Origin of the sequence: Flavimobilis rhizosphaerae, assembly GCF_014852685.1 — a bacterium.
Lineage (GTDB): Bacteria > Actinomycetota > Actinomycetes > Actinomycetales > Cellulomonadaceae > Flavimobilis > Flavimobilis rhizosphaerae.
The window spans coordinates 1-56,829 of the sequence record NZ_JACZDF010000002.1 but is presented as its reverse complement, the minus strand read 5'-3'; the positions used below and the strand labels follow the sequence as shown (position 1 = coordinate 56,829).

Below are 56,829 nucleotides of genomic sequence, written 5' to 3'. Positions count from 1 at the left end.
CATCGCGTTCGCGGTCGCCGTGCTCACCATCTGCGGACGCGGCCTCCCGACGGCCCTGCGCGTCTTCCTCCTCACCCTCGCGGTCGTCGACGACCTCCTCGGGATTGTCGTCATCGCGCTGTTCTACTCCGACGGCCTCGACATGCTCATGCTCGGCGGTGCGCTCGTGGCGATCGGCATCTTCGGCGTCGTCGTCCGGCGCCGCGGCGGCGCACCGTGGTGGCTGCTCGTGCCGCTTGGCGTCGTCGCGTGGGGCCTCATGCACGCCTCGGGCGTGCACGCGACGATCGCGGGCGTGCTCCTCGGTTTCACCGTGCCGGCGCTCGCCCGCACGGGTGAGCCCGTGAGCCTCGCCGAGCGCTACGAGCACGTGTGGCGACCCGTGTCCGCGGGTCTCGCGGTGCCGGTGTTCGCGCTCTTCGCGGCCGGTGTCGCGCTCGACCCCGCGGCCATCTCCGCGGCCGCCTCGACGCCCGCCGCGCAAGGCGTGTTCCTCGGGCTCGTCCTCGGCAAGCCGCTCGGCATCGTCGCGGCCACGTGGCTGCTCGTCACCCTGACGAAGGCCCGGCTCGACGAGTCGATGCGCTGGGGCGACGTCGTCGCCGTCGCGTGCGTCGGCGGCATCGGCTTCACCGTCGCCCTCCTCATCGCGGAACTGTCGTTCCCGGCGGGGGCCGCGTCCGCCGACGCGGCGAAGGCCGCCGTGCTGCTCGGCTCGCTCACCGCGGCCGCGCTCGGCGGGACGCTCCTCGCGTTCCGCTCGAGGGCTCTGCGCCGCCGGACGACGCAGGACGCCCAGGCCGAGGCGCAGTCCGACGCCACGTCCGCGGCCTGACGCCTGGGGGCGGTCGCCTGGCGCCCCGCGCCCTCGAGCCTCACCGTTCCGGACCGCCGTGACGTGCATCACGTGGCCGTGACGAGTTGGTTCTCGCGTGCGCCTGCGCGCGATAGCGGACGGCCGCCGACGATGCAACACGCTGCGCCCCGGACGCGCGAGATAACGTGGAACTCGGCCCCCTTCCCCGTCGTCCGAGGACTCTCATGACCGACCACCGCCCCGTCGTGCTCGACGAGCCGAGCCCCGGCTCACGCCGCAACCTCGCCGACACCCTGCGCAGCGAACGCACGGGCGCGATCCTCCTGCTCGTCGGCGCGGTCATCGCGCTCGCCTGGGCGAACTCGCCGTGGAAGGACACCTACGCGTCGCTGTCGTCGCTCACGGTCGGACCCGCGGCCCTGCACCTCGACCTCACGCTCGCCCAGTGGGCGACCGACGGGCTCCTCGCAATCTTCTTCCTCGTCGTCGGCCTCGAGCTCAAGCGCGAGATCGTCGACGGCCAGCTCCGCAAGCCCTCGACCGCGATCGTCCCGATCCTCGCCGCCGTCGGCGGCATGGCCGTCCCCGCGCTCGTGTACGTGCTCGCGAACCTCCAGCCGGGCGGTGAGGCCCACGGCTGGGCGATCCCCGCCGCGACCGACATCGCGTTCGCGGTCGCGATCCTCACGGTGTGCGGGCGCGGGTTGCCGTCCGCGCTGCGCGTCTTCCTCCTCACCCTCGCGGTCGTCGACGACCTCCTCGGGATCATCGTCATCGCGCTCTTCTACTCCGACGGCCTCGACCTGCTCGTCCTCGGACTCGCGCTGCTCGCAGTCGCGGTCTTCGCGGTCGTCGTCCGGCGTCCTGCGCTCGCGCGCTGGTGGGTCCTGCTGCCGCTCGGCGTGCTCGCGTGGGGTCTCATGCACGCGTCGGGCGTCCACGCGACGATCGCGGGCGTGCTCCTGGGCCTCACCGTCCCGGCGCTGCCCCGTGCGGGCGAGCACGAGGCGCTCGCGGAGAGGTACGAGCACCTGTGGCGGCCGGTCTCTGCAGGGTTCGCCGTGCCGGTGTTCGCGCTCTTCGCGGCCGGTGTCGCGCTCGACCCCGCGGCGATCTCCGCGGCCGCCTCGACACCGGCCGCGCAGGGAGTGTTCCTCGGACTCGTCGTCGGCAAGCCGCTCGGCATCGTCGTCGCGACGTGGCTGCTCGTCACCCTCACGAAGGCGCGGCTCGACGCGTCGCTCGGCTGGGGCGACGTCATCGCGGTGTCGTTCGTCGGAGGAATCGGCTTCACCGTCGCCCTCCTCATCGCGGCCCTGTCGTTCCCGGCCGGATCGCCGTCGACGGACGCGGCGAAGGCCGCGGTGCTCGTCGGGTCGCTCACGGCGGCCGCGATCGGTGCCCTGCTGCTATCGCTCCGCAGCCGCGCGCACGCCCGCCGCGCGACCCCGGCGTAGCAGCGACCGGCACGCCCCTCCCGCGCGACTCCCCCGGGCTGAGCCCGCCGGCCCTGCCAGCCCATCTAGACGCGGTTTCCAGGCGCAGGCGCGGGTTAAGACCCGCGCGTGCGCCTGAAAACCGCGTGCGCGCGAGGACCCGCACCCGCGCGCCCGCGTGCCAGCGCGTCCGCGTGCCAAAGCACCCGCGCTCCCGCAAGTTTGTGCGCTACCCGCGGGTCTGAACTTGCGGGTAGCGCACAAGCTCGCGGGTAGGCCGTGCGGTGCCGGCCGGTCAGCAGGCCGGTCAGCCTGCCGGGGACGACGGCGGCGCTGCGAGGAACGCCGGCGCCGCGAACCCGCGCAGCTCGAACGCGTCGGCGATCGCCTGCGCGACCTTCGCACGCTCGTCCGCGCGCAGCAGGACGATCGCCGAGCCGCCGAACCCGCCGCCCGTCATACGCGCACCAAGCGCTCCGGCTGCGAGCGCCGCGTCGACGACCGTGTCGAGCTCGGGGACAGTCACCTCGAAGTCGTCGCGCAACGAGACGTGCGACGCGGTCATGAGCGGGCCAAGCGCCGCGACGTCGCCCGCGTCGAGCACCGCGACGGACTGTCGCACGCGCTCGATCTCCGTGACGCAGTGCCGCGTGCGACGCCGGATGACCGGGTCGTCGAGGCGCACCAGTGCCTCGTCGAGTCCGTCGAGGGGAACGGCCCGCAGGTCGGGCACGCCGAGCACCTCTGCGGCACGTTCGACAGCGGCACGGCGTGCCGAGTACTCGCCGTCGACGTGCGAGTGCGGTGCGCGGGTGTCGATGACGAGCAGGTCGAGGCCGACGGGGAGCGGGTCGAACGGCACGGGACGCACGGCACCGTCGCGGCAGTCGAGGAGGATCGCGGCGCCCTCGACGCAACGCAGCGACGACGCCTGGTCGAGTCCGCCCGTGTTGGCGCCGGCGATCTCGTTCTCCGCGCGCACGCACGCGTCGGCCAGGACAGCGCGCGCGGCGTCGTCGAGCGCATCGACGCCCGGGCCGGCACCCAGGTCGAGGTCGAACGCGTCGACGAGCGCGACGGCCGTCGCGGCCTCGAGGGCGGCCGAGCTCGACAGGCCCGCGCCGAACGGCACGCACGAGTCGACCGCGGCGTCGAAGCCGCCGACGGTGTGCCCTGCCTCGCGCAGTGCCCAGGCGACGCCCGCGACGTAGACGCCCCAGCCCTCGACGGCGCCCGGGGCGACGTCGTCGAGGTGCGCGGTCCACTGCTCGTCGGTCTGCGCGGACACGAGCCGCACGACGTCGTCGTCCCGGCGACGCAGCGCGACGAACGTCCGGTGCGGGAGCGCCGTCGGGAGGCAGAGCCCGCCGGTGTAGTCGACGTGCTCGCCGATGACGTTGACGCGGCCGGGCGCCGAGCGCACGGCGTCGGGACGGACGCCGAGGCGCTCGTGGAGGAGCGCGGTGACGCGAGCGTCACCCTCCTCGCGCGTCCAGGAGCCGAGATGGTCGAGGCTCATCGGTGGTCCCCCGGGTTCTCGAGGCCCGCGGGGACGTACGCCGTGGCGACCTCGCGCAGACGGTCGGCGACCTTCTCGGGCGTGGTGTCGGAGATCCACGCGGCCATGCCGGACTCGGAGCCGGCGAGGTACTTGAGCTTGCCGGGCGCGCGGCGGATCGAGAAGAGCTGCAGGTGCAGACGCAAGTCGTCGCGGCCCTCGCCCACGGGGGCCTGGTGCCAGCCCGCGATGTACGGCAGGCGCGTCGGCGAGCCGTCGTCGTCGGGGAAGAACATGTCGCAGCGCCCGAGGATCTCGAGGTAGAAGCCTGCGAGGTCGTCCTTCTCGGCGTCGGTGAGTGCCGCGAGGTCGGGGATGGGGCGGCTCGTGTCGAGCGGCGCGACGTGGATCTCGACGGGCCAGCGGCCGGCCGCGGGCACGTACGCGACCCAGTGCTCGGACTGCGCGATGACGCGACGGCCCGAGCGGAGCTCGGCCGTCATCACGTCGGCGAGGAGGTTGCCGCCCGTCGCGGCGCGGTGCTCGCGCGCGCGGTCGAGCATGATGCTCGTGCGCGGGGTGAGGTACGGGTAGGCGTAGATCTGGCCGTGCGGGTGGTGGAGGGTCACGCCGATCTCCTCGCCACGGTTCTCGAACGGGAAGATCTGCTGGACACCCTCGATCTGCGAGAGCGCCTCGGTGCGCTGCGCCCACGCCTCGATGATCGTGCGCATGCGGAGCGGGCTCACCTCGCGCAGGGAGCGCGTCGAGTCCGGCGAGAAGCAAATGACTTCGCAGCGACCGTCGGCGGGGCGGACCTCCCAGAGGGGCTCGCCCTCGAGGTCGCCCGGCCCGGGGGTGCCCTCGACGCGTGCGAGCGACGGGAAGCGGTTCTCGAAGACGACGACGTCGTAGTCGGTGTCGGGGATCTCGCCGTCGGAGTATGCGGCGCCCGGGCGAGCGGGGGCGAGCGGGTTCGCGTCGGCCGGCGGCAGGAACGTGCGGTTCATGCGGTGGGTCGCCATGGGGATCCAGTCGCCGGTGAGCGGGTCGCGGCGCATCTGGGGGCCCTGCGCGCCGTCGGCGAACTGCGGGGGCAGCGGCCGCGGGTCGTCGAGGCGACGCGTCGCGGCGCCCGAGACGTACGGCTCGGAGTCGTCGAAGTAGAAGAGCTCGCGGCCGTCGGCGAGGTGGGTGGCGGTGATCCTGACGTGGGTCATCGGGCTTCCTTGGTGGTGGGGACGAGCGTGAGGTGGACGCCCGCGTCGTGGACGGCGGCGCGGGCGGTGTCGGGGAGGGCGTCGTCGGTGACGAGGACGTCGATGTCGTCGAGGCTGCCGAAGCGTCCGAGGCCGACGGTTCCCCAGGAGGAGGAGTCGGTGACGACGACGACGCGGCCGGCGGACCGCACGAGCGCGCGGTTGGTCTCCGCCTCGAGGAGGTTCGGGGTGGTGAGGCCGGCGTCGGCGTCGAGGCCGTGGACGCCGAGGAGGAGGACGTCGACGCGCAGCGTCGCGAGGGCGGCGACGGCAAGGGGGCCGACGAGCGCACGTGACGGGGTGAGGCTGCCGCCGGTGAGGACGACCTCGGGGCGGTCGCCGGGGGCGCTGCCGAAGGCCTCGGCGACGGGGGCGGAGTTCGTGACGACGGTGAGGTCGGAGCGCCCGCGGGCGGCGAGCTCGAGCGCGCACAGGTGGGTCGTCGTGCCTGCGGAGAGGGCGACGGACGCGCCGGGGCCGATGAGGTCGGCGGCGGCGCGTGCGATCGCGGTCTTGGCCTCGCGGGCGAGCTCGGTCTTCGCGGTGAAGGTGGGCTCGAGCGCGGTCGGGCGGGCGGGGACGGCTCCGCCGTGGACGCGGCGGAGGAGGCCGGCCTCGGCGAGCGCGGCGATGTCGCGGCGGACGGTCATCTCGGAGACGTCGAGCTCGGCGGCGACGTCGACGACGCGGACGGCGCCGTCTGCGGTCGCACGGGCGAGCAGGAGCTCCTGTCTCTGATGCGCAAGCATGATGCCAGAATCTCACAAAGTCGAACACGAAACAACACCCGAGTGGTCGGACGCACCCGAGCCGGCCGTCACCCGACGAGCGCCGCGAGCCGATAGGCTGGGCGTGGCCCGAGGACGGGCCCCCGGACATGCAGAGGCACAGGTGGCAGCACTCAACTACGGCGTCGTCGAGGCCGGCTCGGGGCACCTCGGGCACGTGACGTGGGCTGCCTACGGCCCCCCGGCGTCACCGCTCACGCCCGTTGTCCTCCTCCACGGCCTCGCCGATTCCTCCGCGTGCTGGCCCAGCGTCGTCGAGCACCTCGCCACCGACAGGCTGACGATCGTCACCGATCTCCGCGGCCACGGCGAGTCCCCCCTCCCTGACGCGCTCTTCACCATCAAGGCCGCGGCAGACGACCTCGCGGTCGTCGTCCGGCAGGTCGCGCAGCGTCCCGCGCTCGTCGTCGGGCACTCCCTCGGCGGGCTCGTCGCGCAGGACCTTGCCGTCCGCGCCCCCGCTCTCCTGCGCGGCCTCGTCCTCGAGGATCCCGCGTGGGGCATCGGCCGCGACCGCGACGCCGAGGTCGGCGCGTGGGTTCGCACGCTGCGCCAGAGCTCGTACGCGCAGCTCGTCCGCCAGTGCCTCACCGAGAACCCTGACTGGCCGGCCGACGAGGTCGCGCCCTGGGCCGAGTCGAAGCTCCAGGTCGACCCGCGCGTCGTCGACCTCGCGCAGGGCTGGGGCGACGGCGACCGCGTCGGCGAGCTCGCGCGCCTCGCGCCTCAGGACGAGTTCAGCACGACGGTCGTGCTCGGCACGCCAGAGCACGGTTCGGTCGTCCCGGCCGAGATGGCCGAGCGCGCAGAGCTGACGATCGAAGGCAAGGGCGAGGTGCTCGTCGTCGAGGGCGCGGGCCACTGTGTGCGCCGCGACCGTCGGGCGCAGTTCCTCGCGATCCTCGACGAGGCCCTCGCGGCAGCTGACGGGCGCTGACGACGGCGCGCGTCACCCCACGCACGTACGGCTGCGGCCTCCCACCCCGAGGGGTGGGAGGCCGCAGCCGTTGCTGTGCGCGGAGCGTCAGGCGCCAGCCTGGCGCAGGCCGCCGTCGCCGCCGGACGCCGACGGGATCGTCGTCGCACGTGACGTCAGGGGCTCGATAGCCTCGACCTCAACCTCAGGGAGCGGGCCGCGGTCGGTCCCGGTGAACGTGAACTCGCCGAGCGGGCCCTCGCCGACGGCGTCGACGAGGATCGTCTGCCCTGCGTGGACGTCGCCGAAGAGGATCTTCTCGGAGAGGACGTCCTCGATGTCGCGCTGGATCGCGCGACGCAGCGGACGTGCGCCGAGCACCGGGTCGTAGCCGCGCTCCGCGAGGAGCGCCTTGGCCGCGTCGGTGAGCTCGATCGACATGTCCTTGGCGCGCAGGCGCTTGTCGAGACGCGCGACCATGAGGTCGACGATCTTGACGATCTCGTCCTGCGAGAGCTGCGGGAACACGACGATGTCGTCGACACGGTTGAGGAACTCGGGGCGGAAGTGCTGCTTGAGCTCGTCGTTGACCTTGCCCTTCATGCGCTCGTAGTCGGTCGAGAGCGCACCGGTCGCGGCGAAGCCCGTGAGGACACCCTTGGCGATGTCTCGCGTGCCGAGGTTCGTCGTCATGATGATGATCGTGTTCTTGAAGTCGACCATCCGACCCTGGGAGTCGGTGAGGCGGCCGTCCTCGAGGATCTGCAGCAGCGAGTTGAAGATGTCGGCGTGCGCCTTCTCGACCTCGTCGAAGAGGACGACGGAGAACGGACGGCGACGGACCTTCTCGGTGAGCTGGCCGCCCTCGTCGTAGCCGACGTACCCGGGGGGCGAGCCGAAGAGGCGCGAGACGGTGTGCTTCTCGCTGAACTCCGACATGTCGAGCTGGATGAGTGCGTCCTCGTCACCGAAGAGGAACTCGGCGAGAGCCTTCGCGAGCTCGGTCTTGCCGACGCCCGTGGGGCCGGCGAAGATGAACGACCCGCCGGGACGCTTGGGGTCCTTGAGGCCGGCACGCGTGCGACGGATCGCCTGGGAGATCGCCTTGATGGCGGCCTCCTGGCCGACGACGCGCTTGTGGAGCTCGTCCTCCATGTTGAGGAGGCGCGCGGACTCGGTCTCGGTGAGCTTGAAGACCGGGATGCCGGTCGACTGCGCGAGCACCTCGGCGATGAGGTCCTCGTCCACCTCTGCGACGGTGTCGAGGTCGCCGGACTTCCACTGCTTCTCGCGCTCGGCGCGACGGGCCTGGAGCTGCTTCTCGGTGTCACGCAGCGCGGCGGCCTTCTCGAAGTCCTGCTCGTCGATCGCGGACTCCTTGTCGCGACGCGCCTGGGCGATCTCCTCGTCCAGCTCGCGCAGCTCCGGCGGCGCCGTCATGCGACGGATGCGCAGGCGTGCCCCTGCCTCGTCGACAAGATCGATGGCCTTGTCGGGGAGGAAGCGGTCGTTGACGTAGCGGTCCGCGAGGGTCGCGGCGGCGACGAGCGCACCGTCGGTGATGGAGACGCGGTGGTGCGCCTCGTAGCGGTCACGCAGGCCCTTGAGGATCTCGATCGCGTGGTCGAGGTTGGGCTCGGCGACCTGGATCGGCTGGAAGCGGCGCTCGAGCGCGGCGTCCTTCTCGATGTGCTTGCGGTACTCGTCGAGCGTCGTCGCACCGATCGTCTGGAGCTCGCCGCGGGCGAGCATCGGCTTGAGGATCGAGGCGGCGTCGATCGCACCCTCGGCGGCACCGGCACCGACGAGCGTGTGGATCTCGTCGATGAAGAGGATGATGTCGCCGCGCGTGCGGATCTCCTTGAGGACCTTCTTGAGGCGCTCCTCGAAGTCACCGCGGTAGCGCGATCCGGCGACGAGCGCGCCGAGGTCGAGCGTGTAGAGCTGCTTGTCCTTGAGCGTCTCGGGGACGTCACCACGGACGATGTCCTGCGAGAGTCCCTCGACGACAGCCGTCTTACCGACGCCGGGCTCGCCGATGAGGACGGGGTTGTTCTTGGTGCGGCGCGACAGGACCTGCATGACGCGCTCGATCTCCTTCGAGCGGCCGATGACGGGGTCGAGCTTGCCCTCGCGGGCCGCCTGCGTGAGGTTGCGGCCGAACTGGTCGAGCACGGCCGAGCCGGCGGGGGTGGCCTCAGCGGGCGCGCCCGACGCGACGGGCTCCTTGCCCTGGTAGCCCGAGAGCAGCTGGATGACCTGCTGGCGCACGCGGTTGAGGTCCGCACCGAGCTTCGTGAGGACCTGGGCGGCGACACCCTCACCCTCGCGGATGAGGCCGAGCAGGATGTGCTCGGTGCCGATGTAGTTGTGGCCGAGCTGGAGGGCCTCGCGCAGCGAGAGCTCGAGGACCTTCTTGGCGCGCGGCGTGAACGGGATGTGCCCGCTCGGCGCCTGCTGGCCCTCGCCGATGATCTCGGTGACCTGGGAGCGCACCGCATCGAGCGAGATGTTGAGGGACTCGAGCGCCTTCGCGGCGACGCCCTCCCCCTCGTGGATGAGCCCGAGCAGGATGTGCTCGGTCCCGATGTAGTTGTGGTTGAGCATCCGCGCCTCTTCCTGGGCGAGGACGACCACCCGGCGGGCCCGGTCGGTAAATCTCTCGAACATCAGCTGCTCCTCACGAGCGGCGTACACCCGCGCCGGGTTCGGCGCGCAGGTCTGACCGCTTCGACTCTAACCAGCCGAGGGGGCGGTGGATGCCCGTGTTCGCCACAGGCGTGACGTGCACGCGGTCCTCGGGGACGGGCACGACCCAGCGCGCCGGGCCGAGGGAGGGGACCGTCGATCCCGGCGCGCTGCAGCGCCGCTGGTGGGGGGCCGACCGGCCTCATGCGCGCCGGGTCCTGCGCAGCACCGTCACGGCACGCGGCGCGAGGTGCGTCGGCCGGGCGTCGGTCGCCGGGTCCCCCGAGCCGTCGAGCAGGTGGGTGCCGTCGAGCAGGGGCGTGCCGTCGGCGGTGAGCGGGACGTCGTCGTCGGTGAGGTTGACGAGGAACCACAGCTCGGCGTCGTCGTGCGCGCGGACCGCGAGCTCGACGCGGCCCCGCAGGGCCGCGGGCAGCTCGCTCGTCACGTCGACGAGCGGCAGCAGCCGCTCGAGGAGACGGCCGACGCCCGCCTGGCCGAGTCGCGTCGAGACGTACGTCGCCGATCCCCCGCCCGGGTGCGTGCGCCGGGTCACGGCGGGGCTGCCAGCGACGTCGCCCGACGTGTAGGTGACGAGGACGTCGACGTCCGGGCCGACGACGTCGACCGGCTCCGTCCACAGGGTTCCGGTGCCGCCGTCCGAGAGCGTCACCGTGTCGCCGTCGAGCAGGGGCGAGAACTCCTCGACGCGCACACCGAGGAGGTCGCGGAGCGCCCCCGGGTAGCCGCCGGGCACCACGTGGTCGTCGGCGTCGACGATGCCGGAGAAGTACGTCGCGACGAGGTGACCGCCGCGCGCGACGACCGCCTCGAGGCGCGCGCGGAGCGCGGCCGGCACGACGTGGAGGACGGGCGCCACGACGACGTCGTAGACGTCGAGGTCCGTCGCTGCAGGCACGACGTCGGCGCGCACGCCGAGCTCGCGCAGCGCGGCGTACCAGTCGAGCGCCTCCTGCCGGTAGCGCAGCAGCTGCGTCGGGTGGGAGTCGAGCTCGCTCGCCCACCACGAGTCGTGGTCCTGGAGGATCGCGACGCGCGCCGGCAGCTGCGCGCTGCCCGCGACGGGCGCGAGCGCCTCGAGTGTGCGGCCGAGCCGCACGACCTCGCGGAACAGCCGCGAGTCGCGGCCCGCGTGCGGCACCATGCCCGAGTGGTACTTCTCGGCGCCCGCGACGGACTGCCGCCACTGGAAGTAGCAGACCGCGTCGGCGCCGTGCGCGACGTGCGTGAGCGAGTCGCGAGCCATCTGGCCCGCACGCTTGGCGAGGTTGACGGGCTGCCAGTTGACGGCGCTCGTCGAGTGCTCCATGAGGTACCACGGGCGCCGGCCGGCGATCTTGCCGGTGAACGACGCGGAGAAGCTCAGCTCGGCGTGCGACTGCGGCCCGGGGTGGACGTAGTGGTCGTTGGAGACGAAGTCGACGTCGGACGCCCACGCCGGGTAGTCCTGCGCGGAGGTCTCCCCCATGACCATGAAGTTCGTCGTCACGGGGACGTCCGGGGTGATGCGTGCGAGGATCTCACGTTCGGCACGCAGGTAGCCCTGGAGGGCGTCGGAGGAGAAGCGCTTGAAGTCGAGCTGCTGCGTCGGGTTGGGGTAGGACGCGGCGAGGCGCGGCGGCAGGACCTCCTCGAGGCTCGTGTACCGCTGCGACCAGAAGGCGGTCCCCCACGCGTCGTTGAGCGCGTCGACGTCGCCGTAGCGGTCGGTGAGCCACGTCCGGAACGACGCGGCGGCATCCTCGGAGTAGTCGTAGGCGTTGTGGCAGCCGAGCTCGTTGGACACGTGCCACGCGACGAGCGCGGGGTGGTCCTTGTAGCGCTGGGCGAGGACCTCGACGAGCCGCAGCGCGTGCTCGCGGAAGACCGGCGACGTGGGGCGCCAGTGCTGGCGCGCACCCGGCCACAGGGTCTCCCCCGTGCGCGTCACGGGCAGGATCTCGGGGTGCAGGGTCGTGAGCCACGGCGGCGGCGACGCGGTCGCGGTGGCGAGGTCGACCTGGATGCCGCCTGCGTGGAGGAGGTCCATGACGTCGTCGAGCCACTCGATGTCCCACGTGTCGGGGCCCGTCTGGATGCGCGCCCACGAGAAGATCGCGAGCGACACGATCGTCACGCCTGCCTCACGCATGAGCTCGACGTCCTCGGCCCAGACCTCGCGGGGCCACTGGTCGGGGTTGTAGTCGGCGCCGAAGGAGATGTGCGGCGTGGGGTGTGCCTCGGTCGGCAGGAGCCAGCGGTGGGGGGTGGTGCCGGGGGCGGCCGCGTGCGCGCGGGCCTCGGGGACGGTGATCGTCGACGACATGGGGGGCGACGCCTCTCTGGGTCTCGTGCGTGCCGCAGGGTGCGGCGGGTCAGGGTGCGCGGTGCGCGGCCGACGGGTGCCGGCCGCGCACCGCGTGGGGCTCGAGGCGGTCACGTCATGGTGAAGCCCGGGTCGTCGCCGCTGGCGACGAGTCCCCATGTTGACGTCAACATCGGTGCGTCGATCGTGTCACCGCTGCCGCGGACCGGTCAACTCGCGCCCCCTCCCCATCACGCGATCGTGACCGCTGGGGCCCGATCTCGTGGAAGCCACGATCTCGCGGATGTTCTCGTCAACATCCGCTACGGTGAAGCGAGTGCGCGGGTGCCCTCCGCGCGGCCAGACCACCGGAGAACACCGTGACCGAGAGCCTCGAGCGCCGTGCGCGGCGGGTCCCCATGGGCGACGTCGCCCGGCTCGCCGGCGTCTCCACCCAGACGGTCTCGCGCGTGTCGAACGGGCACCCGTCCGTCCTCCCCGAGACGCGCGACCGCGTCTTCGCCGCCATGGCCGAGCTCGGCTACCGCCCCAACGCCGCAGCTCGCGCCCTACGCTCGGGCGAGTTCCGCGCGATCGGCATCGTCCTGTTCACCCTCTCGACAACCGGCAACGTCCGCACCGTCGAGGCCATCGCCAACTGGGCCTCCGCCGAGGACTACGCGATCACCCTCGTGCCCGTGCGCTCACGCTCGCGCGAGGACGTCCTCGCCGCGATCCGCCGCCTCGGCGAGCTCGCCGTCGACGCCGTCGTCCTCCTGCTGTCCGCGCACCTCCTCGACGACGCAGCGATCCACATCCCGCCCGACGTCCACGTCGTCATCGTCGACTCCGACGCGGGCGACGACTTCACCGTCGTCGACACCGACCAGGCGGCCGGCGCGCACGCCGCCGTCGAGCACCTCCTCTCCCTCGGCCACGCGACGGTCCACCACCTCGCGGGCCCCGAGTCGTCGTACGCCGCGGAACGCCGCGCGGCCGAGTGGCGCGCAGCGCTGGAGTCGGCGGGCCGCCGCGTCCCCGACGTCGTCCGCGGCGACTGGACCGCCGCCTCCGGGTACGCCGCGGGTGCCGCCCTCGCCCCGGACGCGACATGCACCGCCGTCTTCGCCGCCAACGACGAGATGGCGGCCGGCCTGCTGCGCGCGTTCGCCGACGCGGGCCGCCGCGTGCCCGAGGATGTCTCCGTCGTCGGGTTCGACGACATCGACCTCGCGGAACAGCTGCAGCCACCGCTCACGACCGTCCACCAGGACTTCGGCGAGGTCGGCCGACGCTGCGTCGCCGCGGCCCTCGCTCAGGTGCGCTCGGGGGCGCGGTCCGGCGGCGTCGACCTCGTGCCCACGCGGCTCGTCATCCGCGCGAGCACGGGGCCCGCCCCCGCCTGACGACGAACGCCGCCGCGTGCCGCCGTTATCCACGGCACAGAAATTCATGGGACGAACCAGCGGATCATCTGGGACAATGAGGTACGTGCACACCACGAACCCCACCCCCCGCCCCACCCGCCTCCGTCTCGCCCCCCTCGCCCTCGCGGCCGTCGCGGCGCTCACGCTCTCCGCGTGCGCCGCTGACGCCGAGGTCGGCGACGGCGCGACCACGCCGCCCGCCGTCGGCGCGACTCTCACCGACGCCCAGGCCACGAGCCTCAAGCCGTCCGAGGGCGACTACGCCTACGAGCTGCCCGACGGCACCAAGGTCCGCGTCAACGCGCGCCAGGCCCTCCCCGCCCCCGTCGCGGCAGACATCGACCGTCGCACGACCGAGGCGATCATCGTCCCGACCGTCGACGCCCCCGACGGCGCCTACGACGCCGCGGTCACCCTCGCGACCGAGGTCGGCCGCGACACCGGCAAGTACGTCGCCGTCGTCTTCGAGGACTGGGGCGACGCCTGCGGCACCCTCGAGACCCCCGAGGTCGTCTGGACGTCGAACGTCAACCTCGGCGGCGGCTGCTCCTCCGTCAAGACGCGCGCCGAGGCCCGCGACCGCGTCAACACCTACGTCGAGAAGGCCGTCGGCGGTCACGACACGTGGATCGTCCTCGGCGGCGAGTGACCGCGTAGCACCCGCCGGCCGACCGCCAGCACACAGCACAACGCTCAAGACCCGTCCCACCCTCACGAGGGGTGGGGCGGGTCTTCTGCGTCGGCGCACTCGGTCACCTGTGCCTTCCCTCACGCGCCGGAACCGCGGGCGTCTCCCACCCGTTACCGTGAGACAGGCCCTCCTGGCACCTTCACAGAACGGATCCTCATGCCTTCCGCACCTGCTCTCGTCGTCACGGATCTCTTTGCGGGCTACGAGCGTTCATTCGTCCTGCAGGGCGTGAGTCTCACGGTGACGCCGGGCGACGCCCCGCTGGGCGTCGTCGGCGAGTCGGGGGCGGGCAAGACGACGCTCCTGCGTGCCATGCAGGGCGTCGTCAAGCCGGACCGTGGCTCGGTGACGTGGAACGGCCGCGCCGTCCACCGGGTGGGCCGCGACAAGAAGCTCTTCGCGTCGTCGGTGCGTCGGGTGCTCCAGGGTGATCTCACGGAACCGGAGCGTGCTCGCACGGTGACGAAGCTCGTCGAAGAGGGCCTCAAGGACGCGCGCAAGGCGGGCCGCACCGTCAACCGTTCCGTCGAGGAGCTGCTCGACGTCGTCGCGCTCCCCCGTCACGTCGCGCAGCGTCAGGGGTACACGCTCTCGGGCGGTGAGCGTCAGCGTGTCATCCTCGCGCGAGCGATCGCGGGGCGGCCGGACATCCTTCTGCTCGACGAGCCCCTCACGGCGCTCGACCCGGCGATGCGCGGCGACATCGCGGCGAACATCGCGGAGATCACGCAGGACCTTGGCACGGCCGTCGTCCTCGTGTCGCACGACCTCGAGCTCGTGTCCCGCATGACGGACGAGGCGATCTTCCTCGCGGGTGGCAAGATCGTGGCGCGCGGCCCGGTGTTCGCGACGCTCGCGTCGGGCGAGCACCCCGAGCTGCGTGAGCTGGCGGCGGCGGCGCCGCTCGCGGTCCAGCGCATCCCCTGACACTTCGGAACGAACGGCTCTCCGGTGATCTACGAACTTCAGCGCCTCATCATCCTCGTCCTCGCGCTCGGCGCGTTCGCGGTCGAGGTGTTCGCGCTCGTCGAGGCGATCCGCACGCCCGCGCACGCATTCTCGAGCGCGGGCAAGCTCTCGCGTCAGGCGTGGCTCGCGATCGTCGGGGTTGCGACGGCCGTCGGGTTCCTCACGCTGCCGTTCCCGGGTGTCCTCAGCCCGTTCACATTCCTCCCGATCGTCGCGGCGGTCGCCGCGATCATCTTCGTCGTCGACGTGCGTCCGGCGGTTGCGCCGTACCGGCGCCGCCCGCCGCGCACGCCGCAGGGGTGGTGACGTGAGGGTCGTCGTCCAGCGCGCGTCGCGCTGCTCGGTGACGGTCGCCGGTGAGGTCCTCGCGGCGTTCGACGGGCCGAGCCTCGTCGTCCTCGTCGGCGTCACGCACACGGACACGCCGGCGCAGGCAAAGGCTGTCGCATCGAAGGTGGCGGGCCTGCGGATCCTCGACGGTGAGCGCTCGGTTCTCGACGACGACGCGCCCGTGCTCGTCATCAGCCAGTTCACCCTCTACGGCGACGTCCGCAAGGGGCGTCGACCGTCGTGGACGGCGGCCGCGCCGGGCGCAGTCGCGGAGCCGCTCGTCGACGCGGTCGTCGCCGAGCTCCGCGCGCTCGGCGTCACCGTCGGCACGGGTCGCTTCGGAGCGGACATGCAGGTCGAGCTCGTCAACGACGGCCCCGTGACGATCGTCTACGACGCGGACGCGTAGCGGTGCGCGGGTGCGCGCCCGATGCGGTAGGTCAAACTGGGTGGATGCAGGCTGAGCAGATCGTCATGAGGTCCGACGACGCGCGTCGCCACGCGCTGGTAGCTGCGGGGTGGGTGGTGACCTCACGCTCGTGGGCTGCCGAGCTCACTACCGCGCGGGTCAGCATCGATGTGCTCTCGGTGCTGACGGAACGTGGCCGCAGGGCGGGCAGCGTCCGGGAGATGGTCGACGCCGATCTCGGCTCGGTTCTTGCACTCGACTCGGCGACGCTGGCCGACTACCCCGGCGGCGTCGCGACCCAGCACGTCGCGCTGACGCCGTCGACCGCTCGCGTGACCGGGACGCGCCGAGCCTTCGGGATCATCGACGACGACGGCAGGGCCCTCGCGGTCACCTATCTCGATGTCGCAGGGGGGCGCGCCGAGACGGACTTCACCGTCGTCGCGGCCGACCATCGAGGTCTCGGCCTCGGTACAGCCGTCAAGGCGGCTTCCGTCCTCACGCTCGCGCGTGACGGCGTCGAGGTCTTCCGCACCGGAGGTTCCGCGGAGAACGCAGCGATCCTCCGGGCCAACCTGCGCCTCGGGTATGTCGTCGACGAGGAGTGGCTCACCCTCTCAGCACCGGACGACTCCCGCGTTCCTGGCGTCCGGGAAGCACACTAGAGCTCCGGCAGCGCCTCGCGCGCGGCCTCAGGCGTCTCGCCCGACGCTTCGAGGAGGTCGACGAGCGGTGAGCGCATGAGCATGACCAGGGACTGCACCTGCCAGCCCGCGTCACCGAGCGACCCAGGGTCGGCGAGCGACGCGGCGTCGCGCAACGCCCCGCGGGCCGGCGTCGGGTCCGAGCCTGCGCCGATGACGGCCGCGAGCACCTGCGTCGCCCGCGCGGACCGCCCGAGGAGCTCGCCGACGCTGTCGACGTCGGCGTCGGGCGGCATCGAGATCGCGCGTCGCGCAAGGACGCGCACGGAGCGTACGGCGCGGTCGAGCATCTCCGCCTGCCGGACGAGCAGCCGGAAGTCGGCGCGGAATCGGCGCGACGCCGCGTCGAGCCGCGTGTTCTGCAGGCCGGCCTGCGCGGACGTGGCCCAGTCCTCGAGGAGGCCCTGCGTGCGGCGCCCGCGGTCGAGGGCGGTGCGCACGCGGTCGATGTCGTGGGTGCGCAGCCCGGCAGCGAGCTCGCGCAGCATCTCGGCGAGCGCCGTCGTCGCCTCAGCCCCCAGGGTGCGGGCGTGGCGCCGCGGGTCCCCCGGCGTGAGCGTCGCGACGAGCAGCGCGGTCACGCCGCCGACGAGCGCGTCCGTCCACCGTCCGACAGGCCCCGCCTGCATCTGCGGCATGCCGATGATGACGATCGCCTGCACGCCCGCCTGCATCGTGAGCATCTGCCCGCGGTCGAGGAACCGCGCAAGGAGCGACGCCGCGAGGAGCGTCACGCCGATCTGCCACCAACCCGAGCCGATGCCGTGCGCGACGAGGTCGCCGAAACCCACGCCGAGAGCGACCCCGACACCGAGCTCGGCGACGCGCCGCAGCTCCCGGTCCGCGGAGAAGCCGAGGCAGATCCACGCGGAGATGGGCGCGAAGAACGGCATCTCGTGCCCGAGGACGAAGAACGCGAACGCGTACGCGGCGCTCGACGCGACCGCGGCCTGGAGGACGGGCACAAACGCCCGTCGCACGCGCGAACGCCCCTGAAGGACGCGCAGCTGCAGGGCCCGGCGGCGGACGGTCCGGGCCGGGGTGTCCATCAGTCGCGCCGCTGACGCGGCGCCAGTCCTCGCGCGACAGGCGCGCGCGGCGCGGGACGGTCCGGCGTGACGCCCTCCGCGGCGACGACAACCTCCTGGCTCGCTGCGACGACGCCCCCCTCAGCGGCGACGACGAGGTCTGCGGCAGGATCGACGTTCCGCTTGAGGGTGACGAGAGCGATGGGGCCGAGCTCGTGGTGCATCGCGACGGACGTCGCACGCCCGACGACCTTCTCGCCGACGCTCACGTCGGCACCCGGCTCGGGCAGGAGGTTCTCGGAGCCGTCGAGGTGCGCGAACGCGAGACGCCGCGGCGGGCGTCCGAGGTTGTGGACGCGCGCGATCGTCTCCTGACCGCGGTAGCAGCCCTTCGCGAGGTGGACGGCGGTGCGCAGCCAGTCGAGCTCGTGCGGGATCGTGCGGTCGTCCACGTCGAGGTCGAGGCGCGGGCGCAGCGCCGCGACACGCGCGGCCTCCGTCGCCCACGTGCCGACGAGGGTCCAGCCCGCGTCCTCGCGCGCCCGCACCTCGTCGAGGAGCGTCGCACGCGGCACGAGGACGAGCCGCCACGCACGGTCGACGCCCGGGTGGGCGTCGTCGGCCGGGCCGTAACGGGTCGCGCCGGGCGCGACCGTCGGCCACGGGTCGACCCACGTGACGGGCTCCCCCTCCTGGCCCTCGGCGCGCACGTTCTCGCCGATCGCCGCCCAGTCGTCGGTGACGTCGGCGACCTCGACGCGCATCATGAAGCGCATCCGGTCGAGCCACGCGGCGAGCGGTGCCGCGTGGTCGCCGTCGGTGAGCAGCCACGTCGTCGTGCCGTCGTCGACGACGCCCGCGGCGTGCTCGACGTGACCCTGCGGGTCGAGGACGAGCAGCTCGGTCGAGGTGCGGGGCGCAAGCCCCGTGAGGTGCTGCGACGTGAGCGAGTGGAGCCACGTGAGCCGGTCGGAGCCCGTCACGGTGACGACGCCCGTGTGCGAGAGGTCTGCGAACGCGTTGCGCCGCTCGAGCGCACGCTGCTCGCCGAAAGGGTCGCCGTAGTGCCAGGCGACGCCCTCGTCGGGCGCGAGTGCGGGCACCGCGCCGCGGCGCCCGAGCACGGGGCTCCGGCGGACCTGCACGACGTCGTCGCCCGTCATCGCGTCACTCCGTGACGCGGTCGAGCTCGGCCGACGCGTAGTTCTGCAGCGGCTTGCCGAACGCGGCGAGGTCCCACGCCCACAGGAGGCGACCTTCGACGAGTCCGTACATACGCTTGGACGCCGTGACGTCCGCACCTGTGCCGGTGCGCGCGATGAAGTCGGAACCGAGGTCGACGCGGCCGTTGCCGATGACACCGAGGTAAACGCTCACGCGTCCCGCCGGGTCGGCGAGGAGGACCTCGAGCGACGTCTGGCCCTCGCCGATGCCCTCGAAGGGCTCGGGGGCCACGCGCCAGTAGCCCGTCTCGGTCGACCACACGGTCGGCTCGGACTCGTCGTCGGCCGCGGGCAGGCGGATCGTCGACTCGTAGCGGAGGTACGGGCCGCCGTCGTGGTCGAACGTCACGTCCTGGACGAACGCGGCTTCCGGGATGTCCGGGTACTTGATGACGCCCGCGCCGCTCCAGCGGCCGACGAGCCAGGCGAGCGGGTAGGCCTCGGGGGCGAGTCCGTCAGGGAAGGCGAAGGCCACGGTGAATCTCCGGTGCAGATCGATGGGATGGGGCTGGGCGAGGCGCCGGCTGCGTCGCCGGCGCCCGGCTCAGCGCTGTCCCTTGTAGAGCCGGAAGACGACGAAGCCCGCGAACCACGTGATGGTCACGGTTGCGGCGACCAGCAGGCCGATGAACACACCCTCAAGCAGCTCGATATTCATGCCCTGATCCTAGCCGCCGGCGCAAGGCGCCGCCGGGCTCGTCCACGGGCCGCGGCCGCCGCGGCACCGAGCGCAACTACAGGGCGCCGAGGAGGTCGCCGACGACGTACGCGACGACGCCAAGCACGAGGACCGGCACGACGGCGCTCGCGACGCCGCCCCAACGGGACGTCGACGCAGGCAGCTTCTCGAGGAGCACGTGGAGGGATGCGGCCAGCACGCCCGCGAACGCACCGACGACGACGCCCTCGCCGAGTGCCGTCACCGGAACGAGCGCAGCGATTCCGGTGCCCACGGCGGCGCCTGCGGCGACCGCGACGCCGACGCTCGACCAGCCCTTCCAGGGGACGAGCACCGCGGCGACGCTCGCGGCCGCGAGCGCGCCCGCGCTCACGACGACGAGGTCCGGTCCGCCGTCATGCTCGACGACGGCGGTCCAGCCCGCGCCGCACGCCGCGACGACGAGGCCGGCGACCGTCCCCGTGAGGGACTCGACGAGCCGCGGGCGCCCGTCACGGCGCAGCATCTCGACGAGGAACGCGAGGACGAGCCCGCACGCAACGACGAACGGCAGGGTGCCGAGCGTGCCGCCGTCGAGGACGACCGCGGCGACGCCACCAAGGCCCACGAGCGCGAGGACCGTCGTCGAGCCTGCGCCCGACGGGAGGTCGAGCAGGCGCGGCCAGCCGATCGCGAGCACGACGACGAGGAGGGCGACCGCGCCAGAGACGCCTGTCGCACCGAGGAACGCCGCAGCTGCAAGGAGGGAGGCAGCCACGGCCGTCACGACGGCGCGGGTCGATCTGCTCACTGCACGTCCTGGGAGGGTCTCGACGTGGGGCGCCGGTCGGCGCCTCACGGCTCCGCCGACCTTCGGGCGACGACGCGAGCCTCGTCGATCTTCCCAGAGATCGGTCGAGCACGCCGAATCGGCTGCGCCGACCTGTAATCTCAGGCTCGGACCCGCAGGAACACTGGCAGGAGGGAGGACGTCGATGGACCTTCTGCTGCTCACCTCGTCCGCGGAGGCGTCGTCCCAGGTGCTTCCCGCACTCGGTCTCCTCGGTCACCGCGTGCACGTCGCGCCGCCCGAGCCGTCGGCGCTCCTCGCCACGCAGGACGCGGACGTCGTGCTGCTCGACGCGCGCCGCGACCTCGCAGGCGCACGCAGCATGTGCAGGGTCGTCGCGGCGGCGGAGCTCGACGTGCCGCTCGTGCTCGTGCTGTCCGAGGGTGGGCTCACCGTCGTCACGGCCGAGTGGGGCGCGACCGACCTGCTCCTCGAGCAGGCGTCACCCGCCGAGGTCGAGGCGCGGCTGCGGCTCGCGGTCGAGCGTTCGCGTGCGAGCGGTGCCTCCGGCCCGGACTCGGAGGAAATCTCGTCGGGCGACCTCGTCATCGACCCGAGCGGGTACACCGTCAAGGTGCGCGGCGAGCCGATCGACCTCACGTACAAGGAGTTCGAGCTCCTCAAGTGCCTCGGCGCGCACCCGGGCCGTGTCTTCACGCGGGCGCAGCTCCTCCAGGAGGTCTGGGGTTACGACTACTACGGTGGGACGCGGACGGTCGACGTCCACGTGCGGCGCCTGCGCGCGAAGCTCGGCCCTGAGCACGAGCAGCTCATCGGCACCGTCCGCAACGTCGGCTACCGCTTCGACCCGCCCTCCTCACGTCGCGCCCAGGCCCCGGCCGACCCCGCCCCGCACGAAGGACCGCAGTGACCGCCGACTTCTCCACCGTCCTCATCGACGGGCCGTGGCGCCACGGCTTCGTCTCGGCGAACGGCACCCGCTTCCACGTCGCGGAGGCCGGGCCCGAGGACGGTCCGCTCGTCGTCCTCCTCCACTCGTTCCCGCAGTTCTGGTGGACGTGGCGGCACCAGCTCGAGGCGCTCGGTGCGGCCGGGTACCGGGCGGTCGCGCTCGACCTGCGCGGCACGGGAGCGTCCGACAAGCCGCCGCTCGGCTACGACGTGCTCACGCGCACGCGCGACGTCGCGGGGGTCGTGCGCTCGCTCGGTGCGTCGTCGGCGACGATCGTCGGGCACGGGCTCGGAGCGCACGTCGCGTGGTCGATGCCGAGCCTGCAGCCTGCGGTGACGGAGTCCGTCGTCGCGCTCGCGTGCCCGCACCCGGCGCGCATGCACCGGCGCCTGCGCGCCGTGCTCACGCCACACGTCGCGCGGTACCTCGCGCTCGTCCAGCTGCCGTCCGTGCCGGAGCGGCAGCTGCGCGACGGCCTGGCAGGCCGGATCGTCGCCGACGGCTCGGTGGTCGCGCGGAGCAGCGATGAGCTCGCGACGTACGACTCGGCGATGCAAGTGCCGTTCGCGGCGCACAACGCGCTCGAGCCGCTGCGCTGGATCGTGCGGTCCGCGCCGCGGATCGACGGACGGCGGTTCCTCTCGGTCGTGCGGCGTCCGATCGCGGTGCCGACGATGCTCGTCCACGGTGCGCAGGATCCGTTCCTGCGCGCGGACGGCATCGAGCTCGACGCTGCCGCGCTGTGCCGCGACTTCCGCTTCGAGATGATCGACGGCGTCGGGCACTTCCCGCACGAGGAGGCGCCCGAGCGGGTCACGGCGCTGCTGCTCGAGCACCTCGGCCGCCTGTAGCGGCCCCGTTCCGGGACCTGCGGTCCCGGGTCAGGCGTCCGGGTCGACGATCTCGCCGCGGATGAGCGTCCGCGCGACGTCAGGGTCGGACTCGCCGACGCCTGCCGACGGGCACCAGCGCGCGACCGCGCACGCGCCGCACGCAGGGCGCCGGGCGTGGCACACGCGCCGCCCGTGGAAGATGAGCCGGTGCGAGACGAGCGTGAGGTCCTTGCGCTCGAAGAGCGATCCGATGGCCGTCTCGGCCTTGACGGGGTCCTCCTCGTCGGTCCAGCCAAGCCGGCGCGCGAGCCTGCCGAGGTGCGTGTCGACCGTGAGTCCCGGCACGCCGAACGCGTCTCCGAGCACGACGTTCGCAGTCTTGCGGCCCACCCCGGGGAGCGTGACGAGATCCTCGAGACGCGCCGGCACCTCACCGTCGTGCCGTTCGACGAGCGCCTGACCGATGCCGACGAGGGAGCGCGCCTTGGCGCGCTGGAAGCCGGTCGGTCGGATGATCTCCTCGACGTCGGTCACGTCGGCCTGCGCGTACGCGAGAGCGTCGGGGTATGCCACGAAGAGCTCGGGCGTCACCTGGTTGACGCGGACGTCCGTCGACTGCGCGGACAGGACCGTCGCGACGAGCAGCTCGAGCGGCGTCGTGAAGTCGAGCTCGCAGCGTGCGTCGGGGTGCACGACGCCGAGGACGCGCACGATCCGACGGGCGCGGCGCACGAGCGCAGTGCGCGAGACGTCCGGGCCGGTCGCAGGTCGTGGCATGCCGGAATCCTAGGCGTCGTCTCGCCAGAATCCTCAAGGCGCGGGCCCTGACGGCCGATGAACTTGCCGTAGCACCACGACGAGACGACGAAGGCTGAGGCCCCGCAGTGAGCACCCGACCGCTCCTGGACGACACGGAGTCCCTCCGGGCGCGCCGTCGTGCGCTCCGGGCGGAGATGAACCGCGTCCAGCACTGGCGTCGGCTCCTGCGCGCCCGCATCGACCTCTCGGTGTCGGCTGCGCTCATCCCCGACCGGCTGGGGCTCGTCGCGTCGGGCGCGCTCTCCGACGTCACGCCGCCCGACCACGTCCGCATGACGACGCTCGTGCGCGGCGACCTGTCGGCGTCCGCGGTGCTCGACATCGAAGAGCTGCGTGACCTCGAGAGCGACGTGCAGGAGTACGGTCGTCGGGTGCGCTCGGAGCTCGAGCGTGTCACCGAGCAGCTCGTGCAGCGACTCACCGACGACCTCGTAAGAGCCCCTGGGCGCCTGTCGCCACTGTTCTGAGGCATGATGGTGTGTGTTGGGGCACACAACACCGACCCGATGGGACAGAACCGTGGACGACGCCGTCATCCTCTCCGCTCCCCTCTTCGCGGGACTCGACCCGCAGGAGGCGCAGCCGCTTCTCGACGCACTCACCCCTGTCCACCTCACGCGCGGCGAGACGCTGTTCAACGAGGGTGAACGTGGCGACAGGCTCTATGTCATCTCCGACGGCAAGGTGAAGCTGGGTCGCCGCTCGTCGGACGGCCGCGAGAACCTCATGGCCGTCCTCGGCCCGGGCGAGATGTTCGGCGAGCTCTCGCTGTTCGACCCGGGGCCCCGTACGCTCACGGCGACGGCCGTCGCGGACACGACGCTCCAGGAGCTCTCGCACGCGGACCTCGTCCGCTGGCTGCAGACGCACCCGGGCATGTCGAAGTTCCTCCTCGGTGCGCTCGCGCGTCGTCTGCGTCGCACGAACGAGAACCTTGCGGACCTCGTGTTCTCCGACGTCCCGGGGCGTGTCGCGAAGGCGCTTCTCGACCTCTCGACGCGGTTCGGTCACCCGACGGACGACGGCATCCGTGTCGCGCACGACCTCACGCAGGAGGAGCTTGCGCAGCTCGTCGGCGCGTCGCGGGAGACGGTCAACAAGGCGCTCGCCGACTTCGCGGCGCGCGGCTGGGTGCGTCGTGAGGGCCGTGCGGTCGTGCTGCTCGATATCGCGCGGCTCGAGCGCCGCGCGCGCTGATCCCCGCTGGCTCGCCGACGCGAGCCCGTTCGTCCGGGAGGGCGCCCACCACGAGGTGGGCGCCCTCCCGTCGTCGCCCCTGCCGTCGCCTCTTCCCGACGGATTGACGGCTTCCGACTATCGGATGGGCAGAAGCCGTCGATCCGTCGGGAGGTGTGCGCTCGGGTCAGGCGACCTCGACGACGAGCTCGACCTCGACGGGCGAGTCGAGCGGCAGGACCGCGACCCCGACCGCGGAGCGCGCATGGACCCCCGCGTCGCCGAGCAGCTCACCGAGGAACGTGCTCGCACCGTTGATGACGGCGGGCTGCCCCGTGAAGTCCGGGCGCGACGCGACGAACCCGACGACCTTGACGACCCGCACGATGCTGTCGAGGTCGCCGACGAGGTCCGCGACCGCCGCGAGCGCGTTGAGCACAGCCGTGCGCGCGAGCCCCGCAGCGACGTCGGGCGCGACGTCACCTTCCTCGGTGCCGACCTTGCCCGTCACGGAGAGCGCCCCGTCGACGAACGGCAGCTGGCCCGACGTGTGGACGAGGTTCCCCGTCCGCACCGCGGGCACGTACGCCGCGACCGGCGCCGCGACCGGAGGCAGGTCGAGGCCGAGCTCGGCGAGGCGCGCGAGGACGCGCCCGCTCACTTCTCGCCCGTCGGGCGCTTGAAGTACGCGACGACGTTCTCGTTGCCCGCGGGCCCGGGGACGATCTGGACGAGCTCCCAGCCGTCCGAGCCCCAGTTGTCGAGGATCGCCTTCGTCGCGTGGATGAGGACAGGAACGGTTGCGTACTCCCACGTGGTGACCATGCGAGGAGCGTAGCCCGCACCCGCCCGACGGTCACGGGCTGACGGCCAGCGTCCACCGTGATGCACCGCACGGGCGTCGTGCACACGATCCTCACCGTCCCGGCCGGGTCCTCCCAGCCAGGACCACTACCCTGGGAAGCATGTCTGCCACGCGCCCTGCCGCCCGTCAGGTCACCGTCCTCCAGGCTCTTGGTCTTCTCGTGACCTTCGTGCTCCTCGCCGGGGTCGGCGGCCTGCTCACGGCTGGCCTCGTCCTGCCCGCCGCCGCGGGCGCGAGCGCGATGACGAACACCGCGACGAAACTCTTCGACGAGCTGCCGACGGAACTCGAGCCTGGTGAACCGTCCCAGGCGTCGCACATCTATGCGGCGAACGGCAAGCTGCTTGCGACGTTCTACGCGGAGAACCGCACGGTCGTCGACCTCGACGAGATCTCCATGGCCATGCAGAACGCCGTCATCGCGATCGAGGACAAGCGCTTCTTCGCGCACGGCGGCGTCGACGTCGAGGGCATGGCGCGTGCGCTCGTCCTCAACGCGACGACGGGCAGCAAACAGGGCGCGTCGACGCTCACGCAGCAGTACGTGAAGAACGTGCTCATCGAGGAGGCGAACCGGCGGGGGGACAAGCTCGGTGTCGCGGCCGCGCGCGAGGGCACGAACGAGCGCAAGCTCCGTGAGGCGAAGCTCGCGATCGCGATCGAGGACCGCATGTCGAAGCTCGAGATTCTCGAGGCGTACCTCAACATCGCCCAGTTCGGCGTCTCCGTCTACGGCGTCGAGGCCGCCGCGAGCTACTACTTCGGCACGTCGGCCGCGGAGCTCACGCCCGTGCAGGCCGCGACGATCGCCGGCATCACGAAGGCCCCCGCGAAGTACGACCCGGAGCGCAACCCGGAGAACGCTGAGGCCCGCCGCAACATCGTGCTCCGCGAGATGTACACGCAGGGGTACATCACCAAGGCCGAGTACGACGAGGCCCGCGCGCTGAAGATCGCAGACACCCTGAAGATCACGCCGACGAAGCGCAACTGCGAGGCTGCGGGCGGCGCCGCGTACTTCTGCGACTACGTCACGAAGGTCCTCCTCAGCAACGAGGCGTTCGGCACGACGCAGTCCGAGCGCGACGATCTCCTCTACCGCGGCGGCCTCGAGATCCACACGACGATCGACCTCGACCTCCAGAAGATCGCGAACAAGGAGCTGCGTAACACGATCCCGACGAAGGACGCCTCGGGCCTCGGCACCGCGATGTCCGTCGTCGAGCCCGGCACGGGCAAGATTCTCGCGATGGCGCAGAACCGCACGTACGTCGCCGACCCGGAGGCCGTCGGCCCGGGCAAGACGTCGGTCAACTACAACACCGACCAGAAGCACGGTGGCTCGCGCGGGTTCCAGGCGGGTTCGACGTTCAAGGCGTTCACGCTCACCGAGTGGCTGCGTGAGGGGAAGCCCCTCAATGCGTCCGTGAGCGCGACGAAGACGATGTGGCCGGGCTCGACGTGGCGGGCGTCGTGCATCGACAACTACCGCTACGTCGGTGAGTACGGCCCGGGCAACTCCGACGGTCGCGCGAGCGGGCAGACGAGCGTCCTGCGCGCGACCGCGTTCTCCGTCAACACGGCGTTCGTCGCGATGGAGTCCCAGCTCGACCTGTGCGGCGTCGCCGAGTCGGCGCACCTCGCCGGGTTCCGCCCGTCGCTCGCGCTCGAGCGCGACGACCCGCCGTCGGACGACAACGGCGTCGAGGTCACCCCGTCGATGACGCTCGGCACCCAGAACACGTCGCCGCTCGCGATGGCGAACGCGTACGCGACGTTCGCGTCGGGCGGCACGTACTGCGACCCGGTCGCGATCACGCAGATCCTCACGGCTTCGGGCGAGGAACTTCCCGTGCCGCAGGCGAACTGCCGGACGACGCTCGACGCCGAGGTCGCCAACGGCGTCACGTACGCGTTGCAGAAGGTCCTCACCGAGGGTGGCGCGACGCGCGCTCGTCTCGCCGGCGGTCGCGTCGCCGCTGGCAAGACGGGGACGGCCCAGCTCAACCGTCACACGTGGTTCATCGGCTACACGCCCCAGCTCGCGACCGCCGTGTGGATCGGCAACCCCGACCGTGACACGTCGATGCAGTACATCCGCATCAACGGTGTCCCGTACTCGTACGTCTACGGCTCGACGCTCGCCGCGCCGACGTGGAAGCGGTTCATGGACCGAGCCCTCGAGGGCAAGCCGAACGTGGCCTTCCCGGACCCGACGACGAAGACGATCTACGGCGAGCGCGTGCCCGTCCCGTGGGTCGGCGGGCGCTCGGTCGCGGACGCGACGAGAATCCTCAACGAGGCAGGGTTCTCGGTCGTCGTCAACCCGGCGCAGGTGCCGTCGTCCTACCCGCGCGGCACCGTCGCGAACACGAACCCGTCCGGCACGACGACGGCGGGCTCGACGATCACCCTGAACATCTCGAGCGGCGAGCCTGTGCGGACCGACGTGGACGACGACGGGGACGACGACGGGGACGACGAGAAGGACAAGAAGAAGGACAAGAAGAAGGAACGACCTTCGCGGCCGGGCCGAGGGAATACCGACACCGATGACTGATCTGCGCAAGGCCGTCGGGTTCACGGCGCTCGCGGGGGCGGGCGCGCTCGCGTGGGCCCGACTCGAGGCCGAGGCGTTCGCCGTGCGGCACGTCACCGTGCCCGTTCTGCCGCCGGGGTCGTCGCCGCTGCGGGTCCTGCACGCGTCCGACCTTCACCTCACGCCGTCGCAGCACCGCAAGATCGCCTGGGTCCGGTCGCTCGCAGAGCTCGAACCGGACCTCGTCGTCACGACGGGCGACAACTTTGCGCACGTCGACGCGCTCGAGCCGCTCATGGTTGCGCTCGCGCCGCTCACGGCCTTCCCGGGTGTCTTCGTCATGGGGTCGAACGACTACTTCTCGCCGCTCGCGAAGAGCCCGGCACGCTACCTCATGCCGTCGTCACGTCGCCCTCAGACGAACGTCGTGCGGGAGCCGGACCTGCCGACCGCGGCGTTCGCAGCGCGCCTCACGGACGCGGGCTGGCTGGATCTCGACAACGCGCGTGCGCGGCTGCGGCTCGGCGACCTCGAGGTCGCGTTCGTGGGGCTCGACGACCCGCACATCGCACGTGACCGCCTGCCAGCCCCGGACGCGGCCGTGACCGACGGCGCCGACCTGCGCCTCGGGGTCGTCCACGCGCCCTACGTGCGCGCTCTCGACGCCCTGCGCGCCGACGGCGCCGAGGCGATCATCGCGGGGCACACGCACGGCGGGCAGCTGTGCGTCCCGGGCCTCGGGGCGCTCGTGACGAACTGCGACCTCGACCGGGGGCGCGCGAGCGGCCTGCACGGCTGGCCGGGCCCTCGCCCGGACGAGTTCGGCGGGCACGACTCGGCGTGGCTGCACGTGTCGAACGGCGTGGGGACGAGCCCGTACACGCCATTCCGGTTCGCGTGCCGGCCGTCGGCGACGATGCTCACGCTCGTCGCACGCTGAGGCCACCAGCTCGTCAGCCGCAGAGTTGCACCGGTTTCGTGTTGGGGCACTGCGTCGGATAGCATAGGCGAGGCTCGTTCACGGACGGACCACCGGGGTGTGGCGCAGCTTGGTAGCGCGCTTCGTTCGGGACGAAGAGGTCGCAGGTTCAAATCCTGTCACCCCGACCACCAGAAAGACCCTCCGACCAGCGGGAACGCTGAGGTCGGAGGGTCTTTTGCTCTGCCCGGCGGGTGCAGCAAGCGCAGCGTGCCGGTCGAGCACGGCCCGCCCCTCCCCGACTCGCAGGCCCCCGGCGCACTCCGACGGGCTCCAGCACGACGAGTCGGACACAGCAAGGCCCTCCCGCCAGCCGGGGGTGCTGGGGGGAGGGCCTTGACGTGGGGGGCTACTTCACCGTGAAGTCGGCACGCAGCAGCACCTCGTCACGCGACGACGGGCCGACGAGCAGCTCGAACGCGCCCGGCTCGACGATCCGCCGGCCGTCGGCGTCGACGATCGTGCACGCCGACGCGGGGATCTCGAGCTCGACGACGACGGACTCTCCCGGAGCGACCGACACCTGGCGGTAGCCCTTGAGCTCCTTGTCCGCCCAGCTCACCGACGTGACGACGTCGGACACGTACACCTGGACCGTCTCGAGCGACGGCCGCGCACCGGTGTTCGTGAGCGTCACCCGCGCCCGCACGGCGTCGGACGCGGACACCACGGGCGTCTCGACGACGAGGTCGGAGTACTCGACCGTCGTATACGAGAGGCCCTCGCCGAATGCCCAGGCAGGCGACTGCGTGAGGTCCGCGTACCGGTCACCGTGCTGGCCACGGATCTGGTTGTAGTACGTCGGTTGCTGCCCGACGTGCCGCGCGAACGTGATCGGCAGGCGGCCCGACGGCTCCGTGAGTCCGTAGACGATCTCAGCGAGCGCACGCCCACCCTGCATGCCCGGGCTCGCCGCCCACACGACCGCAGCCGCGTCCGCGACCGACGGCGGCAGGACGAGCGGCTTGCTCGCAAGAAGCACGACGACGACGGGCTTGCCCGTCGCGATGACCGCGTCGAGCAGCGCGACCTGACCTCCGATGAGCTCGAGCGTCGCCGTCGAGCGGCCCTCACCGACGAGCTCGATGCGGTCGCCGACGACCGCGACGACGACGTCAGACGCCTCGGCCGCAGCGACCGCCGCGGCGAGCTCCGCCTCGTCGACCGGTGCGGACGCGACGACGGGCGGACGCGGCTGCCCGTCAGGGAACGTCGCACCCGCGGGGTTGGGGACGAGCTCGAGGATGTCCGCGCCCCGGACGTACGTGACGTCGGAGCCCGCGGGGGCGAGCGCCCGCAGCCCGTCGAGGACGGTCGTGATCATCTCGCGCGGGTGGCCGTCGGGCAGCCAGTTGACCTGCCCCGACGACCCGGCCCAGTCTCCGAGCTGCGTCTGCGCGTCGTCTGCGAGGGGGCCGACGACCGCGATGCGGGCGGGCGCGTCCGCGGCGAGCGGGAGCGTGCCGTCGTTCTCGAGGAGCACGAGCGACCTGCGCGCGACCTCGAGGTTGAGGTCGGCGTGCGAGCCGATGACGGCCTCGATGCGCTCATCGGACGGGCGCCGCGGGTTCTCGAACAGCCCGAGCTCGAACTTCAGGGTGAGGATGCGCGCGACGGCCGCGTCAAGGTCCTTCTCCTCGAGCAGGCCCTGTGCGATCGCGTCGAGCGCCCCCTCGTAGAAGCCGGGCGTCGTCATCACCATGTCGTTGCCGGCCTTGACGGCGGCCGCAGCCGCGTGCGCGAGGTCGGGTTGGACCTTCTGCTCCCACACCATGCGGCCGACGTTGTCCCAGTCGGTGATGAGCATGCCGGTGTAGTCCCACTCGCCGCGCAGCACGTCGGTGAGGAGCCAGTCGTTGACCGTGATCGGCACGCCGTCCGTCGTCTGGTAGCCGAGCATGAACGTCCGGCAGCCCTCGCGCGCGACCCGCTCGAACGGCGGCAGGAACCACGAGCGCAGCTTGCGGCGCGAGATGTCGGCCTCGGACGCGTCGCGCCCGCCCTGCGTCTCGGAGTATCCGGCGAAGTGCTTGGCAGTCGCGAGGATCGCGGTCTCGTCGGTGAGGCCCTCTCCCTGGTAGCCGCGGACCATCGCGGACGCGAGCTCACCGATGAGGAACGGGTCCTCACCGAAGGTCTCGTCGACGCGGCCCCAGCGCAGGTCACGGGCGATGCACAGCACGGGTGAGAACGTCCAGTGCATGCCGGTGGCTGCGGCCTCGACGGCCGTCGCGCGCGCCATGCGCTCGATGAGCTCCGCGTCCCAGGACGCAGCCATGCCGAGCTGCGTCGGGTAGATCGTCGCGCCCTCGTAGAACGAGTGGCCGTGGATGACGTCCTCGCCGACGAGCAGCGGGATCCTCAGCCGCGTCTGCGCGGTGAGGTCGTGCGCCTCCCGGACGCGCTCGGGCGAGGTGTGGAGGATCGAGCCGACGTGCTTGTCGAGGATGTGCTCCCGGACGCCGTCGCGGGCGTCGAGCTGCATCATCTGGCCGACCTTCTCCTCGACCGTCATGCGGCCCAGGAGGTCGGCGACACGGTCGGCGACCCGCAGATCGGGGTTGAGGTAGGGCTCCATGGTCACTGGTTCTCCGTCGAGGTCTGGTGGGCGCGGACGACCGTCACGGCGTTGGTGACGTCAAGCCCCTTCTTCTTCATGGCGCGGGCACGTTCGCCCGCCGACCGCAGACGCGGGTTGACGTACTCGTCGATGCCGAAGTTCAGCAGTGCGAGTGCCACGCCGATCGCGGCGATGCACAGGCCGGGCGGCAGGTACCACCACCACTGGTTCTGGACGAAGGCTCCCTGGGCCGACGCCCAGTTGAGGATCGTGCCCCAGTTGTAGGCGTTCACCGGGATGACGCCGATGTACGAGAGGGTCGTGAGGCCGAGGATGGCCGCCGTGACCGAGCCGACGAACGACGAGGCGATGATCGCCATGAGGTTCGGCAGCATCTCGACGCCGATGATCCGGTGGAGCCGCTCACCGTTGAGCTTCGCCGCCTGGACGAAGTCACGGTTGCGCAGCGACATCGTCTGCGCCCTCAGGACGCGTGCACCCCACCCCCAGCCGAGGAGTCCGAGGACTGCGGCGATGAGCCACAACGGCGGGTTGGTGAACTGCGAGGCGATGATGATGAGGATGGGGATGCCGGGGATGACGAGGAAGACGTTCGCGAGCGCGGAGAGCGCCTCGGACCGCCAGCCCGAGAGGTAGCCGGCGAGGACGCCGACGACGATCGCGATGGTCATCGCGATGAGCGCGGTGAGCGCCCCGACGATGACGACGCCCCGCGTGCCGTAGATGACCTGGCTGAGGACGTCCTCGCCGAGGTGCGTCGTGCCGAGCCAGTGCTCGGCCGACGGCGGCTGCAGGCGCGCCCGCGGGTTGATCTGTGTGGGAGAGAACGGGGCAAGCTGCTCGGCGAAGATCGCGACGAGGACGAACGCCATGAGGATCGCGAGGCCCGCGATCGACTTCGCGTTGCGGAACATCGCGAACGCCGAGCCGAGCTTCGAGGCGCGCTGCCGGACGGTGAGGTAGGTGGTGGACATCGGTCAGGCCTCCGACTGGCGGGTACGGGGGTCGAGGACCGCGTAGACGAGGTCCGCGACGATGTTCGCGACGAGGACGGCGAGGACGATGACGAGGAAGCCGCCCTGCATGAGCGCGTAGTCCTTGGCGTTCGTCGCGTCGAGGAGCATCTTGCCGACGCCCGGGTAGGAGAAGACCTGCTCGACGATGATCGCGCCGCCGACGATGAAGCCGATCGACAGGGCGAACGACTGGATCTGCGGGAGGACCGCGTTCCGTGCGGCGTAACGCCACAGGACGCGTCGGTTCGGCATGCCCTTGGCCTGCGCGACGGTGATGTAGTCCTCGTCGAGGACGGTGAGCATCATGTTGCGCATGCCGAGCATCCACCCGCCGAGCGACGCGATGACGATCGTTGCGAGCGGCAGGGTGCCGTGCTCGATGACGTTGAGGATGAACTCGAGGTTGAACCCTGGCTCCTGGCCGACGCCGTAGGCCTTGCCGATGGGTAACCAGCCGAGGCCCACGGAGAACACCGAGATCGCCATGAGGCCGATCCAGAAGTACGGGACGGTCGAGAGGAACGTCGTGATGGGGATGAGCACGTCGAGGCGGGAGCCTCGCTTCCATCCGACGAACGCGCCGCCGACCGTGCCGATCACGACGGCGGCGAGCGTCGCGAGGCCGATGAGCCCGACGGTCCACGGCAGGGCCGTCGCGATGACGCCGCTCACCGGCTGGAGGCCGTGGGTGATCGAGACACCGAGGTCGCCCCGCAGGAGCATCCCGAAGTAGTCGACGTACTGCTCCCACATCGACTTGTCGGAGTCCAAGCCGAGGAGCGCCCGCAGGGCGTCCGCGGCCTCGGGCGAGATCTCGCGGTTGCGCGCGAGGTAGTTGTCGACGGCGTCGCCCTTCATCATGCGCGGCACGAAGAAGTTGATGGTGAGCGCCGCCCACAGCGTGAAGAGGTAAAAGGCGGCGCGCTGGCCGAGGAAGCGCCACGGGACTTTGGCACGCGCCTTGGCCGCCTGGGTCGCGGTGGTGCCCTGCGTGACGACCTCTGTCACGTCGGTCGTGGTCATGACGCACCTCCTGCGCGCGCAGCGAAGAAGCGCTCCGGGTCGGGCGAGGCCCCACGGAGAGCGCGGGTGTACGGGTCCTGCGGGCGCAGGATGACGTCGTCGGCAGGTCCGTGCTCGACGATGCGTCCCTGGTTGAGGACGATGATCTCGTCGGAGAAGTAGCGCGCCGTCGCGAGGTCGTGGGTGATGTAGAGGACGCCGAGGCCGTCCTCGCGCCGGATCTCGGCGAGCAGGTTGAGCACGCCCATGCGCAGCGAGACGTCGAGCATCGAGACGGGCTCGTCGGCGACGAGCAGCGTCGGCCGCGGAGCGAGCGCACGTGCGATTGCGACGCGCTGGCGCTGGCCACCGGAGAGCTCGTGCGGACGGCGGTCGATGACGACCGACGGGTCGAGGTGGACCTTCTCGAGGAGGCGGTGCACCTCCGCCTCGATCTCGTCGGGCGGCACGACCCCGGACAGCGCGAGGGGGCGCTCCACGTGGTGCCGGATCGAGTGGTACGGGTTGAGCGAGGCGAACGGGTCCTGGAAGACCATCCGCAGCTGCTGCCGGTAGGCGCGCAGCGCCTTCCCGCGCGACGGGACGGGGGCACCGTCGAGCAGCACCTCGCCCTTCGTGGGCCGCTCCATCTGCGTGAGGATCTTCGCGACGGTCGACTTGCCGGAGCCGGACTGGCCGACCATGCCGATGCACTGCCCGGTCGTCAGCGTGAAGGACACGTCGGAGAGCGCGTCGATCGCGCCGGCGCCACGCACACGGTAGGTCTTCGTGACGTTGCGGACCTCGAGGGTGCTCATTCGTTCACCTGCTTCTCGGCCGTCAGACGGGGGAAGGACGACAGGAGCTTGCGCGTGTACTCGTGCTGCGGGCGGAACCAGATGTTCTCGGCCGTGTCCTGCTCGACGATCTCGCCGTCCTTCATGATGGCGATGCGGTCGGAGATCTCGAGGAGCAGCGGCAGGTCGTGCGTGATGAAGACGACCGAGAAGCCGAAGGCCTCGCGCAGGCTCGTGATCTCGCGGAGGATCTCGCGCTGGACGAGCACGTCGAGCGCCGTCGTCGGCTCGTCCATGACGACGAGCTGAGGGCGCAGCGCGAGCGCCATGGCGATCATGATGCGCTGCCGCATGCCGCCGGAGAGCTCGTGCGGGTAGCTCTTGAGGCGCTGACCGCCGACCTTGACGATCTCGAGCAGCTCGACGACGGCGGCGGTGCGCTGCGCCTTCGACATCTGCGGGCGGTGCACCTCGAAGACGTCGGCGAGCTGGGCGCCGATCGTCGCGACCGGGTTGAGCGCGTTCATCGCCCCCTGGAACACCATGGAGATCTTGTCCCAGCGGAACGACATCATCGCGTCGGCCGAGAGGCCGAGGATGTCGACGTCCCTGCCGTCCGCGTCGTGCCAGACGACGGACCCGCCGGGGATCGTCGCCGGGGGGCGCAGGAGTCGCTGGATGCCGTAGGCGAGGGTCGTCTTGCCGCACCCGGACTCGCCGGCGAGCCCGAGGATCTCCCCACGGCGGAGGGTGAGGGAGACGTTCTTCACCGCCTCGACAGGCGGCTCGACCTCGTACACGACGGAGAAGTCGCGTATCGAGAGCAGTGGTTCTTTCACGGGGGTCACCTTCCGGGGGTCGTCGTCCGCGCGACGGGCAGCGGGCCGGTGCGGCCGAGGGGCCACGCCGACCCGCTGCGTGTCGTGAACCGTCAGGAGACGGGCTTGAGGTTCTGCAGGACCATGGTGATCTCAGCCTGGGTCGGGTCGGCCGAGGCGTACATGTTGTCCTCGGTCGGCCAGCCCGTGTAGCTGCGCTCGTTGAAGAGACCGATGAGCGGGTGCGCACCGAGCGGGATCGCCGGGATGTCCTTGACGAACGCCTTCTGGATCGTCGTCATCGCGGCGAGCCGTGCCTCGTCGCTGTCGGCGGTGGCGTAGGCCGCGAGGGCCTCGTCGACCGCCGGGTTGTCGTACCGGCCGAAGTTGAACTGGGCGGTGTTCTTGTCCTTGTCGATCCAGCGGGTGCCCATGATCGAGTCGTAGACGCCCCAGGCGCCCTCACCGTCGAGCCAGTGGATGATCGCGCCGAACGTCGCCTGCTGGCGAGCTTCGTCCCAGCCGCCCCAGTCGGGCTGGTCGATGGTGACCTCGATGCCGAGCTGCTTGAGCTCCTCGGCGAGGAGCGCCTGCTCCGTGTTCCAGTCGGACCATCCGGCGGGCACGGAGACGGAGAACGTCACCTTCTCGCCGTCGGGGTCGACGAGGGCCGTTCCGACACCGGTGTACCCGGCGTCCGTGAGGATCGTCTTGGCCTTCTCGATGTCGACCGTGTAGACCTGACCGGCGAACTCGTCGATGACGTCCTTCTGGAGCGAGGGGCCGAGGCCCGTCACGGAGTCGACGACGGCCGAGGCACCCTCACGGGCGATGTCGACGTATGCGGACCGGTCGATCGTCCAGGCGAGCGCCTCGCGGAGCGCGGGGTTGTCGAACGGCTTGCGGGTGAGGTTGAGGAAGAGGGTCGCGGCGCCGGCCGTGGGTGTGATGAGCTGGCGGTTGGCGTCGTCAACCTCGAGGAAGGACTTCTGGATCTGCGGGAGGAACGCCTGGGCCCAGTCCGCGTCGCCTGTGGCGAGCGCGGTGGTGAGGGCCGCGTTGTCGCCGTAGGAGACGTAGTGGAGCTCGGGGACGGCAAGCTCGCCGCCCCACCAGTCAGGGTTGGCCTTGAGGGTGACGGCCTGCGTGGTCCATGAGGAGAGCGTGTACGGGCCGGTGCCGATCGCCTCGCCCTCGCCCGTGAGCGGGGCGGTCGACGGGTCGTCGATGTTGTCCCAGATGTGCTTGGGGACGATCGGGACGTGGAGGACGGAGCCGCGCTTGACGAACTTCGAGTCCTTGAACTTCAGGGTTGCGGTGCTGCCGTCGACGTCGGCACCGAGGTAGTTGAGCGCTGCCGAGTCGGTGAGGCGTCCGTCGAGGTACATGTCGAACGTGCCGACGATGTCGTCGATGGTGAAGGGCTTGCCGTCGTGCCACGTGACGCCCTCGCGGGCGGTGACCGTGAGCTCGGTGTAGTCGTCGTTCCACTCGACGCTCGAGGCGAGTCGCGGGGTGACGACCGAGTTGTCGGCCGTGTTGACGAGCGCCATGGTCTCGAACATCACCTGGCGGTAGCCGTACATCGAGGCCGAGGTGTCGCCGAGGTACGGGTTGTGGGACTCGGTGGTGATGGCGCCGTCGGGCTTGGCGATGGTGAGCGCCACCGTGCCCTTGCCCGTGCCGCCGGTGCTCGAGCCGCCGGTGTTCGTGCCGCCGGTGGCTCCGCCGTTGCCGCTACCGCCGCTGCAGCCGGCGAGGAGGAGTGCTGCAGCCGCGGCAAGGGCTGCCGCGGTCTTCATGGGTGACTTCATCGTCGCTCCTGTGGTGGATCGAGCCCCTCCGTCGGGGCCGTTGCCATGGTGGATGGCTTTAACTTACTGTCGAGAAAGTAAGATGGGAAGTCGACAGGGTCACAGTTCGGCAACGACAATGGGCAGCGCCGCCCCTGACGACCCCGAGGTCCGCGCTCCGCCCGACAACGAGAAGGGCTCCACCATGGCCACCCCGCCCGCCCGCAGGCCCCTCCAGCCCCGCCCCGAGACGGCGCGACGGCGCGAGGAGATCCTCCGCGCGGCCATCGCGACGTTCGGCGCCAAGGGGTACAAGGGGCCGCTGAGCGACATCGCCGAGCAGGTCGGCATGACGCACGCGGGCGTGCTCCACTACTTCGGATCCAAGAGCGCACTGCTCCTCGAGGTCCTCAAGTTCCGCGACTTCGAGGATGTCGAAGACCTTCCCACCCACCACATGCCCGGCGACGCCGGCCTCTTCCGGCACCTCGTCAAGACAGCGTTCCTCAACGCGCGGCGCGCCGGGATCGTCCAGGCCTTCACCGTCCTCTCAAGCGAGGCCGTCACCGACGACCACCCGGCCCGGAGCTTCTTCGAGGAGCGCTACGTCAACCTGCGCGCCGAGGTCGCCGACGCGTTCCGGGTGATGTGCGCCGAGGAAGGCATCGATGCGCCCGAGACCGTCGACCGCGCCGCGGCGTCGATCCTCGCCGTCATGGACGGCCTCCAGATCCAGTGGCTCCTCGACCCCACAGCCGTCGAGCTCGGCGAGACCACCGAGTTCGCGATCGAGGCGATCGTCGCCCAGGTCCTCAGCCCCCGCGACACACCCCTGTCGAGCCCGCCCCGCTCCCCGACGGATTGATGGCTTCCCCCCCGTCGAACGGGGGGGAAGCCATCAATCCGTCGCACGGGGGCGGCGTGACAGACGTCCTACGAATCTGAGTGGGGCCCGCCCTAGCATGGGGCGGAAGGAGTGACCCGTGCGTTCCCAGCCCGCGCACGCCGCCCACCCGATGACCCGCACCTCCGCGCCCTCGCGCGCGCCCCTCACCCCCACCTCTCCGAGCCGCTGGTCGACCGTCCCCGCCGACCTCCTCGCCGGCGTCACCGTCGGCGTCGTCGCGCTCCCCCTCGCTCTCGCATTCGGCGTGAGCTCGGGCGTCGGCCCCGCCGCCGGCCTCGTCACCGCGGTCGTCGCCGGCATCGTCGCCGCAGTGTTCGGCGGCTCGCGCGTGCAGGTCTCCGGCCCGACGGGCGCCATGGCGGTCGTCCTCGCCCCGCTCGTCGCCATCCACGGCGCCGACGCCGTCCCGCTCGTCGCGATCATGGCGGGCCTCATGGTCCTCGCGCTCGGTGCCGCGCGGCTCGGCCGCGTCGTCACGTTCATCCCGTGGCCTGTCGTCGAGGGCTTCACGCTCGGCATCGCGACGATCATCTTCCTCCAGCAGGTGCCCGCCGCCGTCGGCGTCGACGCGCCCGCCGGCCAGAACCCTCTCGTCGCCGCCGTCGACGTCATCGGCCGGGCAGGCGACACGGTGCTGTGGACCCTCGGGACCGTCGCTGTCGTCGTCACGCTCATGCTCGTGCTGCCACGCCTGTGGGCCGCGCTGCCGGCGTCGCTCGTCGCGATCATCGTCGTCACGGTCGTCGCCGAGCTCGTCGACGCCCCCGTCGCCCGCATCGGCGCGCTCCCCGACTCCCTCCCCGCACCGTCGATCCCCGGTATCACGCCCGCGTTGCTCGGCGAGCTCGCCGGACCCGCCGCCGCCGTCGCGGCGCTCGCCGCGATCGAGTCGCTGCTGTCCGCGCGCGTCGCCGCGACGATGCCGTCCGACACCCTCACCGACGACGCCCGCCGCTACGACCCCGACCGCGAGCTCGTCGGGCAGGGTCTCGCAAGCGTCGCCGCCGGGCTCTTCGGCGGCATGCCCGCGACCGGCGCAATCGCCCGTACCGCCGTCAACGTCCGCGCCGGCGCACGGACCCGCCTCGCGGCGGTCGTCCACGGCCTCGTCATCCTCGTCGTCATCTACGCCGCGACCGGGCCCGTCGGGCAGATCCCGCTCGCCGCGCTCTCCGGCGTCCTCATGGTCACCGCCGTGCGGATGGTCGACGTCCGCGCCGTACGGACCGTCCTGCGCTCGACGCGCGGCAGCGCGCTCGTCCTCGTCGTCACCGCGATCGTGACGATCGCCGTCGACCTCGTCCAGGCGATCGTCGTCGGGCTCGCGGTCGCGGCGCTCCTCGCGCTGCGCGCGCTCTCGCGCGCGTCCGTCGTCCACCGGCAGCCCCTGCCCGGGCCCGCGGCCGACGGCGACGAACAGATCGCGCTCTTCCGGCTCGACGGCTCGATGTTCTTCGGCGCCGCCGACCGCATCGCCGAGACCGTTCAGCGCGACCACGGCGCACGCGTCGTCGTCCTGCGCCTCTCCGGGCTGCGGCTCGTCGACGCGACAGGAGCGCACGCGCTCGCCGAGCTCGTCGGAACCCTCGAGCGGTCGGGAGTCACCGTGCTCGTCAAGGGCGTGCAGGAGCAGCACCGCAGCGTGCTCACCCGCGTCGGCGTGCTCGACGAGCTCGCGAGCGAGCAGCACCTCTTCGAGGACCTCGACGCGGCGATCGCGCACGCGCGCGACCACGTCGCGCGCCCACGGCCCTGACCCACGGCCCTCACCCAAGCCCGCCCGGCCCCGCCCTCTCCCCTCCCCGTCCCCACCCGACTCGTAGGCCCCAGCACCATCGAACAGTGCTCCGCACCTACGAGTCGCGGGTCGGGTCGGCGCCGCCGAGCCGGGGACGCGAAAGGCCCGCCTCGCGCCGGAGCGCGAGGCGGGCCTCAGGGGGTGGTGCGCGGTCAACCGCGTCCCTCTCGACGCGACATCGCGAGCGATGCCGCCGTCCCGGTCGACCCGCCCCCTGCGTCGGGTCGCGCACGCGACGCCCCCATCATGCCCTATCTGCCCGTACCTCGCGAGACACCGTCCACCGACGGCGCCGCCGACCGGGACGACGGCCTCGGCGGGACGTCAGCCCTCGACGGTGCGACGAGCCCGGACGTCGGCCGCGAGCCCGCGGAGGAGCTCCGCGGTCGTGCCCCAGTCGAGGCATTCGTCGGTGACGGAGCGGCCGTAGACGAGCCCCGACGGTGCGGGCTTCTGCGCGCCAGCAACGATGAACGACTCCATCATCACGGCGGCGATCTCGTGGTTGCCCGCGGCGACGGACGCGCCGATCTCGCGGACGACCTCGGCCTGCCGCTCCCACGACTTGCCCGAGTTGCCGTGGGACGCGTCGATCATGAGCCGTCGGCCGAGGCCCGAGGCCTCCGCGACGTCGAGCGCGGCCGACACCGAGGCATCGTCGTAGTTGGGGCCGCTGCGGCCGCCGCGGAGGATGACGTGGCAGTCGGGGTTGCCCGCGGTCGCGACGGCGGCCGCACGCCCCTGGGAGTCGATGCCGAAGAAGGTGTGCTCGGCCGCCGCGGTGATGCAGCCGTCGACAGCGATCTTCACGTCGCCGTCGGTCGCGTTCTTGAAGCCCACGGGCATCGAGAGGCCTGACGCGAGCTGGCGGTGCACCTGCGACTCGGCGTTGCGCGCGCCGATCGCGCCCCAGGTGACGGCGTCCGCGATGAACTGGGGGCTCGTCGGCTCGAGGAACTCGCACGCGGCGGGCACGCCCTCATCGAGGACGCCTAGGAGGACCTCGCGCGCGAGGCGCAGGCCGCGGCGGATGTCGTGCGTGCCGTCGAGGTCGGGATCGTTGATGAGGCCCTTCCAGCCGACGGTCGTGCGCGGCTTCTCGAAGTACACGCGCATGACGACGCAGAGGTCCTTCTCGAGCTCGGGCACGAGCGCGGCGAGGCGCTGCGCGTAGTCGAGCGCTGCGTCGGCGTCGTGCACGGAGCAGGGGCCGACGACGACGACGAGCCGGTCGTCCTCGCCCGCGAGGACGCGTCGCACCTCGTCGCGCGAGCGGGCGACGAGCTCGGCGGCCGTGCCGGTGAGCGGGAGGTCGGCGAGCATCTCGGCGGGCGTCGGCAGCGGGTCGAGCTCGCGGACGCGGAGGTCGCTCGTCGCGGGGGCGAGCGGCGTGGTGGCGGTCATGGGTGGTGCTCCTCGGTGGGGTCTGGTCGACGGAGCCCCGTCGCCGCGGAAGCCGTCCGTCTCATGACGAAGGGCCCGGACGCGGTCGCGTCCAAGGCCCTGTGCTGGCTCCGGTGGGAAGGTTGTCGGTCAGGCGCACGCCCGCGAAGCCCCACCAGGAGCCTGCGTAAAGCGCCAATACCGACGGATCTGCATGTGAGCGAGGCTAGCACAGGCCGTCTTGCCTGCCGAAAGGCGTGTCCACGCCTCGGGCGGGACGGTCCCGCTGCGCGTCGGTCAGCAGCCCCACGCCTCGCCGGGCGCGAGGTCGGTCGTCGTCATGAGGAAGAGCGTCTGCGGGATCTGCAGCGTCTGCGTGCGGGTGACTCCGAGCGTCGTCACGCCGACGTCGATCGTGCTGATGCCCTCCGCGACGCCCGCGCTGTAGTTCACGGAGCCGTCCGACGGTCCGCACGACCACATCGGACGCACCTCGATCTTCGCGCTCTCGCCCGGCTCGAGGCGCAGCGACCGGACCGGCTCGCCCGTCGTCACCGTCCCGCCCTCGGGTGCGATCCGCGTGAGGAGGACGCCCGCCCGACGGATGTCCCGGTCTCCCTCGGGCGCGTCCTTCGACGCGACGGTCACGGGGAACGGGCCCTCGTTGAGGATGTCCCACGCGTACGCGGTGTCGTCCGGCCCCGTCGGGTCCGTGACGACGACGACGAGATTCTCCGCGGGGAAGCGCGCCGTGTCCTCGTAGAGGTTGTTCCAGCCGAAGCCGCCATGCTCGAGGCGTGGCGTCGTCACCCACCAGCCGGCGACGCCGAGGACCACCGGCAGGACGAGGAGCGTCGCGATGAGTGCGCGCGGGCCCCGACCCAGCGGCGACGACGACGTCCGTGCCGACGACGATGGCGCGGCGTCCGTCGTGCGGCCTTCGGGCAGGGTCGCGACCGCGTCGCCTGAGTGCGTCATGCCGGAATCGTCCCGGAGATCTGGGGCGCCGTCAACGCCCCGGCCCGCTGCGGCGACCGGCCTGCCGTCACTCGACCGGCGCGTCCCGCACGACGAGCCACGTGCCCCACGCGGCGAGCAGCCACCCGATGGCGCCGCCGATCAGGACGACGAGCCACGCGGGGGCGCCGAGCACGAGGGGCCCGTCGCCCCCCGCCACCTCGAACGCGGCAAGCGCGACGGCCGCGGGCAGCAGCGTGAGCGGGAGCGCGAGCGTGCCGCGCCAGCCGCCGAGGCGGCGGTAGACGTGCCCGACGAGGACGCCCGTCGTGAAGAGCACTCCCGAGGCGAGGACGTGCGCGAGGAGCGCGAGCCACGTCCCGGAGCCGCTCGTCACGAGGATCCCGTCGACGGGCCGCACGTCGTGGCCGAGGGCACGCACGACGAGGTCGACGAGCGCGAGCAGGAGCCAGCCGGCCGCACCGAACGTCACGGCGATGATCGCCGCGGCCCGCCACTCCCCGTGCACGAGGGTGCGTCGTGTGCCGCCGGCGACGAGGTGGAGCCGCGACATCTGGGCGAGGAGCACGATGCCCATGACGAAGAGGAAGATCCACGGCGCGGTGAAGGACCCGGCGGCGGACCGCAGCTCGGTGTCGCCGCCGAGGAGGGGGACGGCGGCCTGGAGGGCGAGCACGGCGACGTAGATCGCCCAGAACCAGGCGCCGATCCACCAGGTGGCGCCGACGAGGTTCCACGTGACGGCGCTCGTGGCGCGACGCTCTGCGGCGGCCACGAAGGTGGCGCGGGCGGTGGCCGTGCGGTCGGGGGTGGTCGTGGTCATCGCTCCTCCTCGGTGGCGGGGGCGGCACCGGCGCCGCCGGTGAGGTGGACGAAGAGGTCCTGAACGGACACGCCGCCGACGTCGAGGCCGGCGGCGCGTGCCGCGGCGTGCTCGTCGGCGCTGAGCGCACCGTCGAGCGTCACCTGGGTCGTGGAACCCAGCTGCTGACGTGCGAGGACGGGGCGGTCGCCCGCGACGCGGGCGACGTCGGCCGCGGGGCCGGTGAGCGTCACACCGCGGCCGCGCACGTCGTCGGCGCTCTCCGCGAGGAGGACGCGGCCACGGTCGAGGATGACGACGTCCTCGAAGAGCCTCTCGACCTCACCGATGAGGTGGCTCGAGAGGACGATCGTGCGAGGGTGCTCGGCGTAGTCGGCGAGGAGCACGTCGTAGAACGCGTAGCGGTGCGCGGCGTCGAGGCCGAGGTAGGACTCGTCGAGGATCGTCAGCGGGGCGCGGGAGGCCAGGCCGACGACGATGCCGAGCGCGGAGCGCTGACCGCGCGAGAGCCGCTCGGGGTGCGTGCCGACGTCGAGGCCGAAGAGCCCGACGAGGTGCTCGGCGAGGTCGGCGTCCCAGCTGGGGCGGACCTCGGCGTGGAACGCGAGCGTGTCGCGCGCCGCGGTGCCCTCCCAGTGGTCGCCGCTCTCGCGGACGAGCTGGGTTCCGGTCGCGGTCCACGTGTTCTCGAAGGGGTCCTCGAGGGCGCCCGCGGGCCCGACGAGGACGCGGCCCGCGATGGGCCGGCGCCAGCCGGCGAGGAGCGCGGCGAGCGTCGACTTGCCCGCACCGTTGCGGCCGAGGAGGCCGGTGATGACGCCGGGGCGGATGGTGAGGTCGAGATTGTCGAGGGCCGGGGCGTCGTCGCGGCGGTAGCGCAGCGTGACGCCCTCGAGCCGGGCGCCGAAGGGCTGAGGGGTCATCGGGGGTCACCTCCGGGGGTGGTGCGGGCGTGGCCGCGGATGTGGTCGACGAGCTCGTCGACAGGGATGCCGAGGAGCGCGGCCCGGTCGAGCGCCGGGTCGAGGACGTCGGTGTAGAAGGTGCGGCGGTGCTCTGCGAGCAGGGCGTCACGTGCGCCGTCGGCGACGAACATGCCGATGCCGCGTCGTTTGACGAGGAGCCCTTCGTCGACGAGGCCCGCGTACGCCTTGGCGGCCGTTGCGGGGTTGAGCCGGAAGGTCGTCGAGAGCTGCGTCGTCGACATCACCTGGTCGCCGTCAGCGAGGTCGCCGGCGAGGATCTGCGTGCGCACCCATGCGGCGATCTGGACGTAGATCGGTTCGGGTCCGTCGAACATCACGCCTCCTCGTTCGCTGGTTCATTACTTGAGTAATGAACCATGGAACTGGAGGGGCGTCAAGATCTGCGCAGCAGCCGGAGCGCACGGCCGGCTGCCGCCGCGCTCCCGCCCGCCGCTAGACGCAGGGCAGCGACGGATCGTCGGGGAAGTGGACGGCGTAGACGTCGGGCAGCGTGATCGTCAGCGTGCGCGGCAGGCCGAGGGTGACGACGCGCAGCTCGACGCTGCGCACCGCGTGCGCGGCGCCCTCCGAGGCGACAGGGAGGCCCCGGCACCCCTCCGGGAAGAGGATCTCGAGGGCGACGGAACCGCCCTTCGGGATCGTCGTCGCCGCCGTGGCGGAGTCGCCGACGAGCGCGCCGGCCGCGTCGACCGCGAGCGGCCGGAACCTCACGCCAAGATCGCGCGCCGTGGGGCTCTCGGCCTCGGAGACCGTCACGGGCACCATCGTGCCGTTGTGGACCTCGACCCATAGCGAGCTCACGGGACCGTCGGCCGCGTCGACGGGGACGACGCCGCGAAGCGAGCCCGCGTCGACGACGGGCGTGAGGCCGACGAACAGCCACACAGCGACGCCGAGGGCGGCGACCGCGGCCCAGCCCCTCCACCTGCCGCGGCGGGGCGTGGCGGGCTGGTCGTCGGGCGCGTCGTCGCGGGCGTCGTCGGTCATGGGCCGAGGGTAGCGGGCCGGGGCCCGCCGACCGCGGCGACGGCGCGTACGGCCGCGACGGCGCACAGGTCCGCGACGACGCGCCGGGGCGCGCGGAGGCCGGGAAATGACACGCGTGAGATCCGTGGCGGATTCCCGCCCCTGGGAGGGCGTCACGCAAGTCGGCCGGGACCTAGGTCCCACCGCTCAGAAACCACAAGATCTAGTCTTACAACCGCGCACCACCACTAGATGTAGTGCTCAGCCGACGGAGACAGGGCGGGGATCGACGTGACGATCATGCTGGACGAAACCGAGCAGGACGCACAGCCGACAGCGCGCCCGGGCACCCTCACCGTGCGCAAGCGTGACGGCCGCGCGCTCCCCTTCGACACGAGCCGCATCACCGGCGCGATCACCAAGGCCTTCGTCGAGGTTCACGGCGAGCTCACCGCGCTCCACGAGCTGACGATCGCCGACCTCGTCGAGCGAGCCCTCGCCGAGCTCCACGCCCGCTACACGGGCGTCGTGCAGATCTACGAGATCCAGAACGTCGTCGAGCACACCCTCCTGTCCTCCCACGAGTACGACGTCGCCAAGGCGTACATCGACTACCGCGTGCAGCGCGACCTCGCCCGTTCGCAGGCGCTCGACGTCAACCACTCGATCGATCAGCTCGTCGGCAAGGACGCCACCGTCGTCCACGAAAACGCCAACAAGGACGCCGACGTCTTCAACACCCAGCGGGACCTCACGGCCGGCGCGGTCGGCAAGGCCATCGGCCTGCGGATGCTGCCCCCGCACGTCGCCAACGCCCACGCCAAGGGCGACATCCACTACCACGACCTCGACTACCACCCGTACGCGCCGATGACGAACTGCTGCCTCATCGACTTCGACGCGATGCTCTCCGAGGGCTTCCGCATCGGCAACGCCCAGGTGTCCCCGCCCCGCTCGATCCAGACGGCGACCGCGCAGATCACGCAGATCATCGCGAACGTCTCCTCGAGCCAGTACGGCGGGTGCACGGTCAACCGCATCGACGAGCTGCTCGCTCCCTACGCGGAGCTCAACTACGCGAAGCACCTCGCCGAGGCCGAGCAGTGGATCGACGACCCGGCGAAGCGCGACGACTACGCGCACGCGAAGACGCGCAAGGACATCTACGACTCGATGCAGTCCCTCGAGTACGAGATCAACACCCTGTTCACGTCGAACGGGCAGACGCCGTTCACGTCGGTCGGCTTCGGCCTGGGCACGAGCTGGTTCTCGCGCGAGATCCAGCGGGCGATCCTCGAGGTGCGGATCCTCGGCCTCGGCCGCGAGCGCCGCACGGCGATCTTCCCCAAGCTCATCTTCACGCTGCGCCGCGGCACGAACCTCGAGCCGGCCGACCCGAACTACGACCTCAAGCAGCTCGCCGTCGAGTGCTCGACGAAGCGCATGTACCCGGACATCCTCAGCTACGACAAGATCGTCGAGCTCACCGGCTCGTTCAAGGCGCCCATGGGTTGCCGCTCGTTCCTCCAGGGCTGGACGGACGCCGAGGGCAACGACGTGGTCGAGGGCCGCATGAACCTCGGCGTCGTGACACTCAACGTGCCGCGCATCGCGCTCGAGACGCGCGGCGACCTCGACGCGTTCTGGGCGCTGCTCGACGAGCGGCTCGACACGGTGCACGACGCGCTGCTCTTCCGCGTCGAGCGCTGCAAGGAGGCGGTGCCGGCGAACGCGCCGATCCTCTACCGTCACGGGGCGTTCGGTCAGCGTCTTGCGCCGTCCGACGACGTCGACCAGCTCTTCCGCGACGGCCGCGCGACGGTGTCGCTCGGGTACATCGGCCTCTACGAGGCGGCCGCGGCGTTCTTCGGCGGCGACTGGGAGTCGAACCCGGAGGCGAAGGAGTTCACGCTGCGCGTCCTGCGGACCCTCGCCGACCACGCGAAGGCGTGGACGAAGGAGCACCACTACCAGTTCTCCGTGTACGCGACGCCGAGCGAGTCCCTCACGGACCGCTTCGCGCGGCTCGACGCGAAGAAGTTCGGCGACGTCGAGAACATCACCGACAAGGGCTACTACACGAACTCGTTCCACTACGACGTCCGCAAGGCACCGACGCCGTTCGAGAAGCTCGACTTCGAGATGGAGTACGCGCCGCTGACGTCGGGCGGGTTCATCCACTACTGCGAGTACCCGATCCTCCAGCAGAACCCCAAGGCTCTCGAGGCCGTGTGGGACTACGCGTACGACCGCGTCGGCTACCTCGGCACGAACACGCCGATCGACCACTGCCTCGAGTGCGACTACAAGGGCGACTTCACGCCGACGGCCCGCGGCTTCGCGTGCCCCGCGTGCGGTAACGACGACCCGCGCACGTGCGACGTCGTCAAGCGCACGTGCGGCTACCTCGGCAACCCGCAGCAGCGGCCCATGGTCAAGGGGCGGCACGTGGAGATCTCGTCGCGCGTCAAGCACATGGCGGGCTCGACGGGTTCGCTGCCCGACGGCTCCGCACCCGCTGCGGGCTGAGCCCCGTGTCGCGTGACCCCCTGCCCGACTGGCGGTCCGACCGTCTCAGCCAGGACCGCGTCGCCGACTATAAGCCGTTCGTCATGGTCGACGGCGAGGGCGTGCGCTGCTCGCTGTACGTGAGCGGCTGTCCGTTCGCGTGCGAGGGCTGCTTCAACGAGGCGGCGTGGTCGTTCCGGTACGGGCACGAGTTCGACGACGCCCTCGCCGAGCGCATCGCCGCGGACCTCGCGCATCCCGCCGTCCAGGGCCTCACCCTGCTCGGCGGGGAGCCGTTCCTCAACACTTCCGTGTGCTTGCAGGTCGTGCGCCGGCTGCGGGCCGAGCACGGGCGGGCCAGGGACGTGTGGGCGTGGAGCGGCTACACGTTCGAGGAGCTCCTCGCGTGGGCGTCTGCCGGACATGCGGACAAGGCCGAGCTCCTCGCCGAGGTCGACGTGCTCGTCGACGGCCGCTTCGACCTTGCGCAGCGCGACCTGCGGCTCGCGTTCCGCGGCTCGCGCAACCAGCGGGTGCTCGACGTGCGGGCGTCGCTCGCGGCGGGGGCCGCGGTGCCGTGGGCGGGCGTGGCGGACGCGTCCGCGGCGGCGGAGCAGATCGACCGGCGGGCGCTCATCTAGGAACGTCCCGTCGCTGCACTCCCGTCCCCGCCTCGCCTCGCCCACCCCACCCGTCAATCCGTCGGTTGCTTGGACACGGGAATCTCCCCCTCGCGCGGTCCCGGTGCCTCGCGTAGGTTTTGTGAATACAGCCGTACTCACAACGGCCGACCGAGGGGAAGCTCATGATCCTGGCCGCGATCATCGTCTGCGAGGTGGCGTTCTGGGTGGCGATCGTCGTCGGGCTCGCGACGCGCTACCTGCTGAGGCGGCCCCGGCTGGGCGCCGCCTTCCTCGTCCTGGCGCCCGTCATCGACGTCGTGCTGCTCGCGCTCGTCGCCGTCGACCTCTCGCGCGGCGCGACCGCGACGTGGCACCACGGCCTCGCCGCGATCTACATCGGCGTCTCGGTCGCGTACGGGCGCCGGATGGTCACGTGGGCGGACGTGCGCTTCGCGCAGCTCGTCGCGGGCGGCCCGCCGCCCGCGACGCTCACGGGACTCGGGTACACGCTCAAGTGCTGGCGCGACGCAGGCCTCACGCTCCTCGCGGTCGCGATCGCGGCCGCGATCCTCGGTGGGATGATCCTTCTGGTCGACGACGCCGCACGGACGGCCTCGCTCATGGGCACGTTCCGCATCCTCGGGATCATCCTCGCGATCGACGTCGTGTGGGCCGTGAGCTACACGGTGTGGCCGAAGGCCGCTCCCGTCGCGACGCAGGACGCCTCACTACGCTGAGTCCATGCCCCGACGGATCGATGCTGCCGAACGCACGGAGGCCATCGCGTCGGCCGCGCTGCGCGTGCTCGAGCGCGACGGCCTCGCGGGACTGTCGGTGCGGGGCGTCGCCGCCGAGGCCGGCATCGCGGCGGCGTCGCTGCGGCGGGCGTTCCCGACGCAGCACGCGCTGCGCGAGTACTGCTTCGAGGTCATCGAGGAGCGGGCGACGGCCCGCATCCAGGCGCTCGACCTCACGGGGCGTGCGCGCGCCGAGGGCCTCCTCGCGCAGCTGCTGCCGCTCGATGCGGAGCGTCGCATGGAGCTCGTCGCGCAGGTCCAGCTCGGGGTCCTCGCCCTCACCGACGAGGAGCTCCGCCCAGCGGCAGAGAGGCTCGGCGCGGGCGTCGCCCGCGCGTGCGAGGTCGCGCTCGGGCTCCTTGCCCAGGAAGGACTGCTCGACGCGTCTCGCGACCCCGACTACGAGGCCCGACGCCTGCGCGCGCTGCTCGACGGCGTCGCGATGCACGGCCTGTGGAGCGGCTCGCCCGAGGCCGCGGAGCAGATGCTCGGCACGCTCGCTCGTCACCTCGACGAGCTGGCGACGCCGGAAGGGTGAGTCAGCGCCGGTCGACCGGCTGCCCGAGCCGCGACCGCATCCACGGGCAGTGTCGATGCCTGCCGCTCCGCCATCCCCCGTGAGAGCTACCCGGGTTGCTCGCCACGGGGTGATTCGCTCGCGCACGCGACTTCCTAGCGTGGACCGTGTCGTCGATCCGGCGGCCCGGCACCCATGGAGGACCCCATGACCACCGCTTCCCCCGCGACGACGCTCCGCGTCCGCGGCCCCCGCACCGCCCGTCTTGTCCGGCTCACCCAGCACCCTGCGGTGTGGCTGCCCGTCGGCGTCGTGGGCGTGGGCGCCGTCGCGAGCCTCACCGCGCAGCGTGAGCCGCTCACCGTCGTGCCCGTGCTCGGCGCGGTGCTCGCCATCGTCGTCTACGTCCTCGTCATGCGGCGCATGGCCCGCCGCGCGACGCCCGAGCTCGCCGCCGGGCGCACCGTGCCCGAGGCGCTCGGCGGCGCCGCGCTCGGCCTCGGCCTCGTCGCCGCGGCGGCCGGGATCGTCACGGCGCTCGGCGGGTACACGTTCGCCGTCGCGGACGTCGACGTCCTCGCCGTCGTCGTCCCCGTCCTCACCGTCACCCTGGGCGTGGCCGTCACCGAGGAGCTGATCTTCCGCGGCCTCGGCCTGCAGGCGCTCGAGCGGCTGCGCGGCAGCGGCCTCGCCCTCGGCGTGACGGCCGTCCTCTTCGGTGCCGTGCACCTCCTCAACCCGGGTGCGACCCTGTGGAGCGGACTCGCGATCACCGTCGAGGCGGGCGTCCTGCTCGGCGCCGCGTTCCTGTGGCGGCGCAACCTGTGGTTCGTCATGGGGCTGCACCTCGCGTGGAACAGCGCGGTCGCGCTCCTCGGCGTGCCCGTCTCGGGTCACGAGAGCACGGGCCTGCTCGTCGCGGAGGCGTCCGGCCCGGCGTTCCTCACGGGAGGCGCGTTCGGCATCGAGGGGTCCGCCGTCACCGTCGTGCTCGGACTGGCCCTCGCGGTGCCGATGCTCGTCGCCGCGCACCGGGGTGGGACGCTCGTTCCCGCGCGCGGACCGCGCCCGTAGGCTCGCACCGTGCCCCCGACGCTTCCCGGCCCGGCCGTGCGCCCCGCGCGCACGGCCGGGCCGCAGCGCCCCCGACCGTACGGGGCGCTACGCACCCGCGCGGCGCGTCTGTGGGGGCTCGCGACGGTGCGCGACGGTGCGCTCGCCGTGACGCTCGCCGTGCTCGGCCTCGTGCCGACGTTCGGGGCGATCGGTGTCGAGCTCAGCGACCTGCCGCACCGACCCGCCGACGCCCTCGCGGGCGTCCTCGTCCTCGCGCAGAGCCTGCCGCTCGCCGCCCGCCGACGGTGGCCCGCGGCGTGCCTCGCGCTCGTCGGCGCTGCGGTCGCGGCGGACGAGCTGCTCGCCTACCCGACGACGTTCGCGAGCATCGGCCTCTACGTGGCGATCTACTCGGCGGGCGCGTACGTCGAGCGTGGCCGGCGTGCGGTCGTCGCGGGGGCAGCAGCCGGGTACGTCACGCTCGCCGTGGCACTCACGGTCGCGGGGTCGCCGAGCCGTCCCGTCGACCTGCTCGCCTTCTTCGTCGTCCTCACCGTCGTGTGGCTGGTGGGCTCCGCCGTGCGGCGGTGGCGTGCGGACGCCACCGAGCGGCAGGTGCTCGCCGCGGACGCGGCGACGGCCCGCGAGCGCGCGCGGATCGCTCGGGAGCTGCACGACGTCGTCACGCACCACGTCACTGCCATGGTCGTCCAGGCCGACGCGACCCAGTTCCTCGTGCCCGATGGTTCCGACCGCGCCGTCGACGGGCTTGCCGCCATCAGCAGCACCGGCCGGCGGGCGCTCACGGAGCTGCGGTACCTGCTCGGTGTGCTCGAGGCGACGGGCGAGGCGCACGTGGCGGCCCTCGCACCGACGCTCGGCCAGGTCTCGGATCTCGTCGCCGACGCCCGCCGTGCGGGCCAGCCGGTCGACCTCGTCGACGACGGGCCGCACCGGACGCTGCCGGACGCGGTCGAGCTCGCGGCGTACCGCGTCGTCCAGGAGGGACTCACCAACGCGCTGCGGCACGCGCCCGGCGCGCCGACGACGGTCGACGTCCGGTACGCCGCTGCGCACGTCGAGGTCGTCGTGACGACCGGTTCCGTCCCGGCCGGCGGCGGCGCGCCCGCGGCGCCCGACGCTCGCCTCCAGTCGGCGCGCAGCACGGCCGGGTGCGTCGCGGGCGGGCGCGGCCTCGTCGGTCTGCGCGAACGCGTGCGCCTGCTCGACGGCGAGCTCGACGCCGGATTCCTGCCCGACGGGCGCTTCCGGCTGCGCGCCCTCGTCCCCACCACCCCGCCCGGGAGGACCACATGACCGTCACCGCACCGATCCGAGTCCTCGTGTGCGAGGACCAGGAGCTCGTCCGCGTCGGCTACGTGACGATCCTCTCGGCGCAGCCGGACATCGAGGTCGTCGGCGAGGCGGCCGACGGACGCGCCGCGGTCGAGGCCGCGCGGGCCCTGCGCCCCGACGTCGTCGTCATGGACATCCGCATGCCCGTGCTCGACGGCATCGAGGCGACCCGGCTGATCGCCGGGCCCGACGTCGCCGAGCCTACGAAGGTGCTCGTCGTCACGACGTTCAACGTCGACGCCTACGTGTACGACGCGCTGCGGGCGGGCGCGAGCGGCTTCCTCCTCAAGGACTCACCCCCGGCCGAGCTCGTCGACGGCATCCGCACCGTCGCGCGCGGCGAGTCGCTCCTCGCACCGGGCGTCACCCGAACGCTCATCGGCCGGTACGCCGATCGCGTGCGCCCGGCCGGAGCCTCGGCGAAGGCGCGCGACGACGTCGTGCGCGCCCTCACGGCGCGCGAGCTCGAGGTGCTCGTCCACATCGCCGGAGGCCTCTCGAACGCGGAGATCGCCGCGGAGCTCGTCATCACGCCTGAGACCGTCAAGACGTACGTCTCGCGCATCCTCGCGAAGCTCGCGCTGCGCGACCGTGTGCAGGCGGTGGTGCTCGCGTACAGGGTGGGGCTCGTGACGGCAGACGGCCTGTAGGGACGTGCGGTGTCAGACGAGGGCGGTCGCCTCGACCTCGACGAGCACCTGGGGCTCGAAGAGCTCGACGACCGGCGTCTGAGTCGTGGAACTCGATCCGTCATCGAAGATCCGATCTACACGGACTCAAGGACGCCGCAGCTCATGCAGATGGCTGACCATGTCGCGTGGTGCGCCAACGCGTCGATCGCGCAGGTGCCCAAGCGTTCCTTCGCTCACGATTGGTACCGGGAGTATCTGAGCCCTCGCGACCCCGAGCGCGCGCCTCGGCAGCTGTAGCAGCCCGGACACAGCTAGACCCCCATGATCCACGGAAGTGGCGGGGGTCTGCGTAGATCAACCTACAGTTCGGGAGGTCAAGTCCCCGGAAGTGGTGTAGTGGTCGGTGATCCTTCTGCTTCTGGTTTTGGTTAGGCGCTGAGTTCGAGGACGGGTTGGTCGGTCACCTCCGTTCCGGTGTCGGGGACGAGGGTGAGGCGGGACTTGGCGAGGATGTCGAGGCCGAGGTAGCGGCGACCTTCGGCCCATTCGTCGGTCTGCTCGGCGAGCACCGCGCCGACGAGGCGGATGATGGCGTCGCGGTTGGGGAAGATGCCGACGGAGTCCGTGCGGCGGCGGATCTCCCGGTTGAGGCGCTCGTTGGGGTTGTTGGACCAGATCTGCTGCCAGAGTCCTTCGGGGAACCCGGTGAACGCGAGGATGTCGGCCCGGGCGGCGTCGAGGTGCTCGTGTGCTTCGGGGAGTTTCCCGGGCTCTTCACGAATGAGGGTGTAGCGCGGGTCTGAACCCTCCGGCTTCGAGCAGCGACCGAGCGATGTCGTGGGTGAGGTTGCGGAAGCCGAGGGCGGAGCCGCGGAGGTGTTCGAGTCGCCCGTTGATGGCCTCGGTCGGGCCGTTGCTGGTGCCGGGGCGGTCGAAGAACGCGAGGATGTCGCCCGCCCGCTGCTTCATGGTCCGGCCGAGCTTGCGGACCTCGACGAGCGCCGCGGGAACGCCGCTGCTGATCGCAGCGATCACCTCCTGCATCATCGCCTTCGCCTTCTTCTTGTCGGGCTCCCGGTAGGCCGCGACGATGCGCTGGTAGATGCCCCAGGTCGCCTCGACCTCGACGTGCTCCTCGCTCGCGAACACTGCGTCCAGGCGTGCCCGCTGCCGGTCGGTGAGCAGGCTCGCCCCGGTGTGCAGGGTGCGGCGGGCTTTGTAGAGCGGGTCGCCCTTGAGCCCGCGGTGACCGGTGATGTCTTGCTGGACCCGACGCCGGCAGACATCCAGCGCGTCGCCGGCGAGGCGGACCACGTGGAACGGGTCCATGACGGGGACGGCGTCGGGGAGTTTCTCGGCGGCAGCGGTCTTGAACCCGGCGAAGCCGTCCATCGCGACCACCTCGATCCGCTTCGCCCAGTCCGCAGGGCGGGCGGCGAGCCACTGCTTGAACACCGTCTTGGAGCGGCCCTCGACCATGTCCAGCAGCCTCGCCGGCCCGGTCTTGTTCCTCGCGGGCGTGAGGTCGATGATCACGGTGACGTACTTGTCGCCCAGCCTCGTGTGTCGCCAGACGTGCTCGTCGACACCGATCGTGGTGACCCCGTCGAACCGGGCGGGGTCGTCGATCGGGCGCCGCTTGCCTTCCGCGAGGACGGCGGCGTTCGCGGCACTCCAGGACACCCCGAGACCTGCGGCGACGCGGGTGACGGTGAGGTGGTCGATGACGATGCCCCGCAGCGCCCACTCCAGGCCGCCGCGGGAGATCTTCGCACGCGGCGCCGCTGCCCGCGTCATGCCCTGCCGCCACGTGCGCCGGCAGTGTCCGCACCGGTACCGGCGCACCCGCACCAGCAGGGTCGTCGGCCGGTGCCCGAACGGCTCGTGCGCCAGTCGACGCGTGACCGTGTCCCGCGGCACGCCCTCGACACCGCACTTCCGACACCACGGGTCGTCCCCGACGACGCGGCATTCGATCGTGGCCCGATCCGGCTCGATCAGCTGGCCGACGGCGACGAGGCCGAGCTCGTCGAGGCGGCAGAACGTGGTCAGGTCAGGGGTCGCGAAAGTAGGGTGGAGCACGTCGAGGTATTTCGGGATGGCGAGCGTGAAGAACTTCCATCATCCGGGAGACCTCGACCCCCACCCGGCCACCGACGCGCTCAACCGACTACACCCTCGTCCGTGAAGAGCCTTGTTACCCTCCATAACTTCTGATTGTTGCCGTCTTGACGATTATGTATCTTTACATTACCTTCTGAAACATATGGCGCACCTTGTCCAGGCGGCTGTTTGGACGGCGGGGCTGGATGACCGGCTGACCGACAGCGGCCTGATATCCTTTCAGCTCTGTAAGGCATACGCTCCGCCCGTTGGTGTAAAAGGCCAGATCAGTACGGTATGCCTGTATACAGCGGGCGGGAATCTCGCCAGTAAAGACAACTTCATCCTTTTTTACCTGGGCCGTTTCGATGGTGGCACAGTATTTCGGTGCATCATGATAAGCCCTGGAAAGGTATTCCTGGGGCGCATAGAGGATGAAGGAGAGATAAGGTTCCAGCAGCTGCGTCCCCGATTCCTTCAATGCCTGTTCCAATACAATCGGGGCCAATGAGCGGAAGTCCGCCGGCGTGCTGACCGGACTGTAATAAAGCCCGTATTCAAAGCAAATCTTACAGTCCGTTACGTTCCAGCCGAACAAGCCCTGCTCCAGCCCGTAACGGATACCATCCCTGACAGCGTTTTGAAAACTCTGGTTCAAGTATCCCAGCGAAACCCGGCTCTCGTATTGTACACCGGAGCCAAGCGAGAGTGGTGTAACAGACAGTCCTATGGATGCCCAAAACGGGTTGGGCGGCACCTCGATATGGATGGTGTGGCTGGCTGCTTTGAGCGGCCGCTCCATATAAATGACGGAGGGTTCCTTTACCACTGTTTCAAGCTTGTATTTTTCCGACAGCAAAGCGGAAACAACCTCCAACTGCACCCGGCCCAAAAAAGAAAGAATGATCTCATGGGTGATGGAATCCACTTCGCAACGCAAAAGCGGGTCAGTATCCGCAAGTTGCGTAAGAGCGTCCAGCAGCCGTTCTCTTTGCGCTGCCGTTTTCGGCGCAATCGTCGTCCGCAGCATGGGGAGGGGGTCCTCGCGCCACCTTTTACGAGGGAGCCGGGTTTGGTCCCCTAATACATCGTTTAACCTCACGCTGTCGCTGGGAAGGATAACAATTTCACCCTGATAAGCGGTGTCTGTCCGAACAATTTCCCCTTTGGATGGAATACGCATCTCTGTGATTTTCAGCTTTTCTCTCCCGGCCAGGGCCACCGTATCCCGCAGGCGCAGCGTTCCGCTGTATAACCGTAGATAGACACGCCGCTGGCCGCAATCGGTGTACTCAACCTTGAAAACGCTGCCGCATAGGGCGGCGCCCCCCTGTTCCCCAATCGGTTGGAACAGCCCTGTCACCGCATCCATCAACGGTTGAATGCCAAGGCCATTTTTGGCGCTGCCATGATAGACTGGGAACAGGGAGGCGTCTTGAACCCGCTGCTGTTCCTCCCGCGCAAGTTTTTCCCGGCTGATTGGTTCTCCTGCGATATACTTTTCCAATAATTCATCGTTATTTTCGATGACCGCATCCCATGCTTCTATGTCGGTATTTTCCTCCAGGACTATTTCCGGGGACAGCGACACCGTCTGCTTGATGATAATATCGGCGGAGAGCTTATCCCGAACAGACTGAACCACGCTCTGCAAATCAACGCCAGCCTGGTCGATCTTGTTGATAAAGATAACGGTGGGAATGTTCATTTTCCGCAGGGCATGGAACAGAATACGGGTCTGGGCCTGCACGCCATCTTTAGCGGAGATCACCAAGATGGCCCCATCTAAAACAGCCAAAGAGCGGTACACCTCCGCCAAAAAATCCATGTGGCCGGGCGTATCCACAATGTTAACTTTACATCTGTGCCACTGGAAGGAAGTGACTGCCGCTTGAATGGTAATCCCACGCTGCCGCTCCAAAAACATGGTGTCCGTCCTCGTTGTCCCTTTTTCGACGCTCCCCGGTTCTGAAATGGCTCCGCTGGCATATAGCAGGCTCTCCGTCAAGGTCGTCTTTCCAGCGTCTACATGGGCAAGAATTCCAATATTGATTATTTTCATGTGATTGTCCTCCCTTTACAGCCCCAAAGGGCATAAAAATCCCCAGCAGTAAAATACTTTTACCGGCTCTTCACGATCCAGGGTGTAGCGGGGGTTTGGGTCTGGCTGGCGTGTCGGGGTGGGTGTGAGGGTCGGGGTCTTCCGATGATGGGAGTTCCTACGCTGCCCATCGTGAGCGACCCCGACGTGTCCCACGCTACCTTCACGCGCCCTGATCTGACCACGTTCGCCCGCCTGGATGACCTCGGCCTCGTGGTGGTAGGCCAGAGAGTCCTCCCGGATCGCTGCGAGGTGGCCTGCCGGGTGGTGGACGAGTGAGCCGGTGGTGTCGCGAGTGTGGGTGTGAGGGGATCCCCAGAGACACCGTGGTCCGGCGCCTCGCCCACGAGCCCTCGGGCTGGAGACCGGTGACACTGGTGGTACGGGTGCGTCGCTACCGGTGCCGGGGGTGCGGGCATGTGTGGAGGCAGGACACCACTGGGGCAGCCCAGCCACGCTCGAAACTCTCCCGGGGCGGGCTGCGTTGGGCCTTGGAAGGCATCGTCGTCCAGCACCTCACCGTCGCTCGGGTCGCAGACGGTCTGGGCGTGTCCTGGGACTGCGCCAACACCTCCGTCCTCGAAGAGGGACGCAGGGTCCTCATCAACGACGAGCACCGCCTTGACGGTGTGACCACGATCGGGGTGGATGAGCACGTGTGGCGGCACACACGCAAAGGGGACAAGTTCGTCACCGTGATCATCGACCTGACTCCGCTGCGGGCGGGACGGGGTCCTGCCAGGTTGTTGGACATGGTGGAGGGTCGCTCCAAGAAGGCCTTCAAGGACTGGCTCAGCCAGCAAGACGCCGCGTGGCGTGACCGGATTGAGGTGGTCGCCATGGATGGATTCACGGGGTTCAAGACCGCAGCCAAGGAAGAACTCCCCGACGCGCATGCGGTCATGGATCCCTTCCACGTCGTCCAGCTCGCCGGCGATGCCCTGGACCACGCCAGGCAGCGCGTCCAGCAGGAGACCACCGGGCATCGTGGCAGGTCCGGGGACCCCCTGTACGGGGTACGCCGAACGCTGCACACCGGAATGGACCTCCTCACAGACAAGCAGCGCACCCGTCTGGAGGCCGTCTTCACCCAAGACCGTGGGCCCTACCCCCGGATCTTGGACACGGGGTGTGATTACGCAGCAGGTCGCAGCGTAGCGGTGTAGCC

At 71.1% G+C, this 56,829-nt stretch carries 51 protein-coding genes, 1 tRNA gene and 2 pseudogenes (1 of these 54 only partly in view); 27 read left to right on the top strand and 27 right to left on the bottom strand.

The window, feature by feature from the left end:
• Positions 1-835 carry the 3' portion of a Na+/H+ antiporter NhaA gene (nhaA, locus tag IGS67_RS03590; protein ID WP_192277996.1) on the top strand. Its footprint begins 437 nt before the window's first position, so the window shows 835 of its 1,272 coding nt (coding positions 438-1,272); its start codon lies beyond the left edge, outside the window; its stop codon occupies positions 833-835.
• 206 nt (positions 836-1,041) lie between these two features.
• Positions 1,042-2,274, top strand: coding sequence for a Na+/H+ antiporter NhaA (gene nhaA, locus IGS67_RS03585; RefSeq protein WP_192277994.1), 1,233 nt, complete (start codon positions 1,042-1,044; stop codon positions 2,272-2,274).
• A gap of 286 nt (positions 2,275-2,560) precedes the next feature.
• Here the strand turns inward: nhaA (IGS67_RS03585) and galK are convergent, their stop codons facing one another.
• The 3 genes from galK to IGS67_RS03570 are packed head-to-tail and all read right to left on the bottom strand — an operon-like array spanning position 2,561 to position 5,759.
• Positions 2,561-3,772: a galactokinase gene (gene galK, locus IGS67_RS03580; RefSeq protein WP_192277992.1), complete on the bottom strand. Its 1,212-nt coding sequence runs from the start codon at positions 3,770-3,772 to the stop codon at positions 2,561-2,563.
• Positions 3,769-4,971: a galactose-1-phosphate uridylyltransferase gene (gene galT, locus IGS67_RS03575; protein ID WP_192277990.1), complete on the bottom strand. Its 1,203-nt coding sequence runs from the start codon at positions 4,969-4,971 to the stop codon at positions 3,769-3,771. The genes galK and galT overlap by 4 nt, the downstream gene beginning before the upstream one ends.
• A complete protein-coding gene (locus IGS67_RS03570; RefSeq protein ID WP_192277988.1) occupies positions 4,968-5,759 on the bottom strand; it encodes a DeoR/GlpR family DNA-binding transcription regulator in 792 nt (263 codons plus the stop codon). Before IGS67_RS03570 ends, galT begins: the two co-directional genes overlap by 4 nt.
• Positions 5,760-5,901: 142 nt before the next feature.
• On the opposite strand from IGS67_RS03570, the gene IGS67_RS03565 reads away from it, so the two are divergent.
• Complete coding sequence (locus tag IGS67_RS03565; RefSeq protein WP_192277986.1) at positions 5,902-6,735, top strand: alpha/beta fold hydrolase; 834 nt, start codon at positions 5,902-5,904, stop codon at positions 6,733-6,735.
• Between the two features lie 87 nt (positions 6,736-6,822).
• Here the strand turns inward: IGS67_RS03565 and IGS67_RS03560 are convergent, their stop codons facing one another.
• Complete coding sequence (locus IGS67_RS03560) at positions 6,823-9,384, bottom strand: ATP-dependent Clp protease ATP-binding subunit (protein ID WP_210767055.1); 2,562 nt, start codon at positions 9,382-9,384, stop codon at positions 6,823-6,825.
• 220 nt (positions 9,385-9,604) lie between these two features.
• Positions 9,605-11,728, bottom strand: coding sequence for a beta-galactosidase (locus IGS67_RS03555; RefSeq protein WP_192277984.1), 2,124 nt, complete (start codon positions 11,726-11,728; stop codon positions 9,605-9,607).
• 359 nt (positions 11,729-12,087) lie between these two features.
• On the opposite strand from IGS67_RS03555, the gene IGS67_RS03550 reads away from it, so the two are divergent.
• From IGS67_RS03550 to IGS67_RS03525, 6 genes are all read left to right on the top strand, one after another.
• The gene (locus IGS67_RS03550; protein WP_328741394.1) at positions 12,088-13,113 is read left to right on the top strand and encodes a LacI family DNA-binding transcriptional regulator; all 1,026 of its coding nucleotides are present in this window, start codon (positions 12,088-12,090) and stop codon (positions 13,111-13,113) included.
• An 85-nt stretch (positions 13,114-13,198) separates the two neighbouring features.
• Positions 13,199-13,783, top strand: a complete 585-nt coding sequence (locus tag IGS67_RS03545; RefSeq protein WP_192277982.1) for a hypothetical protein — start codon at positions 13,199-13,201, stop codon at positions 13,781-13,783.
• 198 nt (positions 13,784-13,981) lie between these two features.
• Complete coding sequence (locus IGS67_RS03540) at positions 13,982-14,752, top strand: ABC transporter ATP-binding protein (protein WP_192277980.1); 771 nt, start codon at positions 13,982-13,984, stop codon at positions 14,750-14,752.
• 24 nt (positions 14,753-14,776) lie between these two features.
• Complete coding sequence (locus tag IGS67_RS03535; protein ID WP_192277978.1) at positions 14,777-15,100, top strand: DUF2516 family protein; 324 nt, start codon at positions 14,777-14,779, stop codon at positions 15,098-15,100.
• Position 15,101: 1 nt separating this feature from the next.
• Positions 15,102-15,533: a D-aminoacyl-tRNA deacylase gene (gene dtd / locus IGS67_RS03530; RefSeq protein WP_192277976.1), complete on the top strand. Its 432-nt coding sequence runs from the start codon at positions 15,102-15,104 to the stop codon at positions 15,531-15,533.
• Positions 15,534-15,577: 44 nt separating this feature from the next.
• Entirely contained in the window at positions 15,578-16,198 is a 621-nt protein-coding gene (locus IGS67_RS03525; protein ID WP_192277974.1) for a GNAT family N-acetyltransferase, read from the top strand.
• Here the strand turns inward: IGS67_RS03525 and IGS67_RS03520 are convergent.
• From IGS67_RS03520 to IGS67_RS03505, 4 genes are all read right to left on the bottom strand, one after another.
• On the bottom strand, positions 16,195-17,286 hold the full coding sequence (locus IGS67_RS03520; RefSeq protein WP_192277972.1) for an FUSC family protein: 1,092 nt from the start codon (positions 17,284-17,286) through the stop codon (positions 16,195-16,197). The two genes, IGS67_RS03525 and IGS67_RS03520, sit on opposite strands and share 4 nt — an antisense overlap.
• Positions 17,286-18,428 (bottom strand): CAF17-like 4Fe-4S cluster assembly/insertion protein YgfZ, encoded by a 1,143-nt coding sequence (gene ygfZ / locus IGS67_RS03515; RefSeq protein WP_192277970.1) that lies wholly within the window; start codon positions 18,426-18,428, stop codon positions 17,286-17,288. The genes IGS67_RS03520 and ygfZ overlap by 1 nt, the downstream gene beginning before the upstream one ends.
• A 4-nt stretch (positions 18,429-18,432) precedes the next feature.
• On the bottom strand, positions 18,433-18,963 hold the full coding sequence (locus IGS67_RS03510) for an FABP family protein (protein ID WP_192277968.1): 531 nt from the start codon (positions 18,961-18,963) through the stop codon (positions 18,433-18,435).
• A 259-nt stretch (positions 18,964-19,222) separates the two neighbouring features.
• A complete protein-coding gene (locus IGS67_RS03505) occupies positions 19,223-19,957 on the bottom strand; it encodes a hypothetical protein (RefSeq protein ID WP_192277966.1) in 735 nt (244 codons plus the stop codon).
• A gap of 184 nt (positions 19,958-20,141) precedes the next feature.
• On the opposite strand from IGS67_RS03505, the gene IGS67_RS03500 reads away from it, so the two are divergent.
• Both IGS67_RS03500 and IGS67_RS03495 read left to right on the top strand, forming a co-directional pair.
• A complete protein-coding gene (locus tag IGS67_RS03500) occupies positions 20,142-20,867 on the top strand; it encodes a response regulator transcription factor (RefSeq protein WP_102509546.1) in 726 nt (241 codons plus the stop codon).
• Positions 20,864-21,760 carry an alpha/beta fold hydrolase gene (locus IGS67_RS03495; protein WP_192277964.1) on the top strand — a complete coding sequence of 299 codons (897 nt, stop codon included), beginning with the start codon at positions 20,864-20,866 and terminating at the stop codon, positions 21,758-21,760. Before IGS67_RS03500 ends, IGS67_RS03495 begins: the two co-directional genes overlap by 4 nt.
• Before the next feature lie 30 nt (positions 21,761-21,790).
• On the opposite strand, the gene nth is transcribed toward IGS67_RS03495, so the two are convergent.
• On the bottom strand, positions 21,791-22,519 hold the full coding sequence (nth, locus tag IGS67_RS03490) for an endonuclease III (RefSeq protein ID WP_192277962.1): 729 nt from the start codon (positions 22,517-22,519) through the stop codon (positions 21,791-21,793).
• A 107-nt stretch (positions 22,520-22,626) separates the two neighbouring features.
• Here nth and IGS67_RS03485 point away from each other — a divergent pair, with 107 nt between their 5' ends.
• Both IGS67_RS03485 and IGS67_RS03480 read left to right on the top strand, forming a co-directional pair.
• Positions 22,627-23,028 (top strand): hypothetical protein, encoded by a 402-nt coding sequence (locus IGS67_RS03485; RefSeq protein ID WP_192277960.1) that lies wholly within the window; start codon positions 22,627-22,629, stop codon positions 23,026-23,028.
• A 52-nt stretch (positions 23,029-23,080) separates the two neighbouring features.
• Entirely contained in the window at positions 23,081-23,758 is a 678-nt protein-coding gene (locus tag IGS67_RS03480) for a Crp/Fnr family transcriptional regulator (RefSeq protein ID WP_102509550.1), read from the top strand.
• Between the two features lie 166 nt (positions 23,759-23,924).
• Here IGS67_RS03480 and IGS67_RS03475 read toward each other — a convergent pair whose 3' ends face one another.
• Together IGS67_RS03475 and IGS67_RS03470 are read right to left on the bottom strand one after the other, a co-directional pair.
• Entirely contained in the window at positions 23,925-24,398 is a 474-nt protein-coding gene (locus tag IGS67_RS03475) for a RidA family protein (RefSeq protein ID WP_192277958.1), read from the bottom strand.
• A complete protein-coding gene (locus IGS67_RS03470) occupies positions 24,395-24,562 on the bottom strand; it encodes a DUF4177 domain-containing protein (protein ID WP_102510598.1) in 168 nt (55 codons plus the stop codon). The genes IGS67_RS03475 and IGS67_RS03470 overlap by 4 nt, the downstream gene beginning before the upstream one ends.
• Positions 24,563-24,702: 140 nt before the next feature.
• On the opposite strand from IGS67_RS03470, the gene IGS67_RS03465 reads away from it, so the two are divergent.
• The 3 genes from IGS67_RS03465 to IGS67_RS03455 all read left to right on the top strand — a co-directional run bounded on the left by IGS67_RS03465 (position 24,703) and on the right by IGS67_RS03455 (position 28,251).
• The gene (locus tag IGS67_RS03465; RefSeq protein WP_192277956.1) at positions 24,703-27,162 is read left to right on the top strand and encodes a penicillin-binding protein; all 2,460 of its coding nucleotides are present in this window, start codon (positions 24,703-24,705) and stop codon (positions 27,160-27,162) included.
• Positions 27,155-28,081 carry a metallophosphoesterase gene (locus tag IGS67_RS03460; protein ID WP_192277954.1) on the top strand — a complete coding sequence of 309 codons (927 nt, stop codon included), beginning with the start codon at positions 27,155-27,157 and terminating at the stop codon, positions 28,079-28,081. Before IGS67_RS03465 ends, IGS67_RS03460 begins: the two co-directional genes overlap by 8 nt.
• Before the next feature lie 93 nt (positions 28,082-28,174).
• Positions 28,175-28,251 (top strand) — tRNA-Pro (locus tag IGS67_RS03455).
• A 218-nt stretch (positions 28,252-28,469) separates the two neighbouring features.
• Here IGS67_RS03455 and IGS67_RS03450 read toward each other — a convergent pair.
• The 6 genes from IGS67_RS03450 to IGS67_RS03425 form a co-directional block, all read right to left on the bottom strand.
• Positions 28,470-30,698, bottom strand: a complete 2,229-nt coding sequence (locus IGS67_RS03450; protein WP_192278869.1) for an exo-beta-d-1,3/1,6-glucosidase — start codon at positions 30,696-30,698, stop codon at positions 28,470-28,472.
• Positions 30,699-30,700: 2 nt separating this feature from the next.
• Positions 30,701-31,675 (bottom strand): ABC transporter permease, encoded by a 975-nt coding sequence (locus IGS67_RS03445; RefSeq protein ID WP_192277952.1) that lies wholly within the window; start codon positions 31,673-31,675, stop codon positions 30,701-30,703.
• 3 nt (positions 31,676-31,678) lie between these two features.
• Positions 31,679-32,740, bottom strand: a complete 1,062-nt coding sequence (locus IGS67_RS03440; RefSeq protein ID WP_192277950.1) for an ABC transporter permease — start codon at positions 32,738-32,740, stop codon at positions 31,679-31,681.
• The gene (locus tag IGS67_RS03435) at positions 32,737-33,537 is read right to left on the bottom strand and encodes an ABC transporter ATP-binding protein (protein ID WP_192277948.1); all 801 of its coding nucleotides are present in this window, start codon (positions 33,535-33,537) and stop codon (positions 32,737-32,739) included. The genes IGS67_RS03440 and IGS67_RS03435 overlap by 4 nt, the downstream gene beginning before the upstream one ends.
• Entirely contained in the window at positions 33,534-34,355 is an 822-nt protein-coding gene (locus IGS67_RS03430; protein ID WP_192277946.1) for an ABC transporter ATP-binding protein, read from the bottom strand. Before IGS67_RS03430 ends, IGS67_RS03435 begins: the two co-directional genes overlap by 4 nt.
• Positions 34,356-34,447: 92 nt before the next feature.
• Positions 34,448-36,148, bottom strand: coding sequence for an ABC transporter substrate-binding protein (locus IGS67_RS03425; RefSeq protein ID WP_235977722.1), 1,701 nt, complete (start codon positions 36,146-36,148; stop codon positions 34,448-34,450).
• Positions 36,149-36,332: 184 nt separating this feature from the next.
• On the opposite strand from IGS67_RS03425, the gene IGS67_RS03420 reads away from it, so the two are divergent.
• A complete protein-coding gene (locus tag IGS67_RS03420) occupies positions 36,333-36,992 on the top strand; it encodes a TetR/AcrR family transcriptional regulator (protein ID WP_192277944.1) in 660 nt (219 codons plus the stop codon).
• A gap of 151 nt (positions 36,993-37,143) precedes the next feature.
• Positions 37,144-38,790, top strand: coding sequence for a SulP family inorganic anion transporter (locus IGS67_RS03415; protein WP_192278867.1), 1,647 nt, complete (start codon positions 37,144-37,146; stop codon positions 38,788-38,790).
• Positions 38,791-39,156: 366 nt separating this feature from the next.
• Here IGS67_RS03415 and IGS67_RS03410 read toward each other — a convergent pair whose 3' ends face one another.
• The 6 genes from IGS67_RS03410 to IGS67_RS03385 all read right to left on the bottom strand — a co-directional run bounded on the left by IGS67_RS03410 (position 39,157) and on the right by IGS67_RS03385 (position 43,989).
• The gene (locus tag IGS67_RS03410; RefSeq protein WP_192277942.1) at positions 39,157-40,236 is read right to left on the bottom strand and encodes a 3-deoxy-7-phosphoheptulonate synthase; all 1,080 of its coding nucleotides are present in this window, start codon (positions 40,234-40,236) and stop codon (positions 39,157-39,159) included.
• 276 nt (positions 40,237-40,512) lie between these two features.
• Positions 40,513-41,193 (bottom strand): hypothetical protein, encoded by a 681-nt coding sequence (locus IGS67_RS03405; RefSeq protein ID WP_192277940.1) that lies wholly within the window; start codon positions 41,191-41,193, stop codon positions 40,513-40,515.
• A gap of 67 nt (positions 41,194-41,260) precedes the next feature.
• Positions 41,261-42,016: a hypothetical protein gene (locus tag IGS67_RS03400; RefSeq protein WP_192277938.1), complete on the bottom strand. Its 756-nt coding sequence runs from the start codon at positions 42,014-42,016 to the stop codon at positions 41,261-41,263.
• Positions 42,013-42,939: an ATP-binding cassette domain-containing protein gene (locus IGS67_RS03395; RefSeq protein ID WP_192277936.1), complete on the bottom strand. Its 927-nt coding sequence runs from the start codon at positions 42,937-42,939 to the stop codon at positions 42,013-42,015. The genes IGS67_RS03400 and IGS67_RS03395 overlap by 4 nt, the downstream gene beginning before the upstream one ends.
• Positions 42,936-43,316: a GntR family transcriptional regulator gene (locus tag IGS67_RS03390; protein WP_192277934.1), complete on the bottom strand. Its 381-nt coding sequence runs from the start codon at positions 43,314-43,316 to the stop codon at positions 42,936-42,938. Before IGS67_RS03390 ends, IGS67_RS03395 begins: the two co-directional genes overlap by 4 nt.
• A 118-nt stretch (positions 43,317-43,434) precedes the next feature.
• Complete coding sequence (locus IGS67_RS03385) at positions 43,435-43,989, bottom strand: hypothetical protein (protein ID WP_192277932.1); 555 nt, start codon at positions 43,987-43,989, stop codon at positions 43,435-43,437.
• Between the two features lie 279 nt (positions 43,990-44,268).
• On the opposite strand from IGS67_RS03385, the gene nrdD reads away from it, so the two are divergent.
• The 8 genes from nrdD to IGS67_RS03345 all read left to right on the top strand — a co-directional run bounded on the left by nrdD (position 44,269) and on the right by IGS67_RS03345 (position 51,754).
• Positions 44,269-46,497, top strand: a complete 2,229-nt coding sequence (gene nrdD, locus IGS67_RS03380) for an anaerobic ribonucleoside-triphosphate reductase (protein WP_192278866.1) — start codon at positions 44,269-44,271, stop codon at positions 46,495-46,497.
• Positions 46,498-46,502: 5 nt separating this feature from the next.
• Positions 46,503-47,117 carry an anaerobic ribonucleoside-triphosphate reductase activating protein gene (nrdG, locus tag IGS67_RS03375; RefSeq protein WP_192277930.1) on the top strand — a complete coding sequence of 205 codons (615 nt, stop codon included), beginning with the start codon at positions 46,503-46,505 and terminating at the stop codon, positions 47,115-47,117.
• A 164-nt stretch (positions 47,118-47,281) separates the two neighbouring features.
• Positions 47,282-47,836, top strand: a complete 555-nt coding sequence (locus IGS67_RS03370) for a hypothetical protein (protein ID WP_192277928.1) — start codon at positions 47,282-47,284, stop codon at positions 47,834-47,836.
• Positions 47,837-47,840: 4 nt separating this feature from the next.
• Complete coding sequence (locus IGS67_RS03365; RefSeq protein WP_192277925.1) at positions 47,841-48,434, top strand: TetR/AcrR family transcriptional regulator; 594 nt, start codon at positions 47,841-47,843, stop codon at positions 48,432-48,434.
• 186 nt (positions 48,435-48,620) lie between these two features.
• Positions 48,621-49,487: a CPBP family intramembrane glutamic endopeptidase gene (locus IGS67_RS03360; protein ID WP_192277923.1), complete on the top strand. Its 867-nt coding sequence runs from the start codon at positions 48,621-48,623 to the stop codon at positions 49,485-49,487.
• Between the two features lie 9 nt (positions 49,488-49,496).
• Positions 49,497-50,786 (top strand): sensor histidine kinase, encoded by a 1,290-nt coding sequence (locus IGS67_RS03355; protein ID WP_328741393.1) that lies wholly within the window; start codon positions 49,497-49,499, stop codon positions 50,784-50,786.
• Positions 50,783-51,475, top strand: coding sequence for a response regulator (locus IGS67_RS03350; RefSeq protein ID WP_192277921.1), 693 nt, complete (start codon positions 50,783-50,785; stop codon positions 51,473-51,475). Before IGS67_RS03355 ends, IGS67_RS03350 begins: the two co-directional genes overlap by 4 nt.
• Positions 51,476-51,484: 9 nt before the next feature.
• The gene (locus IGS67_RS03345) at positions 51,485-51,754 is read left to right on the top strand and encodes a hypothetical protein (RefSeq protein WP_192277919.1); all 270 of its coding nucleotides are present in this window, start codon (positions 51,485-51,487) and stop codon (positions 51,752-51,754) included.
• Positions 51,755-51,885: 131 nt separating this feature from the next.
• Here IGS67_RS03345 and IGS67_RS03340 read toward each other — a convergent pair.
• From IGS67_RS03340 to tet(W), 3 genes and pseudogenes are all read right to left on the bottom strand, one after another.
• Positions 51,886-52,221: pseudogene (locus IGS67_RS03340) on the bottom strand (transposase); the annotation flags it as partial.
• A gap of 10 nt (positions 52,222-52,231) precedes the next feature.
• Positions 52,232-53,539 (bottom strand): ISL3 family transposase, encoded by a 1,308-nt coding sequence (locus tag IGS67_RS03335; protein WP_192277917.1) that lies wholly within the window; start codon positions 53,537-53,539, stop codon positions 52,232-52,234.
• Between the two features lie 163 nt (positions 53,540-53,702).
• Positions 53,703-55,622 (bottom strand): tetracycline resistance ribosomal protection protein Tet(W), encoded by a 1,920-nt coding sequence (tet(W), locus tag IGS67_RS03330; RefSeq protein WP_002586627.1) that lies wholly within the window; start codon positions 55,620-55,622, stop codon positions 53,703-53,705.
• Positions 55,623-55,808: 186 nt separating this feature from the next.
• On the opposite strand from tet(W), the pseudogene IGS67_RS03325 reads away from it, so the two are divergent.
• Positions 55,809-56,758: pseudogene (locus IGS67_RS03325) on the top strand (ISL3 family transposase); the annotation flags it as partial.
• Between the last annotated feature and the right edge of the window lie 71 nt (positions 56,759-56,829).

Coding starts and splice junctions, on each gene's coding strand:
- nhaA (WP_192277994.1), top strand. CDS start 1,042: ATGACCGACCACCGCCCCGTCGTGCTCGACGAGCCGAGCCCCGGCTCA.
- galK (WP_192277992.1), bottom strand. CDS start 3,772: ATGAGCCTCGACCATCTCGGCTCCTGGACGCGCGAGGAGGGTGACGCT.
- galT (WP_192277990.1), bottom strand. CDS start 4,971: ATGACCCACGTCAGGATCACCGCCACCCACCTCGCCGACGGCCGCGAG.
- IGS67_RS03570 (WP_192277988.1), bottom strand. CDS start 5,759: ATGCTTGCGCATCAGAGACAGGAGCTCCTGCTCGCCCGTGCGACCGCA.
- IGS67_RS03560 (WP_210767055.1), bottom strand. CDS start 9,384: ATGTTCGAGAGATTTACCGACCGGGCCCGCCGGGTGGTCGTCCTCGCC.
- IGS67_RS03555 (WP_192277984.1), bottom strand. CDS start 11,728: ATGTCGTCGACGATCACCGTCCCCGAGGCCCGCGCGCACGCGGCCGCC.
- IGS67_RS03540 (WP_192277980.1), top strand. CDS start 13,982: ATGCCTTCCGCACCTGCTCTCGTCGTCACGGATCTCTTTGCGGGCTAC.
- IGS67_RS03525 (WP_192277974.1), top strand. CDS start 15,578: ATGCAGGCTGAGCAGATCGTCATGAGGTCCGACGACGCGCGTCGCCAC.
- IGS67_RS03520 (WP_192277972.1), bottom strand. CDS start 17,286: ATGGACACCCCGGCCCGGACCGTCCGCCGCCGGGCCCTGCAGCTGCGC.
- ygfZ (WP_192277970.1), bottom strand. CDS start 18,428: ATGACGGGCGACGACGTCGTGCAGGTCCGCCGGAGCCCCGTGCTCGGG.
- IGS67_RS03500 (WP_102509546.1), top strand. CDS start 20,142: ATGGACCTTCTGCTGCTCACCTCGTCCGCGGAGGCGTCGTCCCAGGTG.
- nth (WP_192277962.1), bottom strand. CDS start 22,519: ATGCCACGACCTGCGACCGGCCCGGACGTCTCGCGCACTGCGCTCGTG.
- IGS67_RS03470 (WP_102510598.1), bottom strand. CDS start 24,562: ATGGTCACCACGTGGGAGTACGCAACCGTTCCTGTCCTCATCCACGCG.
- IGS67_RS03465 (WP_192277956.1), top strand. CDS start 24,703: ATGTCTGCCACGCGCCCTGCCGCCCGTCAGGTCACCGTCCTCCAGGCT.
- IGS67_RS03460 (WP_192277954.1), top strand. CDS start 27,155: ATGACTGATCTGCGCAAGGCCGTCGGGTTCACGGCGCTCGCGGGGGCG.
- IGS67_RS03450 (WP_192278869.1), bottom strand. CDS start 30,698: ATGGAGCCCTACCTCAACCCCGATCTGCGGGTCGCCGACCGTGTCGCC.
- IGS67_RS03445 (WP_192277952.1), bottom strand. CDS start 31,675: ATGTCCACCACCTACCTCACCGTCCGGCAGCGCGCCTCGAAGCTCGGC.
- IGS67_RS03440 (WP_192277950.1), bottom strand. CDS start 32,740: ATGACCACGACCGACGTGACAGAGGTCGTCACGCAGGGCACCACCGCG.
- IGS67_RS03435 (WP_192277948.1), bottom strand. CDS start 33,537: ATGAGCACCCTCGAGGTCCGCAACGTCACGAAGACCTACCGTGTGCGT.
- IGS67_RS03425 (WP_235977722.1), bottom strand. CDS start 36,148: ATGAAGTCACCCATGAAGACCGCGGCAGCCCTTGCCGCGGCTGCAGCA.
- IGS67_RS03420 (WP_192277944.1), top strand. CDS start 36,333: ATGGCCACCCCGCCCGCCCGCAGGCCCCTCCAGCCCCGCCCCGAGACG.
- IGS67_RS03415 (WP_192278867.1), top strand. CDS start 37,144: ATGACCCGCACCTCCGCGCCCTCGCGCGCGCCCCTCACCCCCACCTCT.
- IGS67_RS03410 (WP_192277942.1), bottom strand. CDS start 40,236: ATGACCGCCACCACGCCGCTCGCCCCCGCGACGAGCGACCTCCGCGTC.
- IGS67_RS03405 (WP_192277940.1), bottom strand. CDS start 41,193: ATGACGCACTCAGGCGACGCGGTCGCGACCCTGCCCGAAGGCCGCACG.
- IGS67_RS03400 (WP_192277938.1), bottom strand. CDS start 42,016: ATGACCACGACCACCCCCGACCGCACGGCCACCGCCCGCGCCACCTTC.
- IGS67_RS03395 (WP_192277936.1), bottom strand. CDS start 42,939: ATGACCCCTCAGCCCTTCGGCGCCCGGCTCGAGGGCGTCACGCTGCGC.
- IGS67_RS03390 (WP_192277934.1), bottom strand. CDS start 43,316: ATGTTCGACGGACCCGAACCGATCTACGTCCAGATCGCCGCATGGGTG.
- IGS67_RS03385 (WP_192277932.1), bottom strand. CDS start 43,989: ATGACCGACGACGCCCGCGACGACGCGCCCGACGACCAGCCCGCCACG.
- nrdD (WP_192278866.1), top strand. CDS start 44,269: ATGCTGGACGAAACCGAGCAGGACGCACAGCCGACAGCGCGCCCGGGC.
- IGS67_RS03370 (WP_192277928.1), top strand. CDS start 47,282: ATGATCCTGGCCGCGATCATCGTCTGCGAGGTGGCGTTCTGGGTGGCG.
- IGS67_RS03365 (WP_192277925.1), top strand. CDS start 47,841: ATGCCCCGACGGATCGATGCTGCCGAACGCACGGAGGCCATCGCGTCG.
- IGS67_RS03360 (WP_192277923.1), top strand. CDS start 48,621: ATGACCACCGCTTCCCCCGCGACGACGCTCCGCGTCCGCGGCCCCCGC.
- IGS67_RS03350 (WP_192277921.1), top strand. CDS start 50,783: ATGACCGTCACCGCACCGATCCGAGTCCTCGTGTGCGAGGACCAGGAG.